53 protein-coding genes (1 of these 53 cut by a window edge) are annotated in these 55,591 nt (G+C 73.5%); 19 read left to right on the forward strand and 34 right to left on the reverse strand.

Features of this window, described 5'->3' with window-relative positions; genetic code table 11:
* Positions 1-219: 219 nt before the first annotated feature.
* Both ABZ924_RS21285 and ABZ924_RS21290 read left to right on the forward strand, forming a co-directional pair.
* On the forward strand, positions 220-1,845 hold the full coding sequence (locus ABZ924_RS21285; protein ID WP_361911865.1) for a molybdopterin-dependent oxidoreductase: 1,626 nt from the start codon (positions 220-222) through the stop codon (positions 1,843-1,845).
* Between the two features lie 100 nt (positions 1,846-1,945).
* On the forward strand, positions 1,946-3,016 hold the full coding sequence (locus ABZ924_RS21290) for an alpha/beta hydrolase-fold protein (RefSeq protein WP_361911868.1): 1,071 nt from the start codon (positions 1,946-1,948) through the stop codon (positions 3,014-3,016).
* Between the two features lie 3 nt (positions 3,017-3,019).
* On the opposite strand, the gene ABZ924_RS21295 is transcribed toward ABZ924_RS21290, so the two are convergent.
* Both ABZ924_RS21295 and ABZ924_RS21300 read right to left on the reverse strand, forming a co-directional pair.
* Positions 3,020-4,282 carry a cytochrome P450 gene (locus ABZ924_RS21295; protein WP_361911871.1) on the reverse strand — a complete coding sequence of 421 codons (1,263 nt, stop codon included), beginning with the start codon at positions 4,280-4,282 and terminating at the stop codon, positions 3,020-3,022.
* A gap of 408 nt (positions 4,283-4,690) precedes the next feature.
* The gene (locus ABZ924_RS21300) at positions 4,691-5,479 is read right to left on the reverse strand and encodes a hypothetical protein (protein WP_361911874.1); all 789 of its coding nucleotides are present in this window, start codon (positions 5,477-5,479) and stop codon (positions 4,691-4,693) included.
* A 130-nt stretch (positions 5,480-5,609) separates the two neighbouring features.
* Between ABZ924_RS21300 and ABZ924_RS21305 the strand changes: the two genes are divergently transcribed.
* Positions 5,610-6,536, forward strand: a complete 927-nt coding sequence (locus tag ABZ924_RS21305; protein ID WP_361911876.1) for an SDR family oxidoreductase — start codon at positions 5,610-5,612, stop codon at positions 6,534-6,536.
* Here the strand turns inward: ABZ924_RS21305 and ABZ924_RS21310 are convergent.
* A complete protein-coding gene (locus tag ABZ924_RS21310; protein ID WP_361911879.1) occupies positions 6,527-7,600 on the reverse strand; it encodes an enoyl-CoA hydratase/isomerase family protein in 1,074 nt (357 codons plus the stop codon). The genes ABZ924_RS21305 and ABZ924_RS21310 overlap by 10 nt on opposite strands.
* A 29-nt stretch (positions 7,601-7,629) precedes the next feature.
* Between ABZ924_RS21310 and ABZ924_RS21315 the strand changes: the two genes are divergently transcribed.
* A complete protein-coding gene (locus ABZ924_RS21315; protein ID WP_361911882.1) occupies positions 7,630-8,196 on the forward strand; it encodes a dihydrofolate reductase family protein in 567 nt (188 codons plus the stop codon).
* 4 nt (positions 8,197-8,200) lie between these two features.
* Here ABZ924_RS21315 and ABZ924_RS21320 read toward each other — a convergent pair whose 3' ends face one another.
* Complete coding sequence (locus tag ABZ924_RS21320; RefSeq protein WP_361911885.1) at positions 8,201-8,956, reverse strand: helix-turn-helix transcriptional regulator; 756 nt, start codon at positions 8,954-8,956, stop codon at positions 8,201-8,203.
* A 138-nt stretch (positions 8,957-9,094) separates the two neighbouring features.
* Here ABZ924_RS21320 and ABZ924_RS21325 point away from each other — a divergent pair, with 138 nt between their 5' ends.
* Positions 9,095-10,249, forward strand: coding sequence for an MFS transporter (locus ABZ924_RS21325; RefSeq protein ID WP_361912002.1), 1,155 nt, complete (start codon positions 9,095-9,097; stop codon positions 10,247-10,249).
* Between the two features lie 18 nt (positions 10,250-10,267).
* Here ABZ924_RS21325 and ABZ924_RS21330 read toward each other — a convergent pair whose 3' ends face one another.
* Complete coding sequence (locus ABZ924_RS21330; protein ID WP_361911888.1) at positions 10,268-10,825, reverse strand: DUF6434 domain-containing protein; 558 nt, start codon at positions 10,823-10,825, stop codon at positions 10,268-10,270.
* Between the two features lie 134 nt (positions 10,826-10,959).
* Between ABZ924_RS21330 and ABZ924_RS21335 the strand changes: the two genes are divergently transcribed.
* The 3 genes from ABZ924_RS21335 (at position 10,960) to ABZ924_RS21345 (ending at position 13,779) form a co-directional block, all read left to right on the forward strand.
* Positions 10,960-11,565 carry a hydrolase gene (locus ABZ924_RS21335; RefSeq protein WP_361911891.1) on the forward strand — a complete coding sequence of 202 codons (606 nt, stop codon included), beginning with the start codon at positions 10,960-10,962 and terminating at the stop codon, positions 11,563-11,565.
* Between the two features lie 189 nt (positions 11,566-11,754).
* Complete coding sequence (locus ABZ924_RS21340) at positions 11,755-12,666, forward strand: methyltransferase domain-containing protein (RefSeq protein ID WP_361911894.1); 912 nt, start codon at positions 11,755-11,757, stop codon at positions 12,664-12,666.
* 3 nt (positions 12,667-12,669) lie between these two features.
* On the forward strand, positions 12,670-13,779 hold the full coding sequence (locus tag ABZ924_RS21345) for a hypothetical protein (RefSeq protein ID WP_361911896.1): 1,110 nt from the start codon (positions 12,670-12,672) through the stop codon (positions 13,777-13,779).
* A 12-nt stretch (positions 13,780-13,791) separates the two neighbouring features.
* On the opposite strand, the gene ABZ924_RS21350 is transcribed toward ABZ924_RS21345, so the two are convergent.
* The 5 genes from ABZ924_RS21350 to ABZ924_RS21370 are packed head-to-tail and all read right to left on the reverse strand — an operon-like array spanning position 13,792 to position 18,202.
* On the reverse strand, positions 13,792-15,168 hold the full coding sequence (locus ABZ924_RS21350) for a cytochrome P450 (protein ID WP_361911899.1): 1,377 nt from the start codon (positions 15,166-15,168) through the stop codon (positions 13,792-13,794).
* Entirely contained in the window at positions 15,165-15,812 is a 648-nt protein-coding gene (locus ABZ924_RS21355; protein WP_361911902.1) for an ATP/GTP-binding protein, read from the reverse strand. Before ABZ924_RS21355 ends, ABZ924_RS21350 begins: the two co-directional genes overlap by 4 nt.
* A complete protein-coding gene (locus ABZ924_RS21360) occupies positions 15,793-16,152 on the reverse strand; it encodes a DUF742 domain-containing protein (protein ID WP_361911905.1) in 360 nt (119 codons plus the stop codon). Before ABZ924_RS21360 ends, ABZ924_RS21355 begins: the two co-directional genes overlap by 20 nt.
* On the reverse strand, positions 16,149-16,535 hold the full coding sequence (locus ABZ924_RS21365) for a roadblock/LC7 domain-containing protein (RefSeq protein WP_361912005.1): 387 nt from the start codon (positions 16,533-16,535) through the stop codon (positions 16,149-16,151). The genes ABZ924_RS21360 and ABZ924_RS21365 overlap by 4 nt, the downstream gene beginning before the upstream one ends.
* Positions 16,536-16,552: 17 nt before the next feature.
* Positions 16,553-18,202: an ATP-binding protein gene (locus tag ABZ924_RS21370; RefSeq protein ID WP_361911908.1), complete on the reverse strand. Its 1,650-nt coding sequence runs from the start codon at positions 18,200-18,202 to the stop codon at positions 16,553-16,555.
* Positions 18,203-18,504: 302 nt separating this feature from the next.
* Between ABZ924_RS21370 and ABZ924_RS21375 the strand changes: the two genes are divergently transcribed.
* Positions 18,505-19,131, forward strand: coding sequence for a hypothetical protein (locus ABZ924_RS21375; protein WP_361911911.1), 627 nt, complete (start codon positions 18,505-18,507; stop codon positions 19,129-19,131).
* Between the two features lie 22 nt (positions 19,132-19,153).
* Here ABZ924_RS21375 and ABZ924_RS21380 read toward each other — a convergent pair whose 3' ends face one another.
* Positions 19,154-20,350: an ROK family transcriptional regulator gene (locus ABZ924_RS21380; protein ID WP_361911914.1), complete on the reverse strand. Its 1,197-nt coding sequence runs from the start codon at positions 20,348-20,350 to the stop codon at positions 19,154-19,156.
* Positions 20,351-20,468: 118 nt separating this feature from the next.
* Positions 20,469-20,825, reverse strand: coding sequence for a PRC-barrel domain containing protein (locus ABZ924_RS21385; protein WP_361911916.1), 357 nt, complete (start codon positions 20,823-20,825; stop codon positions 20,469-20,471).
* A 235-nt stretch (positions 20,826-21,060) separates the two neighbouring features.
* On the opposite strand from ABZ924_RS21385, the gene ABZ924_RS21390 reads away from it, so the two are divergent.
* From ABZ924_RS21390 to ABZ924_RS21400, 3 genes are read left to right on the forward strand one after another with little or no spacing between them, the layout of a single operon-like run.
* Entirely contained in the window at positions 21,061-21,777 is a 717-nt protein-coding gene (locus ABZ924_RS21390; protein WP_361911919.1) for an HAD family hydrolase, read from the forward strand.
* A gap of 39 nt (positions 21,778-21,816) precedes the next feature.
* Complete coding sequence (locus tag ABZ924_RS21395; RefSeq protein ID WP_361911922.1) at positions 21,817-22,392, forward strand: hypothetical protein; 576 nt, start codon at positions 21,817-21,819, stop codon at positions 22,390-22,392.
* Positions 22,389-23,396, forward strand: a complete 1,008-nt coding sequence (locus ABZ924_RS21400) for an NAD-dependent epimerase/dehydratase family protein (protein WP_361911925.1) — start codon at positions 22,389-22,391, stop codon at positions 23,394-23,396. The genes ABZ924_RS21395 and ABZ924_RS21400 overlap by 4 nt, the downstream gene beginning before the upstream one ends.
* Before the next feature lie 367 nt (positions 23,397-23,763).
* On the opposite strand, the gene ggt is transcribed toward ABZ924_RS21400, so the two are convergent.
* A complete protein-coding gene (gene ggt, locus ABZ924_RS21405; RefSeq protein WP_361911928.1) occupies positions 23,764-25,581 on the reverse strand; it encodes a gamma-glutamyltransferase in 1,818 nt (605 codons plus the stop codon).
* Positions 25,582-25,708: 127 nt separating this feature from the next.
* Between ggt and ABZ924_RS21410 the strand changes: the two genes are divergently transcribed.
* Positions 25,709-26,434 carry a hypothetical protein gene (locus ABZ924_RS21410; RefSeq protein WP_361911930.1) on the forward strand — a complete coding sequence of 242 codons (726 nt, stop codon included), beginning with the start codon at positions 25,709-25,711 and terminating at the stop codon, positions 26,432-26,434.
* Here ABZ924_RS21410 and ABZ924_RS21415 read toward each other — a convergent pair.
* The 6 genes from ABZ924_RS21415 to ABZ924_RS21440 form a co-directional block, all read right to left on the reverse strand.
* A complete protein-coding gene (locus tag ABZ924_RS21415) occupies positions 26,394-27,686 on the reverse strand; it encodes a cytochrome P450 (RefSeq protein ID WP_361911933.1) in 1,293 nt (430 codons plus the stop codon). The two genes, ABZ924_RS21410 and ABZ924_RS21415, sit on opposite strands and share 41 nt — an antisense overlap.
* A 73-nt stretch (positions 27,687-27,759) precedes the next feature.
* Positions 27,760-28,290, reverse strand: a complete 531-nt coding sequence (locus tag ABZ924_RS21420) for a hypothetical protein (protein ID WP_361911936.1) — start codon at positions 28,288-28,290, stop codon at positions 27,760-27,762.
* Entirely contained in the window at positions 28,287-29,729 is a 1,443-nt protein-coding gene (locus tag ABZ924_RS21425) for a HAMP domain-containing sensor histidine kinase (protein ID WP_361911939.1), read from the reverse strand. Before ABZ924_RS21425 ends, ABZ924_RS21420 begins: the two co-directional genes overlap by 4 nt.
* Positions 29,726-30,421, reverse strand: coding sequence for a response regulator transcription factor (locus tag ABZ924_RS21430; RefSeq protein WP_361911942.1), 696 nt, complete (start codon positions 30,419-30,421; stop codon positions 29,726-29,728). The genes ABZ924_RS21425 and ABZ924_RS21430 overlap by 4 nt, the downstream gene beginning before the upstream one ends.
* A 39-nt stretch (positions 30,422-30,460) precedes the next feature.
* Positions 30,461-32,104: a murein biosynthesis integral membrane protein MurJ gene (gene murJ / locus ABZ924_RS21435; protein WP_361912008.1), complete on the reverse strand. Its 1,644-nt coding sequence runs from the start codon at positions 32,102-32,104 to the stop codon at positions 30,461-30,463.
* Positions 32,105-32,247: 143 nt separating this feature from the next.
* Positions 32,248-33,357 (reverse strand): peptidoglycan bridge formation glycyltransferase FemA/FemB family protein, encoded by a 1,110-nt coding sequence (locus ABZ924_RS21440; RefSeq protein WP_361912010.1) that lies wholly within the window; start codon positions 33,355-33,357, stop codon positions 32,248-32,250.
* 349 nt (positions 33,358-33,706) lie between these two features.
* Here ABZ924_RS21440 and ABZ924_RS21445 point away from each other — a divergent pair, with 349 nt between their 5' ends.
* Positions 33,707-34,858: an Ig-like domain-containing protein gene (locus ABZ924_RS21445; RefSeq protein ID WP_361912013.1), complete on the forward strand. Its 1,152-nt coding sequence runs from the start codon at positions 33,707-33,709 to the stop codon at positions 34,856-34,858.
* 128 nt (positions 34,859-34,986) lie between these two features.
* Positions 34,987-36,582 (forward strand): CocE/NonD family hydrolase, encoded by a 1,596-nt coding sequence (locus tag ABZ924_RS21450; RefSeq protein WP_361911945.1) that lies wholly within the window; start codon positions 34,987-34,989, stop codon positions 36,580-36,582.
* Positions 36,583-36,603: 21 nt separating this feature from the next.
* On the opposite strand, the gene ABZ924_RS21455 is transcribed toward ABZ924_RS21450, so the two are convergent.
* From ABZ924_RS21455 to ABZ924_RS21500, 10 genes are all read right to left on the reverse strand, one after another.
* The gene (locus ABZ924_RS21455) at positions 36,604-37,347 is read right to left on the reverse strand and encodes an amino acid ABC transporter ATP-binding protein (RefSeq protein ID WP_361911948.1); all 744 of its coding nucleotides are present in this window, start codon (positions 37,345-37,347) and stop codon (positions 36,604-36,606) included.
* 43 nt (positions 37,348-37,390) lie between these two features.
* Positions 37,391-37,984 carry a histidine phosphatase family protein gene (locus tag ABZ924_RS21460; RefSeq protein ID WP_361911951.1) on the reverse strand — a complete coding sequence of 198 codons (594 nt, stop codon included), beginning with the start codon at positions 37,982-37,984 and terminating at the stop codon, positions 37,391-37,393.
* A gap of 56 nt (positions 37,985-38,040) precedes the next feature.
* Positions 38,041-38,484: a DUF6278 family protein gene (locus ABZ924_RS21465; RefSeq protein ID WP_361911954.1), complete on the reverse strand. Its 444-nt coding sequence runs from the start codon at positions 38,482-38,484 to the stop codon at positions 38,041-38,043.
* Positions 38,485-38,566: 82 nt separating this feature from the next.
* The gene (locus ABZ924_RS21470; RefSeq protein ID WP_361911957.1) at positions 38,567-39,358 is read right to left on the reverse strand and encodes an exodeoxyribonuclease III; all 792 of its coding nucleotides are present in this window, start codon (positions 39,356-39,358) and stop codon (positions 38,567-38,569) included.
* 52 nt (positions 39,359-39,410) lie between these two features.
* Positions 39,411-40,043 (reverse strand): MBL fold metallo-hydrolase, encoded by a 633-nt coding sequence (locus ABZ924_RS21475; protein ID WP_361911960.1) that lies wholly within the window; start codon positions 40,041-40,043, stop codon positions 39,411-39,413.
* Between the two features lie 20 nt (positions 40,044-40,063).
* Entirely contained in the window at positions 40,064-40,654 is a 591-nt protein-coding gene (locus tag ABZ924_RS21480) for a hypothetical protein (protein WP_361911962.1), read from the reverse strand.
* Positions 40,651-41,976: an ROK family glucokinase gene (locus ABZ924_RS21485; protein WP_361911965.1), complete on the reverse strand. Its 1,326-nt coding sequence runs from the start codon at positions 41,974-41,976 to the stop codon at positions 40,651-40,653. The genes ABZ924_RS21480 and ABZ924_RS21485 overlap by 4 nt, the downstream gene beginning before the upstream one ends.
* Complete coding sequence (locus ABZ924_RS21490; protein WP_361911968.1) at positions 41,973-42,875, reverse strand: ATP-binding cassette domain-containing protein; 903 nt, start codon at positions 42,873-42,875, stop codon at positions 41,973-41,975. The genes ABZ924_RS21485 and ABZ924_RS21490 overlap by 4 nt, the downstream gene beginning before the upstream one ends.
* A complete protein-coding gene (locus ABZ924_RS21495) occupies positions 42,845-43,915 on the reverse strand; it encodes an ABC transporter permease (RefSeq protein WP_361911971.1) in 1,071 nt (356 codons plus the stop codon). The genes ABZ924_RS21490 and ABZ924_RS21495 overlap by 31 nt, the downstream gene beginning before the upstream one ends.
* Positions 43,912-44,901 carry a sugar ABC transporter substrate-binding protein gene (locus ABZ924_RS21500; RefSeq protein ID WP_361911974.1) on the reverse strand — a complete coding sequence of 330 codons (990 nt, stop codon included), beginning with the start codon at positions 44,899-44,901 and terminating at the stop codon, positions 43,912-43,914. Before ABZ924_RS21500 ends, ABZ924_RS21495 begins: the two co-directional genes overlap by 4 nt.
* A gap of 310 nt (positions 44,902-45,211) precedes the next feature.
* Here ABZ924_RS21500 and ABZ924_RS21505 point away from each other — a divergent pair, with 310 nt between their 5' ends.
* The gene (locus tag ABZ924_RS21505) at positions 45,212-46,216 is read left to right on the forward strand and encodes a Gfo/Idh/MocA family oxidoreductase (RefSeq protein ID WP_361911977.1); all 1,005 of its coding nucleotides are present in this window, start codon (positions 45,212-45,214) and stop codon (positions 46,214-46,216) included.
* A 102-nt stretch (positions 46,217-46,318) separates the two neighbouring features.
* Here ABZ924_RS21505 and ABZ924_RS21510 read toward each other — a convergent pair whose 3' ends face one another.
* The 3 genes from ABZ924_RS21510 to ABZ924_RS21520 all read right to left on the reverse strand — a co-directional run bounded on the left by ABZ924_RS21510 (position 46,319) and on the right by ABZ924_RS21520 (position 49,352).
* Positions 46,319-47,506 (reverse strand): cytochrome P450, encoded by a 1,188-nt coding sequence (locus ABZ924_RS21510; protein ID WP_361911979.1) that lies wholly within the window; start codon positions 47,504-47,506, stop codon positions 46,319-46,321.
* Between the two features lie 97 nt (positions 47,507-47,603).
* Complete coding sequence (locus tag ABZ924_RS21515; RefSeq protein ID WP_361911982.1) at positions 47,604-48,533, reverse strand: DMT family transporter; 930 nt, start codon at positions 48,531-48,533, stop codon at positions 47,604-47,606.
* Positions 48,534-48,734: 201 nt separating this feature from the next.
* Entirely contained in the window at positions 48,735-49,352 is a 618-nt protein-coding gene (locus tag ABZ924_RS21520) for a dihydrofolate reductase family protein (protein WP_361911985.1), read from the reverse strand.
* Positions 49,353-49,574: 222 nt separating this feature from the next.
* On the opposite strand from ABZ924_RS21520, the gene ABZ924_RS21525 reads away from it, so the two are divergent.
* The gene (locus ABZ924_RS21525) at positions 49,575-51,239 is read left to right on the forward strand and encodes a serine/threonine-protein kinase (RefSeq protein ID WP_361911988.1); all 1,665 of its coding nucleotides are present in this window, start codon (positions 49,575-49,577) and stop codon (positions 51,237-51,239) included.
* A gap of 121 nt (positions 51,240-51,360) precedes the next feature.
* Positions 51,361-52,092 carry an SDR family oxidoreductase gene (locus ABZ924_RS21530; RefSeq protein ID WP_361911991.1) on the forward strand — a complete coding sequence of 244 codons (732 nt, stop codon included), beginning with the start codon at positions 51,361-51,363 and terminating at the stop codon, positions 52,090-52,092.
* 149 nt (positions 52,093-52,241) lie between these two features.
* Here the strand turns inward: ABZ924_RS21530 and alc are convergent, their stop codons facing one another.
* Together alc and allB are read right to left on the reverse strand one after the other, a co-directional pair.
* Positions 52,242-53,360 (reverse strand): allantoicase, encoded by a 1,119-nt coding sequence (gene alc / locus ABZ924_RS21535; protein ID WP_361911994.1) that lies wholly within the window; start codon positions 53,358-53,360, stop codon positions 52,242-52,244.
* Between the two features lie 2 nt (positions 53,361-53,362).
* On the reverse strand, positions 53,363-54,703 hold the full coding sequence (gene allB, locus ABZ924_RS21540; protein WP_361911997.1) for an allantoinase AllB: 1,341 nt from the start codon (positions 54,701-54,703) through the stop codon (positions 53,363-53,365).
* 330 nt (positions 54,704-55,033) lie between these two features.
* On the opposite strand from allB, the gene ABZ924_RS21545 reads away from it, so the two are divergent.
* A protein-coding gene (locus ABZ924_RS21545) for an IclR family transcriptional regulator (protein ID WP_361912000.1) crosses the window boundary here: on the forward strand, positions 55,034-55,591 show its 5' portion. Its footprint extends 246 nt past the window's final position; only the first 558 of its 804 coding nucleotides appear in the window; the start codon lies at positions 55,034-55,036; its stop codon lies beyond the right edge, outside the window.

Here is a 55,591-nt window from a genome sequence, read left to right on the forward strand (position 1 = left end):
CGGCAACCGCTGGGAGGTGCCCCCGGCACGGCACCTCGCCGCGTTGTCGGCCCTCGCAAGTACGTCCAGTACGAGCCGAGGCCCTCCGCCTTGCGAGGCACCGCACCGGACGCCGCGACCCGGTGAACCTTTCCGGTCACAGCACTAGCCCGCGCGGCGTGTGAGCGCGCCGGGCGCCCGGCGCACGCAATACGGGCGCGCCGCGCCACACTGGAACGCGTGACCGGAGCGAAGGCGGACCTCGGGCGGCGCCGCCGCCTCCTGGGCGGCGCCGTATGCGGGCTGGTCGCGGCCTTCGCCGGGCTGGCCGTGGCCGAGCTGGCCGCGGCGGTCGTCCGGCCCGAGGCCGCCCCGGTGACCGCGGTCGGCGGGACCGTGGTCGACCTCACGCCCACGGCCGTGAAGGAGTGGGCGATCCGGCAGTTCGGGACCGCCGACAAGCTGGTGCTCGCGCTCGGGATCGTCCTCGTCCTGGGAGCGGTGGCGGCCGCCGCCGGGGTGCTCGCGGTCCGCCGGCTGCCGGCGGGCCTCGCCGTGGCGGGCGCGTTCGGGCTGGTCGGGGCCCTGGCCGCAACGAGCCGACCGGAGGCGTCCTGGCGCGATGCGCTGCCCTCGCTGGCGGGCGGGCTGGCCGCCGCCGGGGTGCTGTACCTGCTGGTGCGCGCGCTGCGCCGGCCCCGCCCGGCCGGTGCACCCCCGGGCGGGGCCGGGGCGATGGACCGGCGCGGCTTCGGCCGGCTGGTCGCGGCCACGCTCGCCGCTTCCGCCGGCATCGGGTACGCGGGCCGGCGCCTCGGGGCGTACGGCTCCCTCGGGGCCGGCGCCTCCCGGGCGGGGCTGGTGCTGCCGCCGCCGGATGTACCCGCCCCGCCCGTGCCGCCCGGCGCGGAGCCGGCGGTGCGCGGGACCTCCCCCTTCCTCACCGCGGCCGGGGACTTCTACCGGGTGGACACCGCCCTGGTGGTGCCGCGCGTCGACGCCGACACCTGGCGGCTGCGGATCCACGGCGAGGGCGTCGCGCGTCCGCTGGAGCTGGACCTGCGCGCGCTGCTGGCCCGCCCGCTCGTCGAGCACGACATCACCCTGACCTGCGTGTCGAACGAGGTCGGCGGCCCGTACGCGGGCAACGCCCGCTGGCTCGGCGTGCGCCTCGCCGACCTGCTGCACGAGGCGGGCGTACGGCCGCCCTCGCGGGGCGGCCCGGCCGACCAGCTGGTCGCGCGCTCGGTGGACGGCATGACCATCGGCACGCCCGTGGAGACCGTCATGGACGGGCGGGAGGCGCTGCTCGCCGTCGGGATGAACGGCGAGCCGCTGCCCTTCGCCCACGGCTTCCCCGTCCGCATGGTCGTCCCGGGCCTGTACGGGTACGTCTCCGCCTGCAAGTGGCTGCGCGAGCTGCACCTGACCACCTTCTCCGCGTACGACGCCTACTGGGTGCGCAGGGGGTGGGCGGCGCAGGCCCCGGTGAAGACGCAGTCCCGCATCGACACGCCCCGCCCGTCCGCCGAACCCCTCGCGGGCCAGGTGGCGGTGGCCGGAGTGGCGTGGGCGCAGCACCGCGGGATCGCCCGGGTGGAGGTACGGGTCGACGGGGGCCCGTGGCAGGAGGCCCGGCTGGCGGACGCGGACGGCGTCGACACCTGGCGGCTGTGGTCGTGGCCGTGGGAGGCGGCCCCGGGCCGGCACACGCTCCAGGTCCGGGCCACGGACGGGGGCGGCGCCGTGCAGACGGAGGAGGTCCGGCCGCCCGTGCCCGACGGGGCGACGGGCCTGCACACGGTGGCGGTGCACGTCCGGCCCCGCCCGGCGGCCGCGGCGGCTGCGGCGGCACGGACAGGGTGACGGTCGGCCGGTCGGCCGGGGCGAAAAGGGGAGCAAACCGTACATTGAGCCATCCCCTTCCCTCCGGATGGGCGGAGAGCAACGTCAGGAGCCGGCCCCCGTGGAGCTCACCAGTACCCCGCTGTTCGTCACCCTGATCACCGTCACCGCACTCGCGATGCTGGCCGCGCTGCTGCTGTGGAACCGGATCCCGGGCCCCGGGTGGGTGCGCTGGCCCGCACGGGTGCTGATGCTCGCCCTGTGCCAGCTGACCGCCATCACCGTGACCGCCGCGTGGATCAACGGCAGCTACGGGCTCTACTCCTCCTGGGACGAGCTGCTGGGCACCGGGAACGGGCAGGACGCCTCCGCGATGACCGCGCCGACGACGGGCCGGGCCCGCTTCATGCCGGGCGGTGACGGCACCCAGACCGCCTGGTTCCGCGGTACCCACTCGAAGCTGGCCGGCCAGGTGATCGTGTGGACCCCGCCCGAGTACCGGGCCCCGGGTGCGCAGCGGACCCGGTTCCCCGTGCTGGTGCTGCTGCACGGCTACCCGGGCTCGCCACGGACGTGGATCGACCTGGGCGGCATGCCGGACGCGTTGGAGCAGCTGATCGCGCTGGGCGCGTCGCGCCCGTTCGTCCTCGTGATCCCGGAGATCTACCCGGGCGGGGTGAACACCGACTGCAGCAACACGCCCGGCCGGAAGGTGGCCGACTGGCTGGCGCGGGACGTGCCGGAGCTGGTCGCGAAGAACTTCCGCACGCTGCGGGGGCCCGCAGGCTGGGGGCTGATGGGCGTGTCCACCGGGGGGTACTGCGCGGCGAAGCTGCCGCTGCAGTACCCGAAGGTGTTCCGGGCGGGAGCGGCCCTCGACCCGGACCCGCTGACCGGCGACCCCGAGGTGCTGCCCGATGCGGTGCTGCGGGAGCGCAACAGCCCGATGTGGCTGGTCCGGCAGGCGCGGAAGGCCGACGTCGGGCTGTTCCTGGCCACCTCCGCGCAGGACCGGGAGAGCCCGCCGCAGCAGCTGGACGCCTTCGTCCGGGCCGCGGCGGGCAGCGGGGTCCGCGTCAAGACCCTCGTCCGACCCTCCGGCGGCCACAACTTCCAGACGTGGAGCGGGATGTACCCCGATGCGCTGGGCTGGCTCAGCACCGAGCTGTCGCCGCCGGCGGCGGGCCGCTAGGACTCAGCGGCGGCCCGGGCGGCGGACCGGGCGGACCGGAAGCGCCTGGACGCTGTTGCCGATGAAGCTGCGCTGGCGGGGAAGTTCGGCCTCGGGGACGGCGAGGTCGAGGTCCGGGAAACGGGTGAAGAGCCGTTCCAGGGCGATCGTGGCCTCGAGGCGGGCGAGCGGGGCGCCGACGCAGTAGTGCGCGCCCTGCCCGAAGGAGAGGTGCCGGGCCGCGCCGGGCCGGGTGACGTCGAAGCGGTCGGCGTCCGGGCCGTGGAAGGCCCCGTCGCGTCCGGCGGCGGTGTAGCCGGCGAGGACCGGGGTGCCCTGCGGGATCACGGTGCCGCCGAGGGGCAGGTCGCGGGTGGGGTAGCGGAAGGGGAACCAGCTGACCGGGCCGTCCCAGCGCAGCGTCTCGTCGACCACGTCCGACCAGGTGGCCTTGCCGTCCAGGACCAGCGCCAGCTGGTCGCGGTGGGTGCACAGGGCGCGTACGGCATTGCTGATCAGGTTGAGGGTGGTCTCGTGACCTGCTACCAGCATCAGACGCATGGTGCCGATGAGTTCGGCCTCGCTGAGCCGGTCGCCGTCGTCCTCGCGGGCGGCTATCAGGGCGCTGGTCAGATCGTCGCCGGGGGCGGCCCGGCGGGCGGCCGCGATCGCGCCGAGCAGCTCGACGAGCTCGCGCACGGCCGCCATCACCTCCGCCGGGGTGGTGTCGGTGGCGATGACCACCGTGTAGGTGAGGTCGTGCAGCCGGCCGCGGTGCTCGGGGTCCACGCCGAGCAGCTCGCAGATGACGCTCATCGGGAGCGGGAGCGCGAAGTGGGTGCGCAGGTCGGCGACGCCGCCGGGGTCCTCGGCGGCGGCCCGGCCGAGGTCGTCGAGGAGGCCGGCGGTCAACTCCTCGATGCGGGGGCGCAGCCGCTCCACCTGGCGGGCGGTGAAGGCGTTGCCGACGAGGGAGCGCAGACGGCGGTGGTCGGCGCCGTCGGCGGTGTGCATGCCCTGGGCGTTGGCGAAGACCCGCAGGGGCCAGTCGGCGGGGATCGTGCCGTCGTTCAGGGCCGGGCAGTGGCGGGCGTCCTTGGCCACGTCGGGGTGGGAGAGGAACTCCTTGAGCGCGTCGTGCCCCAGGACGACCGCTGCGGGCACCCCGCCGGGCAGCACGATGTCCGCGACGGGCCCCTGCTGCGTCCGCAGGGCGGCGTTCAGGGCGTGCGGGCAGCCGCCGGCGGGGTCGACGGTGTGGGCGGGGGCGGGAGGGTGCGAGGACAAGCCGGTTCTCCTGACCGTATGGACGAATACCGGCCAACAGTGCGGCTTCCCTACGGGGTTGTACAAGGGCCCCCGCCCACTCCGGCCCCACCGCCTCGTGAGCCGGGGGGCTGAAGCCCAGCCGACTCCGCCGCCACCCGAACCGAGGGTCCAGCCAATCCAGCCTCGCCGGCGTTTGAGGCGGGGGGTCTGGGGCGGAGCCCCAGAAGCCCAGCCGACTCCGCCGCCACCCGAACCGGGAGTCCGGCAAATCCAGCCCCGCCGGCGCTTCAGGCGCGGGGTCTGGCGGCGGCGCCCCGGAAACCCGGCTCCGCCGGGCACCGGGCTCTGCCCGGACCCTCCCCCAGACTCCGTCCGGGGGGACCCCCACTCAAACGCCGGCGAGGCTGGATTGGCCGGCCCTCGGCGTCAGGCCGGGGGGTGGGCCAGGTGGAGGCGGGTGTGGTACCAGCCGGACGCCTCCTTGCCGGTCGGGTCCTCGCCGAGGGCCCGCACGGCGGCCACGGCGCGCCGCTGCTCGGCGGCGTCGGTGAAGCGCCGCTGCGGGCTGGTTCCGGGGACGCGCTCGACCGTCAGCCCGTACGCCCGCAGGCAGTCGGCGATGCCCCGGAAGTCGTGGCTGCGCAGCACGAACGCGGCCACCGGCACCGGCCGGCCGACGGCGCTGAGCAGCCGCCCGAAGGTGCGCCCGGTGAGGAACGTGGTCCCGCCGGTGACGGTGATCAGGCCGACGCCGGCGGCGGAGCTCCGCAGCACCTCCCCCGGTTCGGCGGCCTCCAGGTCGTCCGTGTGGCCCTCGTCGAGGAGCCCGGCGGCCACGGCGTAGGCGACGGCGGGCCGGGCGATGTCGACGCCGATCATGCGGACGGCGTCGGCGCGCCGCCGGGCGGCGTAGAACGCGCGGTCCCGGGCCAGGAGTTCCTCCGTTGTGAGACGGGCCGCCTCCGGGGCGGTGTAGTGCGCGTACAGCTCGTCCAGGGTCACGTCGTGGTTCACGAGGGCGGCGTTGATCCCGTACGAGCAGCACAGGTCGAGCACCGTCCGCCGCCCGGGTCCGAGGCCGCGGGCCAGGGCCCGGAAGACCGGTTGGGCGTGGGCGGGGGTCTGGTACCCGTACGGGGCGAGCGCGGTGAAGTAGCCGCGGGGGTCGGGCAGGGCGTAGACGTCGTCGAAGCTGGTCATGCCGGCGGCGGTCATCGGCCGGGTCCTCCTCGGGGCGGGTCGGCTGCCTGCGGCCTCAGTGGTAGCCGGGCAGCGGGGGCGGTCGAAAGGCCGCGGATCCGGCCACCGCGGCGTGCCCGCGAGCGGCGCGGCGTAGGGTCTGGGGATGACGCAGACGCGGCGGACGCTCGAAGGCAGAGTAGCCCTGGTGGCCGGTGGGACGCGGGGGGCGGGCCGGGGCATCGCGGTCCAGCTGGGCGCGCAGGGCGCGACGGTGTACGTGACGGGGCGCAGCTCGCGCGAGGGCGGCCGGTCGGAGTACGACCGGCCGGAGACGGTCGAGGAGACCGCGGAGCTGGTCACCGCGGCGGGCGGGCACGGGATCGCGGTGGTCGCGGACCATCTGGTGCCGGGTCAGGTCGAGGCGTTGGTCGGGCGGATCGGGGCCGAGCAGGGCCGCCTGGACGTGCTGGTGAACGACATCTGGGGCGGTGAGCGGCTGTTCGAGTGGGAGAGCCCGGTGTGGGAGCACGACCTCGACAAGGGGTTGCGGCTGCTGCGGCTGGCGATCGACACCCACGCCATCACCAGCCACTTCGCCCTGCCGCTGCTGCTGCGGGAGCCGGGCGGGCTGGTGGTGGAGATAACGGACGGCACGGCCGAGTACAACGCGGACCGCTACCGGAACTCCTTCTTCTACGACCTCGCCAAGTCGGCGGTGCTGCGGATGGCGTTCGCCCTCGGGCACGAGCTGGGCCCGCGCGGGGCGACGGCGGTGGCGCTGACGCCGGGCTGGCTGCGCTCGGAGATGATGCTCGACGCCTTCGGCGTGACCGAGGCCACCTGGCGCGACGCGCTGGAGAAGGTGCCGCACTTCGCCATCTCGGAGACCCCGTCGTACGTGGGCCGGGCGGTCGCGGCGCTGGCGGCGGACCCGGAGGTCGCCCGCTGGAACGGGCAGTCGCTGTCCAGCGGGCAGCTCGCCCGCGTGTACGGCTTCACGGACCTCGACGGCAGCCGGCCGGACGCCTGGCGGTACATGGTCGAGGTCCAGGACCCGGACCGCCCGGCCGACACCACCGGCTACCGCTGAGCCGCGAGGCCCAGTTCGCGGCCCGGTCCGAGCGGGGCGAAGAAGCCGGCCACCGCCTCCTCGGGGACCTCGCGCAGGTCGGACGGGGACCAGCGGGGGGTGCGGTCCTTGTCGACGACCTGGGCCCGGATGCCCTCGACCAGGTCGGGCGAGCGCAGCGCGTGGCAGGAGGTCCGGTACTCCTGGGCGAGGACCTCCTCCAGGGTGCCGAGCCGCCGGGCCCGGCTGACGGCGGCGAGGGTGACCTTGAGGGAGGTGGGGGACTTGGCGAGGATCGTTTCCGCGGTCTCCTTGGCGGCCGGATCCCCCTCGGCGAGGAGCCGCTCGACGATCTCCTCGACGGTCTCGGCGGCGTAGCAGCGGTCGATCCAGGGCCGCCGCGCGGCCAGTTCGCCGGGGGCGGGAGTGGCGGCGTACCGCGGGAGCACCTCGTGCGCGGGCTCCTCGGCGAGGGCGTCGGCCAGCTCGGGGAGCAGGGCGGCGGGCACGAAGTGGTCGGCGAGCCCGCACAGCAGCGCGTCGGCGGCGCCCACGGCCGAGCCGGTGAGCGCGAGGTGGGTGCCGAGCAGGCCGGGGGCGCGGCCGAGGAGGTGGGTGCCGCCGACGTCCGGGACGAAGCCGATGCCGGTCTCCGGCATGGCGACGCGGGAGCGCTCGGTGACGATGCGGACGCTGCCGTGGGCGGAGACGCCGACGCCGCCGCCCATCACGATGCCGTCCATGAGGGCGACGTACGGCTTGGGGTAGCGGGCGATCAGGGCGTTGAGGCGGTACTCGTCGCGCCAGAAGTCGGCGGAGGCGGAGGTGCCCGCCTTGGCGTCGTCGTGGATCGCGCGGATGTCCCCGCCGGCGCACAGGCCGCGCTCGCCGGCGCCGCGGATGAGGACCCGGTCGACGGCCGGGTCGTGCGCCCAGGCGAGCAGGGCCTCCTCGATGCGCAGCACCATGGGGTGGGTGAGCGCGTTGAGGGCCCGGGGGCGGTTGAGGGTGATCGTCCCCGTGCGTCCCGAAGTGTGGAAGAGGACGGTGTCGTCTGCGGTGTCCGTGGCGTGGTGGCTGTTCACGGCAGCCAGTATCGGTAGCGTGGGCCACTGTGCGAAAGATCGTCCTGATGATGTCCGTGTCCCTGGACGGGTTCTTCGAGGGGCCGCAGCGGCAGGGCGACTGGCATGTCGTCGACGACGAGCTGCACCGGCACTTCAACGAGGAGCTCGCCGACATCGACGGATTCCTCCACGGCCGGGTCATGTACGAGCTGATGGCCGGCGTCTGGCCGACAGCGGATGCCGACCCGGCGAACGCCGGTCCGATGGCCGAGTTCGCGGACATCTGGCGGCGGACCCCGAAGTACGTGTACTCGCGGACGCTGGAGCAGGAGGACGTCGGCTGGAACTCCACGGTCGTGCGGGACGTCGTACCGGCGGAGGTCGCCGCGCTCAAGGCGGCCGGGGACGGTGACCTGGTGCTGGGCGGGGCGGACATCGCCGCCTCGTTCCTGCGGCAGGACCTGGTGGACGCGTACCGGATCTACGTGCACCCGGTGCGCATCGGCCGCGGCAGACCGCTGTTCCCGAGCGAGGAGGTGCGGGTGCCGCTGCGGCTGGAGGGCACGCGGTCCTTCGGCAACGGGGTGGTCCGGCTGTCGTACGCGCGGCAGTAGCGGACTAGGGCAGCGGGCGCGGGTGCGTGCCCGGGGTGTGCCCGAAGGCCCGCCGGAAGACGTCGATGAAGGCGCTCGCGGAGGACCAGCCGCAGCGGTGCGCGACCGCGGTCACGGGCGTGCCGGCGGCCAGCAGGCGCAGCGACCGGTGCAGCCGCAGCTGGGTGCGCCACTGCGGGAAGGTCATGCCGAGCTCTGCGCGGAACAGCCGGCTCAGGGTCCGCTCGCTCGCCCCGGCCCCCGCCTGCGCCGCCAGCTCGGCCAGCGTGCGGTGGTCGCCCGGGTCCGCGTGGAGCAGCTCGCAGACGGCGGCGAGGCGGGGATCCGTCGGGGCGGGCAGGTGCAGGGGTTGCAGGGGCGCGGCGCGCAGCTGGTCGAGCAGGACGCCGAGCATCCGGCGGCGCTGCGGGCTGCCGTCCTCGGGGGCCCGGGTGTAGGCCAGGATCAGCTCCCGCAGCAGCGGACCCACGGCGATCACGGCGGGGCTGTCCAGGGACAGCGGGTTGAGGTGGACCGGCAGGCCCACCAGGTGCAGGTCGGTGCGGCCGTGGGCGCGGTGCTCGTGGACGGTCCCGGCGGGGATCCACAGGGCGCGGGAGGTGGGCGCGACCCAGGTGCCGGCGTCGGTGGTGATGGACAGCACCCCGGAGCCGGCGTAGGCGATCTGGTGGTCGTCGTGCCGGTGCGGGTCGATCCCGGTGTGGGTGTCGAGCGCGCGGACGCTGGTCGCGGCCCTCGGAGTGTGGCGGATTTCCTGCATCACCCGGCAATTTATCGGAAGCCGTACGGCGGCGGCAGTGGCGATGCTCGACCGGTGAAGACCTCCGACACCCGGGACCCCACCGGGGGCTCCGCCCCCGCCCCCGGCTCCCCTGCCGAGCCCGAGCGGCGGCGGGCCGTGCGGCTCGCGGCCGGGCATGTCTGCGTGGACGTGTACCAGGGCGCAGTCGCCGCGCTCGTCCCGTTCCTGGTCGCCGGGCGCGGGTACGGCTACGCGGCCGCGTCCGGGATCGTGCTGGCCGCCTCGCTGCTGTCGTCCGTCGTCCAGCCGCTGTTCGGGGCGCTGGCCGACCGGCGGCCGGTGCCCTGGCTGATCCCGGTGGGCACGGCCGCCGCGGGCGCGGGCATCGCCCCGGTGGGCCTGGACGCGGGCTATCCGGCCACCGTGGCCGCGGCGGCCCTGTCCGGGCTGGGTGTCGCCGCGTACCACCCGGCGGCGGCCCGCCTGGTGCGCACCGGGGCGGGCGGCGGCGGGCACACCGCGATGAGCTGGTTCGCCCTCGGCGGCAACATCGGCTTCGCCTGCGCCCCGCTGTTGGTGGTCGGCGCCCTGTCGCTGCCGGGGCCGGCGCCCTGGCTCCTGCTGGCGCTCCCGGCGGCGCTCGGGGTGGTGTTGAACCGGCCGCGGCCCACTGCTGCGGACGCGGCCCCGTCGGCCCCGTCGGCGGGGGGTGTTCCGGGGGCGGCGGTCGTCGCCGCCGAGGACGTGCGGGCGTTCCTGCGGCTGTCCCTGGTGGTGGTCGTCCGCTCCGTGGTCTTCATCGGGCTGAGCACCTTCCTCGCCCTGTACGTGGCTGCGCGGGGCGGTGGTGGCACCGGCGGGGCGGCGGCCCTGGTCGCCCTGTACGGCGGCACCGCGGCCGGCACGCTGCTCGGCGGGCGGCTGGCGTCCCGCTGGGGCCGGACCACCGCCGTGCGCCGGGCGTACGCCGTCACCGCGCCCGCCGTCGCGGGCATCCTCCTGCTGCCGCTGCCGCTCGTGTACGGGTGCGCGGCGCTGGCCGCCACCGCCCTGTACGTGCCGTTCTCGCTGCAGGTCACCCTCGGGCAGGACTACCTGCCGAGCCGCATGGGCACGGCGAGCGGGGTCACGCTGGGCCTGACGGTCAGCGTGGGCGGGCTGGCGAGTCCGCTGATCGGAGCGGCCGCGGACGCCGTCTCGCTGCGCACGGCCCTGCTGCCGCTGGCGGTGCTGCCGCTGCTGGCCTGGGCACTGTCCCGGCACCTCCCGGAGCCCGGGCCGATGGCGGCTGCGCCGCCCCCGGCGGACTGACGGGCCCAGGGGCCGGGCTCAGTCCCGCGGCAGGGCCCTGTGGGCCTGCCAGGCGGCCAGGGCCTCAGCCCGGGCGCCGTCCGGGTGGCGGGCGTGCCAGTCGCGCAGGAACCGGTTGAACTCGAACTGGGCGCCGACCTCCTGTGGTTCGGCGGCCCGGGCGCGGGTGGCGTGCCAGTGGGCGACGGCTTCGGCGAGGGTGTGCCCGACGCCGTCGGCGATGTAGTCGCGCATGAAGGCGTCGAAGTGGAAGGCGGGACCGATCTCGCGGACGAAGAACTCCCGGAGCACCTGGCTGCACCGCTGCCCCTGGGGGATGACGGTGTCGCCGTCGACGGGCGCGGCGAGCTGCCGGCCGGCGGCCCGGCGCGCCGGGCGGGCCGGAGCCGGCTGCGGGAGCCCGTCGAGCGCGGCCGCCAGCCGGTCGGTCAGCGCGGCCTTCCCGCCCCCGGCGGAGAGCCCCATCCGCCGGGCCAGGACGGACAGTTCGGCGAGCGTCCAGTACCAGCGGCGCAGTTCCGCGCCGGTGAGCTCCGGGGTCAGGTCGGGACGGGACTCCCCCGCATTCGTACTCATGTTCACATCCTAGGCGGCGCGGCACCCGCACCCGGACGCACCCGCTCCGCCACGCCGGGCGGCCGACCCCTGCCGAGCCGCACGGCACGGCCCGGGGTTTCATGAACGTGTACGGACCATCGAAGGAGATCGCGTTGACCACCGCAGCCGACCGCGCCCGCCTGACCCTCGACGGCGGCACCGCCCTCGTCCTCATCGACCTCCAGCAGGGCATCCTCGCCCTGCCCACCACCCGGCCCGCCGAGGAGGTCCTGGCCAACGGCAAGGCCCTCGCGGAGGCCTTCCGCGCGCGCCGGCTGCCCGTGGTGCTGGTCAAGGTGGCTTGGTCGCCCGACGGCGGCGACCTGCCCACCACCGACGTCGACCGCCCGGGCCCGGCCACCGCCCCGCCCGCCGCGTTCTCCGAGATCCCGGCCGAACTCGCCGCCCTCGGGGACGTCGTGGTGACCAAGCGGCACTGGGGCGCGTTCACCGGCACCGAGCTCGACCTCCAGCTGCGCCGGCGCGGCATCAGCCGGATCGTGCTGGCGGGGATCTCCACCAGCGTGGGCGTGGAGTCCACGGCCCGTACGGCCTGGGAGCACAACTACGCCCTCGTCTTCGCGGAGGACGCGACCGCCGACACCGACCCGCAGTCCCATGCGCACACCTTCGGCAAGATCTTCCCGCGCATCGGGAAGGTGAGCAGCACGGCTGAGATCATCGCCGCTCTGGAGTCGCAATCAGGACAGCGGAGTTGACGATTCCACGCCTGACGTCCGGAAACGGACGGCATCAAGACCTGACGTGACATCAAATGCGCGGAATTGGTGGCGTTTCGGGTGTGGCTATGCTCATCCCTCAAGTGGCTGAGGAATTTTATCGATCACTTATGGGCAGAGTGGGGCGGCCGATAAACACCCCCACGTGACCGCAGGACCGGAGAACCGATGGACAGCAAACTCGTCATCCAGCCACCCCAGGCTGGACAGGTGTTCGACGAGAGCCAAGTGCCGCTCTACTACAGCCGGAAGACGGCGGACATCCTCCACAAATACGGCCCGGGCCCCCGAGTCCACTTCCACATGGGCCTGTTCGCTCCCGGTGCGACACCGAACACAACGGTCTCCCAGAGGGTGCTCAAACGCCGCATCGTGGAGTCGCAGGAGGCGATCGTCGAGCACGCGGCCCGCTCGTGGGGCGCGTACGCCACCCCGCCCGGCAGCGTCCTCGACATCGGCTGCGGGGTCGGCGGCGGCTCCCTGTACTGGGCGCAGGAGCACGGGGCTGAGGTCACCGGCCTCACCGTCGCGGCCGAGCACATACCCGTGGTCCACGAGTTCGCCCGGCAGGCCGGGGTGGCCGACCGTGTCACCGCGCACCTCGCCGATGTGCACACGTTCACCACCGAGGCCAAGTTCGACGCCGCGTACGCCAACGAGAGCTCCGGCTACATGGACCGCGAACGGCTCTTCCGCGTCGTCGCGGCGGCCCTGAAGCCGGGTGGCTGGTTCGGCATCCAGGAGCACTTCATCTGCCGGCCCGAGTGGACCTCGTTCATCGACGGCTACTACAAGACGCGCCTGGGCACCTTCACCGAGTACCTCCGCGCCGCCGAGGCGGCCGGTTTTGAACTGGAGCAGGACGAGGACGTCACCGACCGCGTCGCCGAGTTCTGGGTTCAGTCCATGGCCTGGAACACGGCCGAGCTGGACCGCATGGACCCGGCCGGCCCCCGCCCCGCCTGGTCGCGCGAGCGGCTGCAGGAGTCCACCATCACGCACGGCAAGCTGTTCCGCATCTGGCGCGACCATGCGCTGGAGACGCGGCTGCTGCTGTTCCGTCTGAGCGGAGGGCGCTGAGCCATGCCGGCTTCGTACGCCACCGGCGCCGCGCCGTCCCGGATCGGGTGGCAGCTCCCGCCGTTCTACTGCCCGTTCGAACGGGATCTGATCCACCCGAAGGCCGCGGAGCTGGAAGAGCGAGCCGTCGCCTGGATCGACGGATACGGCTTGTACCCCGACGCCACCGAGCGCGCCTGGTGCCTCGCGACCCGCAGTGCCGACTTCACCGCACGGATCATCCCTTACGGTGACGTGGAGACAATGCTGCTGTTCACGCAGTGGAACTACTGGGCGTTTGCCATGGACGACCGCCAGGACTCCGGGGCCGCGTCCTCCCGCACGGCCACCGTGGCCGACCAGGGAGCCCGGCTCGTGCGGGCAGTCGAGGCACCGGGGTCCGGGCTGCTGCCTCCGGGGCCGTTCACGGCAGCCCTGGAGGACCTGGTGGTCCGCACCCGCGAGATACTCACCCCGGTCCAGTTGCACCGGTTCACGGAAGGCATCCGCGACTGGGTGTTCGGCTCGGCCTGGCAGGCGGTATACGCGCAGCGCGGCGCGATGCCGTCGTTGAACGAGTACGTCGCGATGCGCACCTCCGACAACGGCACCCGTTTCACACTGGCGTGGTGCAATGCGGCCAACGGGATCGAGTTGCCGTCCAGGACGCTGTACTCGGCGCCGGTTCAGGTCTTGACCGAGGCCGCCGGCCTCATCGTCGGCTGCGACAACGACGTCTTCTCGTACAACAAGGACGACCACCAGGAGCCGCTGGAGGAGAACCTGATCAACGTCCTTGCCCAGGAACGCGGTCTCGGGACGAGCCGCGCACTGGAGGAGGCGGTGGCCTTCCGGGACCGCCTGGTCGGCCTGTTCGTCGCGCTCCGCGACCGGGTGGCGCGGGACGCCGGTGAGGAGCTGCTGCGGTACCTGCGCTCGTTGGAGCACTGGATCGCGGGTGACATCGAGTACCACAACCGGGCACCGCGCTACACGAGCCCCCGCAACCGCAACGCCCTGCCGGTCGAGGGGGCTTCGTACGACATCACCTACCGCGCCACGCCCTCGGACCCGCGTACCGGGCCGCTGCCCGTACCTGCACTCGCCTGGTGGTGGCGGCAGCTCGAGGGGTGACGCGGGCGGCGCTCACCTCCGGCGGAACAGCCGGGCCCACCACGAGGCCCGGCGCACCGGCCGCTCGACCGCCTCCCGGATGGCGCCGGGCACACGCACCGGGGCCGGCGCGGGCACGCGGGCCGGGACCGGGTTGGAGCCGGTTACCGAGGTGCCGCTCGGGGTGAACGCCACCGGCAGTTCGATCAGGTGACGTGACATCAGGGACGACTTCCAGCGCAGCTCGGCCTCGGACACCGCCAGCTCCACATCGGGCAGCCGTGCGAGCAATGTGTCGATGCCGGTGTCCGCGATCGCGCGGCCGATGTCCTGCCCCGGGCACTCGTGCGGGCCGCTGCTGAAGGACAGGTGGGAGCGGTTGCCGTGGACGGGCAGGGTGAGGTCCGGTCGGATGTCCGGGTCGGCGTTGCCTGCGGCCAGGCCCAGCAGCAGCATGTCACCGGCCTTGACGGCCATGCCGCCGAGCTCGGTGTCGCCGGTGGCCCAGCGGCCCAGGATCGTGGTGAGCGGCGGCTCGTCCCACAGCACCTGTTCCAGCGCGTCCGGCAGGGTCATGTGGCCGCCGGAGAGGTCGGCACGGAAGCGGCGGTCGGTGAGGACCAGGCGGAGCGTGTTGGCGATCAGGTTGGCCGTCGTCTCGAAGGCCGCGATCAGCACCAGGCGCAGGTGCTCGACGATCTCGTCGTCCGTGAGCTGTGTGCGGTGTTCCAGCAGCCAAGAGGTGAAGTCCCGGCCCGGTACCGCCCGCTTGCGGTCGACGAGCTGCTCGAGCGTCTCCGTGACGTAGGCGTTGCTCGCGACGGCGGTCTCCGTGCCCTTGAGCATGTCGCGGGCGGCTTCCACGAGACGGGGACCGTAAGAGTCCGGCATGCCGACGAGCTGCGTCATCACCAGCATGGGCAGCGGCTCGGCGAAGTCCGCCACCAAGTCGGCCCGGCCGGTCTGCAGGAACCCGTCGATGAGCTGGTTGGCGAACCGCGTCACGTAGCGGCGGATGCCGCGCCGGTCGAAGCGCTCCAGGGAATCGGTGACGGCACCGCGCAGCCGCTCGTGCTCCGCCCCCTCGACGAGGTGGCACACCGGCTGCCAGGCGGTCATGGGGGTCAGCGGATGGTCCGGCGGGACGTTGCCCTCCTGCATGTCGCGCCAGCGGCGCGGGTCGCGGGAGAAGCGGGACGGGGAGCGGGCCACGTCGAGGTTCTCGCGGTGGCCGAGGACGAGCCAGGCGGGCAGGTCGCCCTGGACCAGGACGGGGGCGACGGAGCCGTACTCGGCGCGCAGCTTCTCGTACAGGCCCATCGGGTCGGCCTCGGCCTCGGGGCCGTAGAGCCGGTGGGCCGGGCAGCCCGGCGGCGGGACGGCGGCGGGGTCGGGCGCGGGGGTGCTCACAAGGCCTCCGGGGTCACGGCGAGGGAGTGCAGGTAGTGCATGAGCGTCATCAGGACGTCACGGCTGGAGTCGCGGCGCCGGGCGTCGCAGACGACCAAGGGGACGGAAACGGGCAGGTCGAGGGCCTGGCGCAGGTCCTCCAAGGGGTGCTCCGGCGCGTCGGGGAAGGAGTTGACGGCGACGACGAACGGCACGCCACGCTCCTCCAGTCGGCCGATCACGTCGAAGCTGACCTCCAGGCGGCGGGTGTCGACCAGGACGACGGCGCCGAGCGCGCCCTCGAACAGGCCCCGCCACAAGAACCAGAACCGCTCCTGGCCGGGGGTGCCGAAGAGGTACAGCACCAGTTCTTCGTTGATGCTGATGCGGCCGAAGTCCATGGCCACGGTGGTGGAGGTCTTGCGCTCCACGCCGACGGTGTCGTCGACGCCGACGCCGGCCTGCGTCATCGTCTCCTCGGTGGTCAGCGGCCGGATCTCGCTCACGGACCCGACCAGGGTCGTCTTGCCGACCCCGAAGCCGCCCACGATCACCACCTTGACGGCGGCGGCGGCCGTGGCCGGCAGCGCGTCCTCGCGCCGCGGCCCGGCCGGGAGGGGCCCGCGGTGGGGGGCCGGGGGCGGCTCAGAGCTTTCGAAGTCCATCGATGACTGCCTCTATCAGTGCCAGATCGGGGAGTTTGGCGGGGGCGACGGGCGGGCGGGAGAGGACGTGCCCGGCGGTGAGCAGGTCGCCGAGGAGCACGGTGATCACGCTCACCGGCAGGCCGAGGTAGGCGGACACCTCGGCCACCGAAAGCGGCGACTGGCACAGGCGCATGATCGCCGCGTGCTCGGGCTGCATCCCTGGCCTCGGCCCCGACTTGGCGATGATGAGCGTGACCAGGTCGAGGGTGGCAGGTGTCGACGGTGCGCTGCGTCCCCCGGTGATCACGTAGAGCCGCTCGGGGGTCCCGACTTCCCAGTCCGGTCCCGTATTGCTCACGCGATGAGTCCGTCGCGCCGCGGCGGGCTGCTCAGGTGCTCTCCGATCCGTGCCACCAGGTCGCGCATCCGCTGGCCCATGAGGCCTGCGTCGACGCCTTCATCCGCCAGCACCGCGAGGAAGGCCCCGGCACCGGCCGCCATCAAGTAGAAGAAACCGCCGTCCATCTCGATGACGACGAGCCGCATCCGACCACTGCTGTGGGGGAGTTCGGCGGCTACAGCGCCGGCGAGGCTCTGGAGTCCGGCGCAGGCGGCGGCGAGCCGGTCGGCGGTGTCGGTCTCCGCGCCGTACTGCGCCATGCGCAGGCCGTCGGCGGACAGGACGATGACGTGGCGGGTCTGCGGGACACTCTCGGCCAGGTCCTTGAGCATCCAGTCCATGTTGGTCTGTTGGTGGCTCACGGGTGCTCTCCCTTGCTCGCCGCGGCGGGCGAGGCGTCTGTGTTGTGGCTCGCTGCGCCGCGACGGCTCGCGGCGGTCTTGCTGCTGTCCGCGGACAGTCCGTCCTGGAAGGCGGCCAGCCACATGCCAGGCTGTACCTCGGGCTGTGGTGCGGGCTCGGTGGCGGCGCGGTCCGCGGCTGCCGCCGCGGCGATGAACGGGTCGGTGGCGGCCTGGGGCAGGTCGGTCGCGGCCACGCGGGCCCGGCGGCGGCGCTGCGGGAGGCCGGTGGCGGTCCGCTCGGTGACGACCGGTACGTCGTCGGCGTCGGACCAGTACTGCGGGCCGGTGGCCGGCCGGGCCGGCTGCGGCGGCGTGTCGGCCGCCTCGGCGGCGGATGCCCTGGCGGGGGACGCCCCGACGGGGGCCGTCCCGTCCGGGGCCCCCGGGCGCTCCGGGGCCGGCGGGAGGGCGGCCCGGGGGCCGGAGGCGGTGCCGATGCCGTGGGCGACGCCGGTGGCCGCGGAGGCGGTGGTGATCAGGGCCTGCGGGATGACCAGCACGGCGCGCACGCCTCCGTACGCGGACGAGCGCAGGGAGACCTGGAAGTCGTACGCCTGGGCGAGCCGGCCGACGACCGCGAGGCCGAGGCGCGGCGTCTCGCCGAGGTCGGTGAGGTCGATGCCCTGCTGCGCCTGGCGGAGCATGCGCTCGGCGCGCTTGCGGGCCTCCTCGCTCATGCTCACGCCGCCGTCCTCGATCTCGACGGCGATGCCCGAGTTCACGTCGACGGCGGTCAGGTGGACCTTGGTCTGCGGCGGGGAGTAGCGGGTGGCGTTGTCGAGGAGCTCGGCCAGGGCGTGGATGAGCGGTTCGACGGCGGGTCCGACGACGGCGACCTGGGAGACCGAGTGGAGTTCGACGCGCTGGTAGTCGATGATCCGCGACATGGCGCCGCGCAGCACGCTGTAGAGCGGGACGGCCTTGGACCACTGGCGGCCGGGCCGGGCGCCGCCGAGGACGGCGATGGAGTCGGCGAGGCGGCCGATGAGGGCCGTGCCGTGGTCCAGGCGCAGCAGGTCGCCGAAGACGTCGGGGCTGCGGCCGTGGCGGTCCTCCATCTCGCGGAGTTCCTGCGCCTGTTGGTGGACGATGGCCTGAACGCGACGGGCGATGTTGACGAACGCGCGCTGGGCGGAGTCGCGCAGGTCCTCCTCGGCGACGACGGCGTCGAGGACGGAGCGCAGCACGGCATGGTGGGCGGCGCGGAACTCGGGGGTGAGGCCGGGGCCGTGGGTTCCGGGCTCTTCGAGGGAGGCGAGCACCTCCTCGGGGAACTCGCCCTTGCGCAGGCGCTCCACGACGTCGGGGAGCAGTTCCTGGGCGAGGCGTACGGTCTCCGTCTGCTGCCGGTACAGCGCCGCCTCCTGCGCGGCGACCGCGGCGCGCAGGAGGGCCACGGCCTTGCCGCGCCGGGCGGCCTCACCACAGGCGAGGGCGACCGCGACGAAGGCGAGCGCACCCACCCAGGCCACGGGCGTGCGGGCGGGTGCGGACACCAGCGCCACGGCGACGGCCGCGGCGACGGCGGTGGCCGCGGCGGGCAGCGCCCATAGAGCAGGTGAGGTGGGCCCTGGACTTCCGGGCGACGATCCCACGCGAACCATCAGAACCCTCAAACGATCGAAAGCGAATGATCATATGACAACGGCCCGGAATCCTAGCGCCTTCGGCGCGTGGGTCTTGACAGCAGGTCATGATCTGGACACAGCGGGCTGGTTGCTGACGCCGGATCTGGCCTGAATCCGTATGCGCGCCGGTCGGAGGGGCAATCGGCGGCGAATCGGAGCCCGTTGCGGCCGACCGGGACCCCGCGCGGAACGTCCCCTTCCTCCCCAGTAACAATGATCTTCGAGCCGGAGGTGACCAGCCGGTTCGTCAGCACAACCACGGAACAGGAGCGCACGCGTTGAACCAGCAGGCGCGCGAACAGGCCCACCCCTTCCTGCACCAGCACGAGCGGCTCGTCGCCGCATGCGCCTATGAACTCGGCCCCGGCGTGCCGCACCCGCCCGAGTCGCTCATCGCCCCGCCGGAGCCCTCCTCGCTCAGCCGGCGGATCGAGGCGAAGGTACCGCGTCCGCTGCGGGAGCTGGTCAAGTCCCAGCTGGATCCCCGGCACTCCAAGCCCGCCGCCGCGGCGAACGCCCTCGACCGCGCACCGGACGCACTCGACGCGCTCGGCAGCCGGCTGATGCACGGCAGCAGCATGGAGGGCGGCTGGCAGAGCGCCGCCGGCCGCTTCGTCGTCAGCCGCGCGAGCGCCCGGGGCTCGGTGACGGGCGTCCTCGCCATCACCGACAGCCGGTGGTTCGCGCTCACCGACGTCTCCCCGCTGTGGCGGACGACTCCGGCGATGAAGCAGTACTGGGAAGCACCGCGCTCGGCGGTCTCGGCCGTGCGCGCCAACCCCAAGGGCGTGCTCCAGAAGGGCCGGATGGACATCGAGTTCACCGACGGCTCATGGGTCGCGGTGCTCGCCTCGCCGGCCGCCCACGCGGCGCCGTTCGCCCAGGCGGCCGCCTACCACCGCTGACCCGGTGCGGAGCCCGGCGGCCTCAGCGCGAGGTGTCGAAGACCTCGTCGCGGACGGCGGTGAGGGCGGCCTCCAGGGCGCCCCGCAGCACCGGGCGCTCGCGGATCTCGCCGAGCACCAGGGGCGGCCGGCACACCGACAGCCCATCCAGCTCGGCCTCGACGAGCTCCCGCAGCGGCTCCCCGCCGGCGAGCATCAACCCGCCCGACAGCACCACCAGTTCGGGGTCGAGCACGGCTGCGACCGAGGCCAGGCCGGTGGCGACACCGGCCGCGAACTCCTCCAACAGGGCCCGGTACGGCCCGTCCCCGGCCCGTGCGGCGTGCTCCACCAGGGCGGTCGCCACCCGGAGCGCGGACTCCTCGGGGGGCCGGCCGGCGCGGGGCCGCAGGGCCTCGACGTCGGCGCGGTAGTCGATGCCGAGGCGCTGCGCGATCCGCGGCAGCGCCTCGCAGCCGGCGAGGTCCTGGTAGCCGCCGGTCTGCGCCGCGTCGACGTTGCGGACGAGGGGGGTGCCGGGCACGGGCATGAAGCCGACCTCCCCCGCCCCGCCGCTGCGGCCGCGGTGGAGCCGTCCGCCGAACATCAGCGCGCCGCCGATGCCCTCCTCGTTCCACAGCAGGAAGAAGTCGTCCCGGCCGCGGGCGGCTCCGCTGCGGTGCTCGGCGACGGCGACCAGGTTCACGTCGTTCTCGCACCGGGCCGGCACCGCCAGCCCTTCGGCGAACTCGGCGGCGAGCGTGGGCGATTGCCAGCCGGAGAGGTGGCTGGGGTAGCGCAGCCGGCCGTCCTTCGGGTCGAAGGCGAGGGGCGTGCCGATGACGACCCGGTTCAGCGCCTCGGGGGCCAGGCCCGCCGCCCGGGCGGCACCCGCCAGGGCGGCCTCGACCTGGCGGACCTCGGGGCCGAGCCGCTCCGGGCCGGCCAGTTCGTACGTGCCCAGCGTGCGGCCCGTCAGATCGGCGACGGCCGCGGTGATCAGGCCGGGGGTGACGTCGAGTCCGGCCGCGTACCCGGCCGCCGCGTTGACGGTGTACAGGACGGCGCCCGGGCCCCGGTGGCCGGCGGAGGTGCCGCTCTCCACCACCAGGCCGGCGTCTTCCAGCCGGGCCAGCATCTGCGAGGCGGTGGGCTTCGACAGCCCCGTCAGCCGGCCGATCTGGGCCCTCGAGAGCTCCCCGTGGGCGAGCAGCAGGTCCAGTGCGGCCCGATCGTTCATCGTCCGCAGTACCCGGGGGACCCCGGGAGTCGTCGCCTTGTTCACACGAGCCCCGAGCTCCGATCGGCAGGTTGGTTTTCAGTCTATCCGCCGATCAAGGCCCGGGGCCCGGGCGCCGTCAGAGGCCGGGGAACATGCCGTAGTAGCCGCCGATCCGGCTGCGGTACTCCCGGTCCTCCTCCAGGAGCTCGTCCCGTACGAACGGGGGCGCGTTCTTGATCTGCTCCTTGGTCAGGCCCACGTGGACCTTCTTCTCGTCCATGTCGATGCCCGTCACGGTCCCGGCGGGCAGGAGGACTTCCTTGCCGAAGATCCACGGGCCGGTGTCGACCACGAGATAGGCGTCCTCGACCTCGTCGGAGTGCTTGTCCACCTTTCCGATGCTGCCGTCGGCGGCCTCCACCTTGAATCCGGTCAGGTCCGCGTCCGTGATGCGGCCGACCGTGACGCGGTAGGCCCAGACATTGCCGTCCATGGCGGAACAGCCTCCTTTCTCGGTTCACCGATCGATGCTTCGGCATGTGTACGCCGCGTCTGCCCCCCCGGCACCGCCCGTACACCTTGCAGATCCCGCGGAGGCGTTTTTACCGTTTTAGGTGGACCGCGCGGGGCAGGCGGCAGTCGTGACCGGTCCGAAGCCCCTGCTGAAGCCCGAGCCGACCCCTGCCGAACCCTCCTGCCCCGCACGACGACCGGATCGGAGAAGCCGCATGAACGTCCCGCAGTCCGGCCCGGGCGGCCCCCGCACCCCCGATCCCTCCGCCCGCGCGGCCCTCTTCGACGTCGACGGCACGCTCACCGACACCAACGCCCTGCACGTGACCTCCTGGTGGGAAGCACTGCGCCAGGCCGGACACCACATCCCCACGCACGCCGTCCACCACGCACTCGGCCTGCCGGGACGGGACCTTGTGGCACATCTGCTCGGCCCCGACCGGGACAGGGACGAGGACGAGCGGATCAACACCGCCCACGACGTGCTCTACGCGACGTACTTCGACCGGATCGCCACCACGCCCCGCGCGGGGGACCTCCTGCACGCGCTCGCCGCCGACGACTGGCGCGTCGTCCTGGTGACCTCCGCCTCGGGGGCCGAGCTGTCCGCACTGCGCCGGGCCATCGACGCCGACGACGCGATCTACGCCACCACCAGCTCCGACGACGTCGACCGGGGCAAACCCCACCCCGAGCCCATCCACCAGGCCCTGGAGCTCGCCGGCACCCCGCACGGAAGGGCCGTGTTCGTCGGCGACAGCGTCTGGGACATGCGGGCCGGCCGGAACGCGGACGTGGCCTGCGTCGGGCTGCTCTGCGGCGGGATCCCCTCGGCGGACCTGGAGGCGGCCGGCGCCGGCTCCGTACGGCAGGATCCTGCGGACCTCCTCCACAGCCTCGGCACCGGCCCCTTCGCGCAGGTCGGCGCCTGACCACAGCACGGCGCGACACCACACGAGCGGAGCTGTGACATGACCCCCGACCCGGAACGCCTCCTCAGCATCTACCTCAACGACCACCTCGGGGGCTCGGCGGCCGGCGTCGCCCTCTCCCGCCGCATGACCCGCGCCCACCGCGGCACGCCCTCCGAAGCTCCCCTGGCCGCGCTCGCCAAGGAGATCGCAGAGGACCGCGACACCCTGCGCGAGGTCATGACGGCCCTCGACGTGCCCGTGATGACGGCCCGGTCCCTGGCCGGTCGGCTCGCCGAGATGGCCGGCCGGATGAAGCTCAACGGCCGGATCGTCTCCCGCTCCCCGCTCAGCGACGTACTGGAGCTGGAAGCCCTGCGCCTGGGCGTGGAGGGCAAGCTGCTGATGTGGCGCTGCCTGCAGAACATCGCCCGCACCGACGGACGCCTGAGCGACCACCGGATCGACGAGGCGGCGCTCGACCGCATGCTGTTCCGCGCCGCACGGCAGATCGGGGTCCTGGAGCGGCTGCGGCTCGCGGCCGCCGAGCGCGCCTTCGCTCCCGGAGCCGAGGAATCCGTACCGGTGCGGCACCATCGGCGCCCGTTCCACCGGAAGGCCGGGTGGGCGTCATGAGGGTCGTCGTCACCGGAGCCACCGGCAATGCCGGCACCAGCGTGGTCCGCGCCCTGGCGGCGGACCCCGCCGTCACGGACGTCCTGGGCATCGCCCGCCGCGTCCCCCGCCACCAGGTCCCCGGCGTGCACTGGGCGGCCGCCGACATCGAGCCCGGCAGGGACGGCCTCGACGAGCTCTTCGCCGGTGCGGATGCCGTCGTCCACCTCGCGTGGAAGTTCCAGCCCACCCACGATCCCGAGGAGACCTGGCGCACCAATGTGCTGGGCAGCATCCGCGTCTTCGAAACCTGTGCCCGTACGGGCGTACAGGCCCTGGTCCACGCCTCCTCGGTCGGCGCCTACTCGCCCGGACCCGACGACGGGCGCCCCGTCGACGAGTCCTGGCCCACGCACGGCTGGCCCGGGGCGGCCTACACCCGCGAGAAGGCCTACCTGGAGCGCTACCTCGACGGCTACCAGCTCGCCCACCCCGAACTGCGGGTGGTCCGCATCCGGCCCGCGTTCCTGTTCAAGCGGGCGTCGGCGTCCGAGCAGCGGCGGATCTTCGCCGGCCCGCTGCTGCCGTGGAAGCTGGTGCGGCCGGGGTTCGTCCCGGCGCTGCCCGCCGTGAGCGGGCTGCGGTTCCAGGCGCTGCACACCGAGGACGCGGCCGAGGCCTACCGGGCGGCCGTCCTGCGCCCGGTCCACGGGGCGTTCAACCTGGTGGCCGACCCCGTGATGGACACGGCTGCCGTGGCCCGGCTGCTCCACGCCCGTACGGTGCCGCTGCCCGCCGGGGCCGCCCGCGCCGCGCTCGCCGCCGCCTGGCGGTTGCACCTCGCTCCGGCGGCGCCGGGGCTGCTCGACGCGGTGCTGCGGCTGCCGCTGCTGGACGCGGGGCGCGCCCGCGCCGAGCTCGGCTGGGAGCCGGCCCGTACGGCCACGGAGGCGGTCGGGGAATTCCTGGAGGGCCTCCGCGAAGGCGCCGGCCTCGACACCCCACCCTTGGCCCCCGCCGGGTGATTTCAGCCTCGCCGGCGTTTGAGGCGCCGGGTCTGGGGCGGCGCCCCAGAAGCCCAGCCTGCCCCCCGACGCTGGGACCGGGGGCCGGGGGCCGCCAATCCAGCCCCGCCGGCGTTTGAGGCGCGGGGTGGGGCAGCGCCCCAAGAAACCCGGCTCCGCCGGGCACCGGGCTCCGCCCGGACCCGCGCCTCAAACGCCGGCGGGGCTGATTTCAGCCCGCGCGGCGTTTGAGCGCACCGGGCGCGAAGCGCCCGGAACGGGTCCGGGCAGAGCCCGGTTTCGGGAAGGGGCGGGGAGGGGACTGCTCCGCGCAGCGGCGGGCTTTCGACCCCGCCGGGCGGGGGCGGGACGGGCGGGCCGGGCGGAGCTACGGGGTGCCGTGCGGGTGGACCGCCATGGCCGAGCCGCCGCCCCGGCGGGCGGTTTCGGCTGCGGCGAGCCAGCGGCCGTCGGGCAGCCGCTGGACACCCGTGGCGGCGCCGATCTCCGGGTTCTGGCGGAAACCCTGCCCCAGGGCTTCGAGTTCGGCGCGCAGCGGGCTGTTCCACAGGGCCGGCTCCAACTCGGTGGTTGCCTGGTTGCGCTGGCTGGCCCGCGGCGCGGCAATGGCGTCGACCAGCGGCAGGCCCCGGTCCAGGTGCTCCGTCAGGGTCTGCAGGACGGTGGTGATGATGGTGGCGCCGCCCGGGGAGCCGACCGCGAGCACCGCCCGGCCGTGGTCGAGGACGATGGTCGGGGACATGGAGGACCGCGGCCGCTTGCCCGGGCCGGGCAGGTTCGGGTCCGGGACCCCCGGGAAGGCGGGGGCGAAGGAGAAGTCCGTCAGCTCGTTGTTGAGCAGGAAGCCGCGCCCCGGGACGGTGATCGCGCTGCCGCCGGTGGACTCAATGGTCAGGGTGTACGACACCACGTTGCCCCAGCGGTCGGCGACCGTCAGGTGCGTGGTGTTCTCCCCCTCGTACGTGGTCGGCGCGGCCTGCCCGCCCGCGGTGCAGGGCTGCTGCGGCGCACGCGGGTCCCCGGGCGGCAGGGGGCTCTTCAGCGTCCGGTCAGGGCTGATCAGGCAGCCGCGCGCGTCGGCGAACCGCTGCGAGAGCAGCTCGCGCGTCGGGACCTGCTCGAAGGCCGGGTCGCCGACCCACCGCCCCCGGTCGGCGAACGAGATCCGCGAGGCCTCGATGAAGCGGTGCAGGTACTGCGCCTCCGACAGGGAGCCCAGGTCGGTGCGTTCCAGGATGTTCAGCGCCTCCCCGACGGTGGTGCCGCCGGAGGACGAGGGGGCCATGCTGTAGACGTCCAGGCCGCGGTAGCCCACCCGGGTCGGCTCCTGCCGCTTGGTGGCGTACGCGCGCAGGTCCGCGGCGGTCAGGTCGCCGGGGCGGACCTTGCGGGTGGCGGCCGGGTCCACGGGCGGCTTGCGCACCGTGTGGACGATGTCGTCGGCGATCGGCCCGCGGTACAGCGCACCGGCGCCCTTGCGGCCGAGCTCCGCGTACGTGGCGGCCAGGTCGGGGTTCTTGAAGGTGGCGCCGACCACCGGCAGGGCGCCGCCCGGCAGGAAGAGCCTGCGGGTGTCGGGGAAGTCCTTGAAGCGGGCCTGGTTGGCCTCGGTCTGGGCCCGGAAGGTGGCGTCCACGGTGAAGCCGTCGCGCGCCAGTTTCTCGGCGGGGCGCAGGAGTTGGCCGAGCGGGCGGGTGCCCCAGGCGTCCAGGGCGCTCTTCCAGGTGGCGGGGGTGCCGGGGACGCCGACCGAGCGGCCGCTGGTCTGGCCCTCCTCGAACGGGATGGGCGCGCCGTTCTCCTGGAACAGCTCGGCGGTGGCGGTCTTCGGCGCGGTCTCGCGGCCGTCGATGGTCTGCACCCGGCGGGTCTTCGCGTCGTAGTACACGAAGTAGCCGCCCCCGCCGATGCCCGCCGAGTACGGCTCGGTCACCCCGAGCGCGGCCGCGGTGGCGACGGCGGCGTCCACGGCGTTCCCGCCGGAGCGCAGGACCGCGATGCCGGCGGCGCTGGCGTCGGCGTCGACGCTGGCGACGACCCCGCCGTAGCCGACGGCGACGGGGACCTTGGCGGGGGTGCCGGCAGCCTGCGGCGGGGCCGACGGCGGGGCGGCGGCGCCGGTCGCGACGAGCGTGCCGGCGAGGGCGGCGGCGAGCGCTAACTGACGTGGGGCGGGACGACGCATGGCGTACCTCCGGTCGACGGCCTGTCAGACCCCCTGCGGACGGGCGGCAGGGCTGCCTGCGGTCGGCACTGTAACTTCACCGCACCCCCCGCGTCAGGAAGGCCGTGCCCGGGCTAGCATCCGCCGCATGAACGACGACGTGCGCAACATCGTGCTCGGGGTGGCGGCCACCGCCATCAGCGGCGGCTTCGGCTGGTTCACCCGCACCTACGTGTGGCGCCGGGCGCTGCGCCGCAAGCAGGCGTTCTTCGGCCTGCCCACCGGCTCGGACTGCCTGTTCGTGGTCAACCGGCAGATGGGCGGCACGGAGGGGTCGGTGCACCGCAACGACACCTTCGCGCTGCTGGAGATATCCGCGCTGATCAAGGACTGCGGGGCGAACCTGCAGATCGTCTCGCACGACGCGGTCCGCCAGGGCTTCGGGGAGCGCGCCGAGTTCTGCATCGGCGGGCCCGCGTCGAACCACCGGACCACCGCCCACCTGGCGTCGATGCTGCCGGGCATACGGGTCGACACCTCCACCGAGGCCGGACCGGACCGCGGGGCGATCCACGTCGGCGGCGAGACCTACCGGTGGCAGAGGGGGCAGGCCGAGTACGTGGTGCTGGCCCGGCTGACGACCGGGCCGGGCACCCGGCCGGTGTTCCTGATCTCCGGGCAGACGGCGGTCAGCAACCAGGCGGGGGCCCGCTTCCTCGCCCGCAACCACCAGCGCCTGGCCCGCACCTACCGGGGGAACTCCTTCTGCGTGCTGCTGAAGGTGACCAACTCCGACGCGTACGGCCCCGACGTGGCCGAGCTGCTGGCGGACGTCACCGTCCCGGCCCGGACACCCGCAACGGCAGACGCGTGATCCCGTTGATGAAGTTCGACACCAACCGGCGTGGCGTGCCCGCGAGTTCGGGAGCGGGCATGGCCGTACGCCACTCCTCCTGGAGCACCCGCAGCTGGAGCCGGGCGAAGTGCGCGCCCAGGCAGACGTGCGGGCCGTCGCCGAATGACACGTGGGGGTTGGGCGTGCGGGCGAGGTCGAGGCGGCCGGGGTCGGCGAAGACGCGCTCGTCGTGGTTGGCGGAGGCGTGGAAGACCACCACCTTGTCCCCCGCCCGGATCGGCTGCCCGGCCAGCTCGGTGTCGGCGGCGGCGGTGCGGCGGAAGCTGAGCACCGGCGGGTGGACCCGCAGGAGTTCCTCCACCGCCCGCTCCACCGGGACCTCGCCCGCGGCGAGCCGCCGGTAGGCGTCCGGGGCCCCGGCGAGGGCGAGCAGCGCGCCGGGGGCGGCGCTGCGCACGGTGTCGTTGCCGGCGACGGTCAGCAGGAAGAAGAACATCTCCAGTTCGGCCGGCTCCAGTCCGGCCCCGGCGAGCGAGGTCATCACGTCGTCGCCGGGGTGGCGGCGCTTGTACGCGGCCAGCTCGCGGGCGTACGCGAACATCTCGCCCAGCAGCGCCGGGGACCGGGGGTTGAGCGGCCTGCCGTCGGGGCCGCGCAGCGGTTCGGGCGCGTCCTCGGGGTCCTGGTAGCCGATGACCCGTACGGTCCACTCCAGCAGCAGGCCCCGGTCGGCGGCCGGGACGCCCAGCAGGTCGGTCAGGTTGAGCAGGGCGTACTCGTCGGTGACGGCGGCGACCACGTCGGCGGCGCCGTCCTCTGCCCCGTCGCGGGCCCCGGCCAGCAGCGTACGGGCCCGCTCGCGGACCCGGGCCGCGAAGGCGTCGACGCGGGCCGGGGTGAAGGCGCGGGAGACCAGCCGGCGCAGCCGCCCGTGGCCGGGAGGGTCCTGGTTGAGCATGGTGCGGCGCAGGAAGGGCAGGTCGGCCGGGTCGGGGTCGCGGATCTGGGTGGCGCCCAGCCAGGAGGAGTACGCGGTGTGGTCGCGCAGCACCCGGACCACGTCGGCGTGCCGGGTGACCGCCCAGAAGCCGGGGCCGGCGGGCCAGCCGTCGAACTCGGGCTCCTCCTGCCAGGCCACCGGGTGGCGGTCGCGCAGCAGCCGGTAGGCCTCGTGCGGGACGCCCTCGGCGTAGCGGCGCGGGTCGAAGACGTCGGGCACGGGGGCGGTGGCCGGGGCCGGGTGGGCCCCGTCCGGGGCGGCGGCATGCATGGGGCCACCGTGGCGGGCGGGGCCACGGTCCGCAAGGGGGCCGGCGGTCCGGTCGGCCGGGCGGCCGGCCGGTTCAGGGGCGGCTCGTGATGCAGGGGGTGGCGTCGACGACGGTGTCCGGGCCGCGCAGCGCCGCCAGGTAGTGGCTCGGCAGGGAGGACAGCGCGGTGCAGACGAGCTGGCGGCGGGCCGGGTCCGGCAGGTCCTCCACCATGATCGGCAGGACGACCTCGACGACGGCGCTGTTGGACTGCAGCACCCGCACCTCGGCGGCGGTCTTGGAATCGAGGACGGGGACGGCGGTGCGCAGGCCCGCGGCCCGCTCCTGCTGGGTGGGTCCGGCGAGGAGCCGGGCGAGGGCGCCGCCCGGGCTGGGCGAGGTGTACGGCACCGAGGACGGGGCGAGGCGGCCGTCGAGGGTCAGGTAGTACACCATCGAATCCTGGTTCGGTACCGGCACGGTCATCTTGGCGGGGGCTCCGCTCTCGATGACCCCGGTCGGCTTGATGCCGCACCCGGTGAGCAGCAGTCCCACGGCGGCGGGGAGGGCCACCGCGCGTGCGGCCGCCGGGATCCACCGCGACGGGGTCCGGGGCGGCGTCATGCGTCGGCCTCCAGCGGTATGTCGAGGGTGAACACCGCTCCCCCGGCCGGGCCGTTCGCGGCGACCAGGGTGCCGCCGTGCAGCCGCACGTTCTCCAGGGTGATGGCGAGGCCGAGGCCGCTGCCGGCGGAGCGGGTGCGGGCCGCGTCGGCCTTGTAGAAGCGGTCGAAGATGTGCGGCAGCACCTCGGGGGCGATGCCGGGTCCGCTGTCGGCGACCTCGACCATCAGCCGGTCCCCGCCGGTCTCCGGCCGGGTGGACACGGTGACGCGGACGGGCGCGCCGCCGTGCCGCAGGGCGTTGCCGACGAGGTTGGCGAGGACGACGTCGAAGCGGCGCGGGTCGAACCGGGCGCGGACCTGCCGGGGGAGGTCGGTGACGACCCGTTCGTCGTCCCAGTGGCGGCGTTCCAGTGTCTTGCGGACGGCTTCGGCGACGTCCACGTCGTCGAGGTTCAGTTCGGCGGCGCGGGCGTCGAAGCGGGAGATCTCCATGAGGTCCTCCACCAGGACGGCGAGCTTGCCGGTCTCGGCGCTGATCAGGCGCAGGGCGGCGGCCGTGTCCGCGTCGAGGCGTTCGGCGTCCTCGTCGAGGACCTCGGTGACGGCGAGCATCCCCGCGAGCGGGGTGCGCAGTTCGTGGGAGACGTCCGAGGCGAAGCGGCGGGCCCGGGTCTCGGCGTCCCGGAGTTCGGCCACCGAGGCCTCCAGGGCGCGCGCCGTCTCGTTGAAGGTACGGGCGAGTCCGGCGAGTTCGTCGGCTCCCCGGACCTCGATGCGGGTGTCGAGGCGGCCGCGGCCCATGTTCTGGGCGGCGCGGCGCAGGTCCCGTACGGGGCGCAGCACGCTGCGGGCTGCGAGCAGGGCGGGGATGACGGCGATCGCGAGACCGGGGACGGCGCCGCGTTTGGCGGCCTCGACCATGGCCTCGACGGTGGCGTTCTCTGTGGCGAGGGGCATGGTGACGAAGACGACGAGCCCGGTGGGCCGGGTGGCGCCCTGGTGGGTGAACACGCCGGGCATGCCGACCGTCAGGTAGGGGGTGCCGGCCGGGCCGGTGACACGCTGGAAGGCGCCGTGCGGGTGGGCGGTGACCTCCCGGCGGAGCTGGTCGGTGACCAGGGTGGAGGTTGCGGCGCCGGTGCTGGAGGCGCGCAGGCTGCCGTACTCGGCGAACACGTTCCAGGGATGCGGTTTGCCGCGCTTGGTGAGCTCCATGACGATCTGCTCGAGCGCCGTCTGCTCCATCGGCAGCGAGACGGCCTGGGTCTCCATCAGGTCGCGCAGCGTGCTGACCGCGGTGTCCTGGCTCTGCTTGAGGACGGCGGTGCGGGCCTGCTGGTAGGTGAGTGCGGCCGTGGAGACCGCGCTGATCGCGGCGACCAGGAGGAAGGCCGCGATCAGCCGGGTGCGCAGGCCCAGCGGGGCGATGCGCCTCACCGGAGGGCCGCGAGCGGGCCGAAGCGGTAGCCGAAGCCGCGTACGGTCTGGATGTAGCGGGGCGCCGCCGCCGGGTCCTCGAGCTTGTGGCGCAGGCGCCGTACGCAGGCGTCCACGAGCCGGGCGTCGGCGTGGTAGCTGTGCTCCCACACGTACTCCAGGAGCTGCTGGCGGGAGAAGACCTGCTCGGGCGAGGCGGACAGGTGCAGCAGGAGCTTGAGCTCGCTGGGGGCGAGGGCGAGGCGCTCGCCGTTCTTGGCGACGCTGAGCCCGGCGCGGTCGATGGCGAGCTCCCCGTGCTGCTCCACCCCGGGCCGGCTTCCGGACGGGGGGCCGAGGCGGCGCAGGACGGCCTTGATGCGGGCCTCGATGACCTCGGTGCGGGCGGGTTTGACGATGTAGTCGTCGGCGCCGGCCTCGAGGCCGACGACGATGTCGAAGTCGTCGCCGCGCGCGGTCAGCATGATGATCGGGACCTGGCTGGTCTCGCGGATGCGGCGGCAGACCTGGACGCCGTTGATCCCGGGCAGCATCAGGTCGAGCAGGACCAGTTCCGGGCGGAAGGCCCCCATCAGCTCGAGGCCGCCCTCGCCGGTGTCGGCGGCGCGCACCTCGTGGCCGCGGCGGCGCAGGCCCAGGCCCACTCCCTCCCTTACGGAGGGGTCGTCCTCGATCAGCAGTACGCGTGGCATCGGGTTCGGCTTCCCAGGCGGCTCGTGGCCGTTCCCCCGCTAGCGGCCGCTCTTGCGCCGCAGGGAGGCCGGCAGGTCGGTGATCTCCGTCAGGCGCAGCGGCCCGGCGAGGACAACGACGCCGAACATGATCACCGCGGTTCCCGATGCGGCCGCGGCGATGTCGCCGAGGCCCTCGGCGGCGCGGGCGGCCGCGTACCCGGCGGCCGCCGCGGGCACGGTGGCGGCGAGCAGCCGCAGGTGGGTGCCGAGGGCGGTGGCGGGAGCGCGCCGGCCCGCCGTGCCGCCCGGACCCGCGGCACCGGCCGGACCCGCCGCAGCGCCCTCGCGCGGGCCGAGCCGCCGGGCGAGGGCGTACGCGGTCACGGCGAGGCCGGCGAACAGGGCGACGGTGTACGCGGCGGCCATGCCGGTGACCGCCCAGCGCGGCGGCAGCAGCAGGTACGCGGCCGCCGACAGCCCGGCGTTGAGGCCGGCGATGACCAGGTTCAGGCAGAACGGGGTGCGGGTGTCGGACAGGGCGTAGAAGCCGCGCGAGAGGACGTACTGGCCGGAGAAGGCGATCAGGCCGGGCGCGAAGGCGACGAGCATGCCGGCCATGGCCTCGATGTCGGCGGCGCCGGTGCGCCCGTACCCGAAGACGCTGCCCATCACCCAGGGCGCGAGGGCGGCGAAGAGGGCCGCGGCCGGGACGACGAGGGCGGCGCTGGAGCGCAGCGCGTACGACACGTCGCGGCGGACCGCGGCGAGGTCGGCGTCGGCGGCGGCCGCGCTCATCCGGGGCATCAGGGCGGTGACGAGGGAGACGGTCACGATGCCCTGGGGGACGATCCACAGCTGGTAGGCGTTGCTGTAGGCGGTGTAGCCGGCGCCGCCGGCGAGGCCTGCCAGCTCCGCCTGCCGCCCGGCGGTGGTGGACAGCCGGGTCACGACCCAGTAGCCGATCTGGTTGGTGAACACGAGCATGACGGTCCAGCCCGCGTTGCGCAGCGGGCGGGCCAGGCCGTGGCCGCGCCAGTCGAAGCGGGGGCGCCAGCGGAAGCGGGCGGCGCGCAGCGAGGGGAGCAGGGCGAGGGCCTGGACGACGATGCCGGCGGTGGTGCCGAGGCCGAGCAGGCGGGTCTCGGCGGCGCTGAGGCCTTCGGCGCCGTCGTGGGCGAGGAAGAGGAACAGCCCGAAGACGGCGATGATGACGAGGTTGTTGAGGACGGGGGTCCACATCATGGCGCCGAACCGGCCGCGGGCGTTCAGCACCTGCCCGAGCAGGGTGAACAGCCCGTAGAAGAGGATCTGCGGCAGGCAGTAGCGGGCGAGGGCGACGGCCGTGCTCGCCTGCGCGCCGCTGTACGGGGTGTACGCGGCCACGATCAGCGGGGCGGCCAGCACGGCGGTGGCGGTGAGCAGCACGAGGGCCGCGGTGCAGGCGGTCAGCAGCCGGTCGGTGTAGGCGGCCCCGCCGTCGGCGTGCTCCTTGGCGGCGCGGACCAGCTCGGGCACGAAGACGGCGTTGAGGGCGCCGCCTATGAGGAGCATGTAGAGGATGTTCGGGACGGTGTTGGAGACGGCGTACGTGTCGCCCAGCAGACCGGTGCCGAGCGCGGCGACGACGACGGCGGAGCGGACGAACCCGGTGGCGCGGGAGACGATGGAGCCGGCGGCCATGAGCGCGCCGCTGCGCAGCACCGAGGACTTGGGCGCCGCCGCGGCGGACGTACCCCTGCCCTCGGGTCCGGCGCTGCCGGTGGGCGCGACGCTGCCGCCGGAGGCTTCGGTGGCGGCGGCGGGCGTGCCGGCGGCGGCCGCGGCGGCAGGCGTGGCGGCGGCCGTCACCGGCGGGCCAGGTAGGCCTGGAAGGCCTTGTAGAGCGCCGCGTTGGCGTATCCGTCCACGGGTGTCTCCCACTCGCCGAGCGTTTCGACGACCTGCCCGCCGGTGCCGAGCTTCCAGCGCAGCAGCCCGAAGGAACGTTCGTCGGGGTCGAGGGTGGAGGGTACCCCGCGCATGTCGTATTCGTCCGCTCCGAGGGCGTGCGCGTCACGCATCATGCGCCACTGCAGTGCGTTGCTGGGGCGGACCTCGCGGCGGTGGTCGGCGGAGGCGCCGGTCTGGTACCAGACCCGGCTGCCGGTCGTGATCATCGTGTGGGCGGCGAGCACCTCGCCCCCGTGGACGGCGAGGTAGAGCCGCATCCGGCCCGGCATTTCGGCGTTGAGGGCCTCGTACTGCCGCTCGTAGTACGCGAGCGAGCGCCCGAGGCGGAAGCCGTCGCGCTCCTCGGTGATGCGCAGCAGGCGGTGGAACTCCGGCAGGTCGGCGGCGGTCCCGAGGAGCGTCTCCACGCCCGCCTTTGTGGCCTTGCGCACATTGCGGCGCCATTCCTGGTTGAGCCCGGACCAGAGGTCGTCCAAGGTGCGGCCGGCCAGCGGGACGCGGAAGACGTGGCGGGGCTGGGCGTCGCCGTCGTCCTCGCCGCCGCAGCGCCGCCAGCCGCGGGTGCGGAGCCGGTCGGCGAGCGCGGCCCCGACCGGGTCGACCTCGGCGGCCAGGACGTCGCCGATCCGCCGGCCGGGTCCGGTGGCGGCCTTGAGGATGGCGGCGTCCCAGCGGCGGTAGGCGGGGGCGGGGCCCATGCGCACGGCGAAGGCGCCGGCCGCGCGCAGGTGGCGCAGGAGGGGGTTCAGCCAGCGGTCGAGGTACGGGTCGGACCAGTCGGCGGCGGGGCCCTCGGGGAGGTAGGCGAAGTATTTGCGGGTGCCGGGGAATTGGCGGTAGAGAACGAGCCCGCCGCCGACGATTTCACCGTCCGGGTAGTGCCATCCGACCCTTTCCGAGCGCCAAAGGTCCTTTACCCCGGCCCAGGAGGGGTACTGCAGAAAGCTTGCATTCCGGTACCGGGAAAGGAAGGTCAGATATTCCGCTTCGGAGAGGGAGCGCACCCGAAGGTCCCGGCGGGGGTCCTGGTCCTGGTGCCTCCGATCGGGGGTCGCGAGCAGTGCGCACACGGCTGATGGCCTTCCTGTCCGTACGGTCGTGGGGTGACAGGACTCTCACAGGCGTCCGTGACCGATCGGCGCGGCGATTGTGACCGGATGATGACCGTTTCGCTGCGGTCGACGTCACAGAGATGAGTCCGAGCTTTTCGGCGGATCGCGCAACCTACAGTCGCCCTGTCCGCATCCCTTTTGGCGGACGTTCATTGCCGCTGCCGTTTGAAAGGGCCCTTCGTTGAGCCGTACACGCCGTTCCGCATCGACCCGCCGCGCCGCGCTGGCGGGTACCGCACTCATGGCCGCCGCGCTGACCGCCTGCAGCGGCGGATCCGGCGGCGGGGGCGCCGACGGCAAGGCGGAGATGAAGAAGAAGGCGGACATGGCGATCTCCGTGAACCTCACGGGCGATCAGGCCAAGCCCGGCGAGCCGGTGACGGTCACCCTGGCCGCGGGCAAGCTGGCGCAGGTGAAGGTCTCCGACGGCAAGGGCGGCGAACTGCCCGGGAAGATAGCCGACGACGGCCGGACCTGGACCTCCGAGCGCAACGCGGCGCCGGGCACGGACTACAAGGTCGAGGCGCAGAACACCGACAGCCAGAGCGCGAGCGCCCAGTTCAAGACGACGGCCGCGGACAAGGTGAACAAGGTCGCGATCGTTCCCGGCAAGGGCTCGACGGTGGGCGTGGCCCAGCCCGTCTCGCTGGTCTTCGACAACCCGGTGAAGAACAAGGCCGAGGTGGAGAAGCACCTGAAGGTGACCACCTCGAACAACACCGAGGGGTCCTGGGGCTGGTTCAAGGACTACACCGGCAACGACCGGGTGGACTGGCGGCCGAAGGACTACTGGAAGTCCGGCACCGAGGTCAAGGTCGAGATGAACCTCAACGGCGTGGACTCGGGCCAGGGCGGCGGCTACTTCGTCCGCGACTACGTCACCGACTTCAAGATCGGCAAGGACCGGCGGCTCCAGGTCGACCTGGATGCGAAAAAGATGTCGGTGGTCGAGGACGGCCGGACGGTGAAGACGATCCCGGTCTCGGCGGGCACGCCGGGCGGCCAGAAGGCCTCGTGGTCCGGGAAGATGGTGCTGATGTCCAAGGAGGGCACCATCCGGATGGACTCCCAGACGGTGGGCCTGGGCGACTCCTACGACAAGATGGTCGACTACTCGATGCGCGTGACCTGGTCCGGCATGTACATCCACGCCGCCCCGTGGAACGCGGGCAAGTTCGGGCAGGTCAACGCCAGTTCCGGCTGCGTGGGCATGAGCGACTCCGATGCGAAGGCGCTGTTCGAGATGGCCCAGGTCGGTGATGCGGTCGAGGTCACCGGCAACGGCTCCAAGGGCAAGGCCGACATCGGCAACGGCTTCGGCGAGTGGAACCTCTCCTGGGAGGACTGGAAGGCCAAGAGCGCTCTGAACGGGGCGGCGCCGCAGAACGGCTGACGGCCCTTCGGCCGGGGCGGGTTGTCCGACAGATCGTTACCAGCGCGTAACTTACCGGTGGGTTACCTCAGGTAAGGTCCGCCGGTTACCGTCGAGTACCCCACACCGGCACATACGAGGAGCCCTCGATGGTCCGCACCCCCACCGCGGCGGCCGTGGCGGCCGCCCTGACCGTGGCCGCCCTGGGCCTGGCCCCCACGCAGGCCCGGGCGGAGACCACCGCCCCGGCCGCGGCCGCCGTGACCGCCGCAGCCTCCTCGCCGGAGCTGCGCTTCCACGACATCCCGGGCTCCGGCGGAATCACCCTCAAGGGCAACGTGGTCACCCCGGCCGACGCCGTACCCGGCCGGACGTACCCGCTGATCGTGCTCCCGTCGAGCTGGGGCATGCCGCAGATCGAGTACATCGCCCAGGCCAAGAAGCTCGCCGACACGGGCTACGTCGTGGTGAGTTACACCTCCCGCGGCTTCTGGCTCTCCGGCGGCCAGGTCGAGGTGGCCGGCCCGCCCGACGTCGCCGACGTCTCCGCCGTCATCGACTGGGCCCTGGCCCACACCCCCGCCGACGCCGGCCGCATCGGGGTCGCCGGGGTCTCGTACGGCGCCGGCATCAGCCTGCTCGCCTCCGCACACGACGCCCGCATCAAGGCCGTGGTCGCGCTCAGCGGCTGGGCCGACATCACCGAGTCCATCTACTCCGGCCGCACCCAGCACGTCCAGGCCGCCGCCCTGCTCGGCGCCGCCGGCTACCTCACCGGCCGGCCGAGCCCCGAACTCCGGCAGGTTCTGGCCGACTTCGCCGGCTCCCGCCTGGACCGCGAGCAGCAGCTGATCGACTGGGGGCGGCAGCGCTCGGCCTCGGAGCAGATCGACCGGATCAACGCCAACGGCGCCGCGCTCATGCTCGGCAACGCCTGGGGCGACACCATCTTCCCGCCCAACCAGTACGGCTCGTTCTACGAGAAGCTGACCGGCCCCAAGCGGCTTGAGTTCCGCCCCGGCGACCACGCCACCGCCGAGGGCACCGGCCTGTTCGGCCTGCCCAACGACACCTGGACCAACGCCCACCGCTGGTTCGACCGCTACCTCAAGGGCGAGCGCAACGGCGTGGACACCGAGGCCCCGGTGCAGATCAAGTCCCGCAGCAGCGAGGGCTACGAGGGGTACCCCAGCTGGAAGGCCGTCGGCGCGGCCGCCACCGAGAAGCTTCCCCTCTCCGACACCGAGCACGTCTTCACCGGCATCGACTCGGGTGCCGACGGCGGTATCGTCCTGCTCTCCAGCGCCCTCGACCAGTTCGTGAAGGCGCCCCCGGCCGCGGCCGTCCCGCTCCTGCCCCGCGCCTTCGCCGCGGTCTGGCAGTCCGGGCGCTACGACACGGAGCAGCGCATCCGCGGCACGGCCAGGCTGCACACCACGGTCACCCCGACCCGGTCCGACGGCACGTTCATCGCCTACCTCTACGACGTCGGCCCGCTCGGCATCGGCAAGCTGGTCACGAACGCCCCGTACACCTTCCACGGCAGGACCCCGAACCAGCCCTTCGGCGTGGACCTGGACCTGTTCTCGACGGCGTACGACGTCCCCGAGGGCCACCGCCTGGCCCTGGTCATCGACACGGTGGACCCCCTGTACATCGAACACAACCCCCTGGGCGCCGGGCTCACCTTCACCTCCCCCCGCACCGACCCCTCGTACGTGACGGTCCCGCTCCGCGAGAAGTGACGGGGTCCCCGGCCGGGACGCTCAGTGCTTGAGGATCTTGGAGAGGAAGTCCTTGGCGCGGTCGGTTTCCGGGGAGGTGAAGAAGGCCTGCGGGGTGCGGTCCTCGACGATGCGGCCGTCGGCCATGAAGACGACGCGGTGGGCGGCCGAGCGGGCGAAGCCCATTTCGTGGGTGACCACGACCATGGTCATGCCCTCGGCGGCCAGCTGCCGCATGACCTCCAGCACCTCGTTGATCATCTCCGGGTCGAGGGCGGAGGTGGGCTCGTCGAAGAGGAGGGCCTTGGGGTCCATCGCCAGGGCGCGGGCGATGGCGACGCGCTGCTGCTGGCCGCCGGACAGCTGGGCGGGGAACTTCGGCGCCTGGTCGGCGAGGCCGACGCGCTCCAGGAGCTCCAGGGAGCGCCGGTCGGCCTCGTCCTTCCTGCGGTTCCGGACCTTGATCTGGGCGAGCGAGACGTTGGCCAGGACGGTCTTGTGCGCGAAGAGGTTGAAGGACTGGAAGACCATGCCGACGTCCGCGCGCAGGGCGGCCAGGTCCTTGCCCTCGGCGGGCAGCGGCCTGCCCTCGAGGGTGATCGTGCCGGACTCGACGGTCTCCAGCCGGTTGATCGTCCGGCACAGGGTCGACTTGCCGGAGCCGGAGGGGCCGATGACCACCACCACCTCCCCGCGCCCGACGGTGAGGTTGATGTCCTTCAGGACGTGCAGGTGCCCGTAGTGCTTGTTCACGTCCCGCAGTTCGATCAGCGGTTCCCCGGCCATGTGTGGTGCGTCCCTGCCCTGCTGTGGTGGTGGACGGTTGCGGTCAGGGCCGACTATCGCCGGGTGAGGGGGTCTTCGCCCCGCCGACACGCCAGCCGGTCGGGAGCGTGTAGGACCAGCCCTCCTGCCATCCGAAGGGTGCGTCGACCAGCTCCTCCAGGGAGGCACCGGCCAACAGGCAGTCCAGGGCCCACTTGTTGGCGGAGTGGGCGATGAGCAGGACGCGCTGCCCGTCGAAGCCGGCGGCCAGGTCGTGGAGGAAGGCTTCGGTGGCCGCGACGACCTGGCGGTAGCTCTGGCCGCCTCCCGGGTACGGGGTGTCGATGTGCCGGGAGCGGCAGCCTTCCAGGGCGGTCACCGGGCCGCCGTTGAGCTCGCCGTAGTCGCATTCGCGCAGCCGCGGGTCCCGGTGGATCGGGACGGCGGTGCCGGCGAAGGCGATCCGGGCCGTCTCCACCGCCCGGTGCAGGTCGGAGACGAAGACCGCGGCGAGGCGGTCCTCGCGGCGGCGGTCGCCGAGCCGGGCGGCGAGCCGGCGGCCCGTCGCGGACAGGCGGCCGGGCAGCCGACCGGTGGCCACGCCGCGCTCGTTGTCCTCGGTGAGCGAGTGGGTCTCGTAGACGATGTCGACGCTCATGCCCCTCCGTTTTCGGATCTTCCACGGGCCGTCCATCAAACGACCCACCGGGCGTTCTAGATGCCTTCGGATGCCTCTGCGTACGCCTGGGAGAGCTCCGGGGAGCCGGTCATCGCCCAGGAGACCCCCGACTCGATCACGTTCAGCTCGCGGCCCGAGGCCAGGCGGATCACCGGCTGGCCGTTCGGCCAGAGCTGCCAGGTGGCGCCCAGGCGGGAGCGGATGATCACGGTGCCGAGGTAGAAGCCGGCGTCGTTGCCGAGCCAGGGGACGAGTTCGGGGTCCCGGCGCCAGCGGGGCATCAGCTGGTCCAGCGCCTCCAACGAGGCCGGGCTCCCATCGAGTTCGAGCCCGGCCGCCCGCGCGTGGACGCGCAGCATCTCGCATTCCGAGAACAACTCGTTGACGCTCTCGGGGTCCTCCGCGAGGGCGGCGGCCAGTCCCGCACCCCGTTCCGTGTCGTTCCGGTTGAGCCAGTGGTCCAGGAAGGGGATGTTCATGTCGCCCAGCCTGGCACCAGGACGCCCGCCTGGCCACAGGGCGCGCCTGGATCCGGCTCGGCGGACCGGGGCCCGCGGCCCGTTACGCGACGGCGTCCAGGTCGAGGTCGACGACGACCGGGGCGTGGTCGGAGGCGCCCTTGCCCTTGCGCTCCTCGCGGTCGACGTAGGCGTCGGTGACGGCCTTGGCGAACGGCTCGTTGCCGTACACGAGGTCGATGCGCATGCCGCGGTTCTTGGGGAAGCAGAGCTGGCGGTAGTCCCAGTACGTGTACGGGCGGTCGTACTTCAGGGGGCGCGGCACCACGTCGGCGAGGCCGGCGGCGCGCAGTGCCTCCAGGGCGGCCCGCTCGGCGGGGGTGACGTGGGTCAGGCCCGCGAAGACCGCCGGGTCGTAGACGTCCTCGTCGGTCGGGGCCACGTTGAAGTCTCCGAGCACGGCGAACGGGCGCGGGCCGGCCGCGTCCCCGGCGACGGCCGTGGTCAGGGCGCGGAACCAGTCGAGCTTGTAGCCGTAGTGGTCGTGCTCGACCTCGCGGCCGTTGGGCACGTACACCGACCACAGGCGCACGCCGCCGCAGGTGGCGGAGATCGCCCGGGGCTCCTGGACGCCCTCGTAGTCGGGGCCGCCGGGCAGGCCCGTGACCACGTCCTCCAGGCCGACCTTGGAGATCAGGGCCACGCCGTTCCATCTGCCGGTGGCGTTGACGGCCGCCTCGTACCCCCGCTCGCGCAGCTCGGCGTGCGGGAACTGCTCCGCGGAGCACTTGGTCTCCTGGATGCAGACGACGTCCGGGGCGGACGACTCCAGCCACGCCAGCAGGCGGGGCAGCCGGGCGGTGATCGAGTTGACGTTGAACGTGGCGATGCGCATGACGTCCAACCTACCGCCCGGCACCGACAGCGGCCGGACCCGGCGGCGGGAGTCACACCTCGGCGGTGTCCCCCGCGGCGAGCCGGCTGTGCGGAGCGCCGCCGAGGGCCTCCAGGGAGTAGTCGTAGATCGGGCGGGCGATGTCCGACAGGTAGGCGTCGTGGATGTCGATGGCCACGGCCGGCTTGACCTCGCGGACGTAGTCGATCACTTCGCCGACCTTGTTCCAGGGGGCGTGCACCGGCAGCATCAGGGTCTCGACGGGGACGCCGGGGACGGTCAGGGCGTCACCGGGGTGGAAGAGGGAACCCTCCACCAGGTAGCCGACGTTGGTGACCCGGGGCATGTCCGGGTGGATCAGGGCGTGCAGCTCGCCGTGCACCTGCACCTCGAACCCGGCGGCGGTGAAGGCGTCGCCGTTGCCGACGGTGTGGACGCGGCCGGGGTAGGCGGGGGCGAGCTGCTGCGCGACGCTGTGCAGGGTCCACAGCTGTGCGGCCGGGTTGGCGTCGAGCGCGGCGCGCAGCCGGCCCTCGTGGAAGTGGTCGGGGTGCTCGTGGGTGACGAGCAGGGCGTCCGCCCCGAGACCCGCGTCGGGCTCGCTGAAGGCGCCGGGGTCGATGACGAGCACGCGCCCGTCCTTCTCGAGCTGGACACAGGAGTGCAGCCGCTTGGTGAGCTTCATGATCCCAGGCTAGCCGCGGCCTACGGGACCGCGGTGGAGACCACGTAGACGCGGGGTTTGCCCGGGTCGGTGAGGTCGACGGTGATGTCGCGGGTGGGGCGCGGGTCCGGCTGTTCGAGGGTGATGCCGTACCAGGAGTTGTTCGGGCCCCAGCTCCAGCCGGCGACCGAGGCGTCGTGCGCGTCGATGGTGACCCCGCGGGTCAGGGCCCCGCGGCTGGTGCCGACGTCGGCGAGGAAGGTGTCCAGGTCGGCGGGGGTGACCGCGAACTGCACGTACAGCCGGCTGGTGTGCCAGTTGTTGGTCTCCAGGAAGCCGACCTTCCAGGCCTTCTCCGGGATCGGCACGTCGTAGATGCTGCGCTGCACCCGGGAGGGCCAGCCGGGGCGGACCTTGGACGCGCCGATCTTGGCGGCCTTGTCGCGGCCGCTCTCGCGGCTCTGCTGGGCGGAGACGGCGAGGTAGCCCGCGGGGACGCCGACCAGCAGCAGGATGATGATCGCGGTGATCCAGCGGCGTTTGACGACGTGCTTGCGGTCCTCCGCCGTGGGGGTCGGCGCGCCGCCCTCGTCGGGGGCGGGCGCCTGGCGGGGCAGGGTGGGGGGTGTCACTGCTGTTCCTGGTCCGGCTGCTGGTTGCGGTTCGGGTGGTCCTGGGCCTGGTGGTCCTGTGCCTGGTGGTTCTCCCGGGCATGGTGGTCCGGGGCCCGGTGGTCCTGGCCCAGGGGGTTCCGAGCCTGTTCGTTCCGGGCCTCTCGGCCCTGTTCCTGCCCGCCCCGGTCCTCGGGGGCCGCGGGCTCGCGGCGGCCGAGCCGAGCGTAGCGCTCGTAGCGCTCGTAGCGCTCGACGCGCCTGCGGGTGGCCCGGCGGAAGCGCCGGGCGACCAGCCGGGCCAGGTCGGCGGCGCCGACCATGCCGGCCTCGGGGCCAAGCTGGGCCTTGGCGATGCGGGCCTCGGGCCGGTAGCCGCGGCCGGTCAGGTGGCGGCGGAAGGCGTCGCGGGCCGGGCCGATCAGGAGGTCGTCGGCGGCGCTGACGCCGCCGCCGATGACGAAGCAGGCGGGGTCGAGGGCGGCGGCGAGGTTGGCGAGGCCGACGCCGAGCCACTGGCCGATGTCCTGGAGCAGCTCGACGCACATGGCGTCGCCCTCGCGGGCCAGCTCCGTGATGAGCGGCCCGGTGATCTCGTGGACGTTGCCGCCGACGCGGGCGATGATGTTGTACGCGACCGGGGAGTCGGCGGCGGCCAGCTCGCGGGCCTCGCGGACGAGGGCGTTGCCTGAGCTGTACTGCTCCCAGCAGCCGCGGTTGCCGCACGGGCAGCGGTGCCCGCCGGGCACGACCTGCATGTGGCCGAACTCGCCGGCGACGCCGTACCTGCCCCGTTTGACCTGGCCGCCCTCGAGGATGGCGCCGCCGATGCCGGTGCCGAGGGTGATCATCACGAGGTGGTCCTCGCCGCGGCCGGCGCCGAAGCGCCACTCCGCCCAGGCCGCGGTGTTGGCATCGTTGTCCACCATGACGGGGACGGCGAGGCGGGACTGGAGGGCGTCGCGCAGGGGCTCGTCGCGCCAGGCCAGGTGGGGGGCGAACAGGACGCGGGAGCGGTCGGCGTCGACCCAGCCGGCGGCGCCGATGCCGACGGCGTGGACGTCGTGCCGGTCGGAAAGGTCCAGGACCAGTTCGACGATGGTGTCCTCGACGACCTTGGGGCTCTTGGACTTGTCGGGGGTCTCGGTGCGGATCTTCTCCAGGATGACGCCGTCGGCGTCGACGACTCCGGCCATCACCTTGGTGCCGCCGATGTCGATGCCGACGGTCGGGACGCGCGGGGCCGTCAGGTGCGACCGGCGCTCACGGGTGCCGATGGTCCGCAGGACGGTGCTCCGCGCTGCCCCCCGGTGGGTGAGCGTGAAGTCCCGGTACGTGCTCATCGAGTCGTGTCGTCCCTCTGGGTGTCGTGGGTCGTCGTGTCGTGGGTCTTCGTGCGGGCCGTCGTGGGGGACGTCGTGCGGGGCGTCGGACCCGATTCTGCCACCCGCTCCAGTTCGTGGCTCAGTTCCTCCAGCTCGGAGCCGCCCGCCATCTGCCGGGTGAGCTCGTCGAGGGTGATCGAGTCGCGGGTGTGGCTGCCGGCCATGGTGCCGCGCTTGAGCAGGACGAAGCGGTCGCCGACGAGGTGGGCGTGGTGCGGGTTGTGCGTGATGAGGACCACGCCGAGGCCGGCGTCCCGGGCGGCGGCGACGTACTTGAGGACGACGCCGGACTGCTTCACGCCGAGGGCGGCGGTGGGCTCGTCCAGGACGAGGACCTTCGCGCCGAAGTACACGGCGCGGGCGATGGCCACGCACTGCCGCTCGCCGCCGGACAGGGTGCCGATCGGCTGGTCGACGTCGCGCAGGTCGATGCCCATGCGCAGCAGCTCGGCGCGGGTGGTCCCGCGCATGGCCTCCACGTCGAGGCGGCGGAAGGGGCCGCGGCCGCGGGTGGGCTCGGAGCCGAGGAAGAAGTTCCGCCAGACCGGCATGAGCGGGACGACGGCGAGGTCCTGGTAGACGGTGGCGATGCCGCGGTCGAGGGCGGCGCGCGGGTTGGCGAGGACGGTCTCCTCGCCGTCGATCTCGAAGGTGCCGGCGTCGTGCTGGTGCAGTCCCGCGATGATCTTGATGAGGGTGGACTTGCCGGCGCCGTTGTCGCCGAGGACGCAGGTGATCTCGCCGGCGGAGACCTCCAGGGAGACGTCCTGGAGGGCGCGGATGTTGCCGTAGTACTTGCTGACTCCGGTCAGCTTCACGAGGGCGCTCACTTGGCCTCCGCCCGCTTGCGGACCCATGCGTTGAGCAGCGTGGCGAGCAGCAGCATGGCTCCGAGGAAGAACTTGAACCAGTCCGGGTTCCACTGGGCGTAGACGATGCCGTTGCTGGTCATCCCGAAGATGAAGGCGCCGACGGCCGAGCCGATCGCGGAGCCGTAGCCTCCCGTCATCAGGCAGCCGCCGATGACGGCCGCGATGATGTAGAGGAACTCGTTGCCGACGCCCTCGCCGGACTGGACCACGTCGAACGAGAACAGGATGTGCTGCCCGGAGATCCAGGCGCACAGGGCGACACCCATGTACAGGCCGATACGGGTCTTGACGACGGGTACGCCGACGGCGCGAGCGGCGTCGGCGCCGCCGCCCACCGCGAAGATCCAGTTCCCTGCGCGGGTGCGCAGCAGGATCCAGGTGGCGACGGCGACCAGGGCCAGCCACCACAGGACGGTGACCTTGAGGGTGACCGAGCCGACGGTCCACTGGGAGGCGAAGAGGGCGCGGGCGGAGGGGAAGCCCTCCATGTCGGCGATGGTCTTGGTGGAGACGGTGCCGCTGATGAGCTTGGTGAAGCCGAGGTTCAGGCCGGTCAGCATCAGGAAGGTGCCGAGCGTGATGATGAAGCTGGGCAGCTTGGTGCGGATGAGCATGAACCCGTTGAAGAAGCCGATGGCCAGGGTGACGAGCAGCGACACGAGGACGCCGACCCACACGTTGGCGGTCATCTGGTAGCTGAACATCGAGCTGATCAGCGCCGAGGTGGTCACCATGACGCCGGCGGAGAGGTCGAACTCCCCGCCGATCATCAGCAGGGCCACCGGGACCGCCATGATCCCGATGGTGGAGGCCGAGTACAGGATCGTGCTCAGGCTGGAGGCCTTGAGGAAGCTGTCGGCGGCGAAGGAGAAGAAGACGAAGACGGCGGCGGCGCCGACGACCGCTCCGAGCTCGGGGCGGCCGAGCAGGCGGCGCAGCAGCGAGACGGGCGCGAGGCGCTCGTCGCCGGAGGCGGCGGACGGCGGCGGGGGCGGGGCCGCCGGGGCGGGGGCCAGGGCGCTCATCGGCTGCCCCGCTTGATGTAGTCCTCCAGCTTGGCGGCCTGCTCGGCGGTGACGATCTGCGGGCCGGTGAGCACGGGGCGGCCGCCGCCGAGCACGTCCGCGTTGTAGCGGTACAGCCACAGCAGGTCGATGGCCTCGTAGCCCTGGAGGTAGGGCTGCTGGTCGACGGCGAAGCCGATGCTGCCGGCCTTCAGGTCGCGGGCGACGGACTCGTTGAGGTCGAAGGTGTCGACCTCGGCCTTGCTGCCCGCGGCCTCCTTCGCCTTGATCGCGGTGGGTGCGAAGGGCGCGCCGAGGGTGAGGACGGCGTCCACGGAGGGGTCGGCCTGGAGCTTGGCCTGGACGGCCGCCTGCACGGAGGGCATGTTGGTGCCCTCGACGTACAGGTTCTCCATGCTGCCGCCGCCCGCACCGAAGGTCTTCTTCGCGCCGGCGCAGCGCTGCTCGTGGCCGACGTTGCCCTGCTCGTGCAGGACGCAGACCGCCTTCTTGCGGCCGCGCCGGGCCAGCTCGGTGCCGACCGCCTCGCCGGCGATCTCCTCGTCCTGGCCGATGTGGGTGAGGGCCCCGTACTGCGCGGACTGGGCGGATCCGGAGTTGACGGTGATCACGGGGATGCCGGCCTTGACCGCCTTGGCGACGACGTCCTTGAGGGCCTCGGGCTTGGCCAGGCTCACCACGATGCCGTCGACCTTCTGGTCGATGGCGTTCTGGACGAACTGCGCCTGCTGCTGTGCCTGGTCGTCGTGGGCGTAGACGAAGTTGATGTTGTCCTTCGCCGCGGCCTCCTTGGCGCCCTTCTGGACGATGTCCCAGAAGGTGTCGCCGTCTCCCGCGTGGGTGACCATCGCGAAGGTCCAGCGCGGCGTGGACACGGCGGGCCGGCCCGCCGCGGCGGCCTTGGCCCGCTCCTCGGCGCGCTTGCCGCCCGTACTGCTGCAGCCCACGAGGGAGGCCCCCAGCACCGCGGCGAGCACGGCGCCCACGACGCGTACCCCTGTCCCGACCCTAGCCACGTCTGCGTGCCTGCCCTTCCGTCGTCCTGCGTCCTGCGCGTACTGCGCGTACTGCGCGTGCTGCGTATGTGCGCGTCCTGCGTACCGCTGCTGCGGGCCGCAGCCCGTGGCCTGCGGCCCGCCGATGCCAAAGCGGTCATTCCGGTTCCAGCCGCCCAGTATCCGCCACAGTGGACCATGTGAGCTCATCGGGGGCTTCGAGACGATCCCGGCCAACTGTGTCATCGATGCCGTCTCCGGGCAGATTGACAGCTCCCGCGGACGGGGTCAGGTTGAGTGCATGCGCATCGGGCTGATCGGAACGGGCCGGATCGGCTCCTTCCATGCGGCGGCACTGGCCCGCCACCCGGACGCCGGCTCGCTGCTGCTGGCCGACGCCGACCCGGAGCGGGCCGTACGGCTGGCCGACCGGCTCGGCGCCACGGCCGCGCCGTCCGTGGAGCAGGTCTTCACCTGGGGCGTGGACGCGGTGGTCGTGGCCTGCTCCACCGACGGGCACGCGGAGCTGGTCGTGCGGGCCGTACGGGGCGGCCTGCCGGTGTTCTGCGAGAAGCCGGTGGCCGTGGACCTCGCCCGGACGCTGGCGGTGCTGCGCGAGGTGGAGGCGGCGCGCGGGGTGCTCCAGCTCGGGTTCATGCGGCGCTTCGACCCGGGCTGCCGCACGGCGCGGGAGCTGGTGCGCTCCGGGGCGCTGGGGCGGCTGCACACCGTACGGACGATGACCGCCGATCCGATGCCGCCGCCCGCCGCGTACCTGGCGGCCTCGGGGGGCCTGTACCGGGACTGCCTGGTGCACGACTTCGACATGGTCCGCTGGGTGACGGGGCGCGAGGTCACCGAGGTGTACGCGACCGGCTCGGACGCCGGTCCGGTGCGGTTCCGGGAGCTGGGCGACGTGGACACGGCCGCGGCGCTGCTGACGCTGGACGACTCCACGCTGGTCACCTGTACGGGCACGCGCTGCAACGGCGCCGGGTACGACGTGCGGATGGAGTTCGCCGGGGAGCTCGACCAGATCTCCTCCGGGCTGGACGACCGTACGCCGATCGCCTCGACGGAGCCGCACGGCCCGCCCCCCGCCGGCAAGCCGTGGACGGGGTTCCTGGAGCGGTTCGGGCCCGCGTACGAGGCGGAGCTGGCCGCCTTCGTACGCCTGGTGCGCGGCGAGGGCCCGAACCCGTGCGACGGCCGGGAGGCGCTGGCGGCGCTGCGGATCGCCGAGGCGTGCGAGCTGTCGCGGCGGGAGCGGCGCCGGGTGGTCATGGAGGAGCTCCCGGACCTGTGACGCCCGGACCTGTGACGCCCGGACCTGTGAGCGCGGCACGCGCCGCGCCGCCGGCGGTGGCGGTGGCGCGGGCTTCCCGGGGCGGCAGGCCATGGCCCGCGCCTACCAGCGCACCGGCAGCCGGGTCACTCCGCGCATCAGACTGCCCGTGACCCAGACCGGCGGCCCGGCGGCCGGGTCCTCGGCCAGGTCGGGGAAGCGTTCCAGCAGGCCGCGGATCGCGATCCGGCCCTCCATCCGGGCGAGCGGGGCGCCGAGGCAGAAGTGCAGGCCGTGGCCGAAGGCGAGGTGGCCCTGCGGGGCGCGCCGGATGTCGAAGGCGTCGGGGTCGGCGTAGCGGCCGGGGTCGCGGTCGGCGGCTCCCAGCGAGACCACCACGGTGGCGCCGGCCGGGATGGTGCTGCCGCCGAGCCGCACCTCCTCGCGGGCGTAGCGGAAGGTGGCGTTCTGTACCGGGCCCTCGTAGCGGAGCATCTCCTCCACCGCCCCGTCGAGGAGGCCGTCGCAGTCGCCGCGCAGGTCTGCGAGCTGGGCGGGGTGGGCGAACAGGGCCCGCATGCCGTTGCCGACGAGGTTGACCGTGGTCTCGTGGCCGGCGATGAGCAGCAGGAAGGCCATCCCGATCAGCTCGTCGTGGGACAGGCGGTCACCGTCCTCGTCCCGGGCGCGGATGAGGGCGCCGAGCAGGTCGTCGGCGTCCTCCTTGGCCTTGGCCTCGACGAGCTCGCCGAGGTAGAGGCTGAGCTGCTGGTGGGCGGCGGTGATCGGGGCGCCGGCCGGCGGGGCGACGACCTCCTTGGACCAGTAACTGAAGCGGGCGCGGTCCAGGTCGGGTACGCCGAGGAGCTCGCAGATGACGGTCATCGGCAGCGGGAAGGCGACGGCCTCGATGAGGTCGGCGGTGCGCTCCGGGCGGGCGGCCATCGCGTCGAGCAGCTCGTCGGTGATCTGCTGGACCCGGGGGCGCAGTGCCTCGACGCGGCGGGCGGTGAACTCGCGGGCGACCAGCTTGCGCAGCCGGGTGTGGTGCGGCGGGTCGGACTCCAGCATGTTGAAGTTGGCCGCCGTGTGGGCGACGTCGGGCAGGCTGGCGCGCCAGTCCTTCGACAGGCCCGGGTGGTTGAGGGCCTGTCGGGCCTCCTCGTTGCCGACGACGATGAAGGTCGGCTCGTATGCGGCGGCCCTGACGTCGACGCGGTGCACGGGACCCGCCGCGCGCAGCCGGGCGTAGTAAGCGTACGGGTCGGCGTGGAAGTCCGCGGAGTTGCCGCTGATATCCGGTTGAGGCATACGGCCACCCTACGGCGGCAGTTGACTTTGCTACCCGCCGGTTTCCGGTCACTCCGGGGCCGGCGAACCGGCCACCCGGCCCCGGTGCGCGGGCGGCTCAGGCAGCCGAGGCGCGGCGCCCCCAGGCCGTGCCCGCCAGGACGAGCGCCGCGCCCGCGAGGCCGGCCGGGGCCAGGTGCTCGCCGCCGAGGGCGATGCCGGCGGCTGCCGCCCACAGGGGCTCGGTGCCCAGGAGCAGGCTGACCCGGGAGGGCGAGGTGCGGCGTACGGCCCACATCTGCACGAAGAAGGCGAAGAGGGTGCAGAAGACGGAGAGGAAGGCGAGCCCGGCCCACTCGGCGGGGCCGAAGGCTGCGGCCGTCGCCCAGGGGCTGTCGCCGGTGCCGGGCACGGCGGCCAGGACGGCGAACACGGCCAGGGCGGTGGCGAGCTGCACGGTCGTCAGGGAGAGGGAGTCGGCGTCGCGGACGGCGGCCATCCGGGCGGTGAGCAGCACGATCAGGGTGCGGGCGAGGGCGGCGCCGAGGATGAGCAGGTCGCCGGTGCTCGGGGCGGTGAAGCCGGCGCCCTGGGTGAGCAGGACGACGCCGGCGACGGAGAGGCCGGCGGCGGCGAGGAAGGCCCCGGAGGGGGCCCGGCGCTGCAGGGCGGCCTCGGCGAGAGGCGTGAAGATCATGGTGAGGCTGATGATGAGCCCGGCGTTGGTGGCGGAGGTGTGGACGACCCCGTAGGTCTCGAGGACGAAGATCCCGCCGAGTACGAGTCCGAGCAGGGCCGCGCCGCGCAGCTGCCCGGCGTCCAGGGCCCGCAGCCGCTGCCGTCCGGCGAGGACGAGCACGGGCAGCACGAGGGCGAAGCGGAGCACGAGCACCGCGATCACGGTGTGGGCGGTGGTGATGCCCTTGGCGGCGAGGTAGCTGCCGCCCCAGACGACGGCGACGGCCAGGACGGGCAGGTCGGCCCAGTCCCTGCGGGGCGTGGCGGGGGCGGGCGCGGCAAGGCCTTCGGCGAGGGCGGGCGAGGTCACCGGGATGCTCCAACGGCTCGAAGCGGGTGGAGACTTCCTCGGCTCTCACGGATGCGGCGCTCACCGTACCGGAGGGGGTCACGAGGGAGCGACCCCGTTTCGCCCGGGCACCCGGAGCCCGGGCGCGCCCTGACCCCGGCCCGCCCCCGGCCCGCCCGGGAGCCGGTCGACGGTCGGCGGTCGGCGGTCGGCGGTCGGCGGTCAGAAGCTGCCGAACTTGGCGCGCCCCGTCGGGCGGTAGGTGTGGATGGCCGTGCCGCGCTCCGTCGTGCGCGAGGTGGTCAGCTCGTACGCGGTCGGCAGCCCGCCCGTCGGGAACAGCCGGCGCCCGGCGCCGAGGAAGACGGGGAACACCAGCAGGTTCAGCTCCTCCACCAGGTCGCGCGCCAGCAGCCACTGCGCGAGCATGCCGCTGCCGTGCACCTGCAGCTCGCGGTCTTCCCCCAGCGCATCCTTGACCCGCACGATCTCGCTCTGCAGCTGTTCGCCGTCGATGACGGTGGTGCGGGCCCACTGCGGGTCCTTCAGGGTGGTGGAGGCCACGTACTTGGGCAGGGTGTTGAGGCGGCTCGCGATCGGGTCGGCGGGGTCGTCGTGCTGCGGCCAGTACCCGGCGAAGATCTCGTACGTCCGGCGCCCGAGCAGGAAGGCCCCCACCCGGTCGAAGACCTCCGTCATGAACGCGCCCATGCCCTCGTCGGCGAACGGCACGAGCCAGCCGCCGTAGTCGAAGCCGCCGCTGCGGTCCTCGTCGGGGCCGCCGGGGGCCTGCATCACGCCGTCGAGGGTGACGAAGGTGGTGAGGGTCAGCTTGGCCATGGCTCTGCGCTCCGGGGTAGGGGTCCGGCCCGTCGTCCGTCCGGTCCGTTCAGTGGTTCAGACTCCCGGCCCGCCCGCGACTCATCGGTGCGGCGCGCTCGCAGGCCCCTCCGATTGCCGCTACCCGTCCACGGCCGGTCTGCCGCCCGCATAGGCTGCCGTTGATCAATTCATCGGTTGATCAGGTGATACGTGCATCACGGGAGTCGGGGGAGAAAACCGATGGACAGCACCACCGAGGTGTTCGGCCCGCTGCAGGGGGACGATCCGCGGTCCGTGGCCGGCTACCGCCTCGCGGCCCGGATCGGCGCGGGCGGCATGGGGCGGGTGTACCTGTCGCACACGCCGGGCGGCCGCCCGGTGGCCCTCAAGGTGGTCCGGCCCGAGCTGGCGGAGGACCCGGACTTCCGGCGGCGGTTCCGGCGCGAGGTGGAGGCGGCCCGCCGGGTGCGGGGTGCGTACACCGCCGAGCTGATCGACGCCGACGCCGACGGGACGCAGCCCTGGCTGGCCACCCTCTACGTGCCGGGACCCTCGCTGGCCGAGGCGGTGGCGCGGCGGGGGCCGCTGCCCGTGCCGGCCGTGCTGTGGCTGATGGCGGGGGTGGCCGAGGCGCTCCAGGCCATCCACGGCGCGGGCGTGGTGCACCGGGACATGAAGCCGTCGAACGTCCTGCTGGCCGCCGACGGGCCGCGGGTGATCGACTTCGGCATCTCGCTGGCCTCCGGGGTCTCCTCGCACACCGCCGCGGGCACCGCCGTCGGCACCCCGGCGTTCATGGCCCCCGAGCAGGCGGCGGGCGGCGAGGTCACCCCGGCCACCGACGTGTTCGCGCTGGGCCAGACCGCGGCGTTCGCGGCCCTGGGCGAGACGCTGTACGGGGACGGGCCGCAGCTGAGCGTGCTGTACCGGATCGTGCACTCCGCCCCCGACCTGTCGGGCCTGCCGGAGGCGCTGCGCCCGCTGATCGCCCGGTGCCTGGCCGCCGATCCGGCGGAGCGGGCCACCCCGGCCGAGATCGTGCACGCGTGCCGCAGCCGGCTCGGCCTGGAGGGCGACGCCGGCGGGGGCCCGGCCGTCTGGCGGGAGGTCATGGGGCCGGAGGTGTCCGTGCCGGGCCCGGTGCCGGATCCGACCCCGGTGCACACCCTGGCGGCGCCGGCTGCCGCGGGGGCGGCCTCGCCCTGGGCGCCTCCGCCGGAGCCGGACGACAGGGCCCAGGACCCGCGGGCGCGCCGGCGGCGCACCGCGCTGATCGCCCTGGCCGCGGTGACGGCGACGGGGCTGCTGGCGGGGCTGGGCTGGCTGCTCGGGCAGCAGGCGGACGGGGCGGGCGACCGGGCCGCGGGCGCGAAGGGCCCGTCGGGTTCGGCCCCGGCCGCGGCGGGCGCATCCGGCGCCTCTGCCCCTTCCGCCTCGTTCCCGTCGTCCGCGCGCTCGGGGTCCTCCGGCGGCGGGCAGGCGTCCGGAACTGCAAAGGCCTCCCCCGAGGCCTCGCGCTCCGCGCAGGCGTTCCCGCATCCCGGCCTCCACCTGGACGAGAGCAACTCGGTGAGTCTCCAGGACGGGGCGATGCGGAAGGACCGCAAGGGCGACGTCCGCTTCGAGTGCGACGAGACCGGCTGCGATCTCGTCAGCGACTCCAGCGCGATCCACATGTCGTACGGCAAGCCAGGGCTCTCCGTCGACGAGTGCCGGATGCTCCTGCCCACGGCGAAGCCCACGCGCTTGCCGCTCGCCGCGGCGGCGGCCGGCAGCGAGTTCTGCATCAGGCATCCGTCGGGCGACATCGGCGTGCTCGTGCTCCAGGTCAAGTCGACGGTCCGGGTGACGGGCATGGATGGCGGCTTTCTCCGGGCGGATCTGACGGTCTGGCGCCAGAGCTGACGCCCCGCCGGCTCCGCCCGGGTCGACCCGAACGCCAGGTCGGATTCCCGCCAGCGGCGATCACCCTGCCCCGGTTCCATTGAACCCGCAACCAAGTTGGCGGCACGACGAGGAGGGTTCCATGAGCAGCAGGGCGGCGTTCGTGACGGGTGGCAGCCGGGGCATCGGGGCCGCGGTGGCGGTACGGCTGGCCGAGGAGGGGGCCGATGTCGCGATCAGCTACGTCCACGACGCCGAGGCGGCCGCCGAGGTCGTCGGGAAGATCGAGGCGCTGGGCCGGCGGGCGCTGGCCGTACGGGCCGACGCCGGGGACGCCGAGGCCGTGGCCGGGGCGGTGCGGCGGGCCGCCGAGGAGTTCGGGCGGCTGGATGTGCTCGTCAACAACGCGGGCATCGGCGTCCTCGGGCCGATCGAGACCCTCGGCGCGGCCGATGTCGACCGGGTGCTCGCCGTCAACGTCCGCGGGGCCTTCGTGGCCGCGCAGACGGCGGCGCTGCTGATGGACCGCGGCGGACGGATCGTCACCATCGGCACCTGCATGACCCAGCGGGTCCCCGGCCCGGGCGGCACGCTGTACGCGATGAGCAAGTCGGCGCTGGTGGGCCTGACCAAGGCGCTGGCCCGGGAGCTGGGCGGGCGCGGGATCACGGCCAACATCGTGCACCCCGGGCCGACGGACACCTCCATGAACCCGGCGGACGGGGAGTTCGCGGAGGGCCAGCGGGCCATGACCGCGCTCGGCCGGTTCGGCACACCGCAGGAGGTGGCCCACGTGGTGGCCTTCCTCGCCGGGGACGGGGCCGCGTACGTGACGGGGTCCGAGTACTCCGTCGACGGCGGCCACGCGGCCTGAGCGGACCGTCGCCGTACCTGCACGCCGTACATGCCGAAGGGGCGCACCCGTACCGGGCGGTACGGGTGCGCCCCACGGGCTGTCCGGGACCTCGGCGGTTCCGGTCACCCCGGGGGTGTCGGCCCCCCGGGGCGGTACTGCGGGCGGTGTCAGCCGCCGAGCTCCTGGTGGCGGGCGGCGAGCGCGGCGGCGCCGGCCTCCGTCAGGGAGCCGTACAGGCGCAGGCGGGAGAAGCCGCCGTCCGGGAAGATGTCGATGCGTACGTGGGTGCCGACCGCCGGGGCGTCCAGCACGAAGCGGTGGTTGGTGTCGGGCTGCAGGCGGGTGCGCGGGAGGAACTCCTGCCACTCGCCCTCCTCGCCGGTCTTGACGGACAGCGAGGCCCAGCCGGCCGAGTTGCCCTTGAGGTAGGCGGTGTCGATCTCGATCGCGCGGATCTCGGACTCGGCGACGAGCTGGTAGCGGATCCAGTCGTTGCCGTTGTCGCGGCGGCGGGCGGTCTCCCAGCCGTCGTCCATCTTGCGGGAGCGGCCCGGGTTGATGGTGTTGGTCGGCGGGGAGTAGAAGCGGTTGGACGCGTCCTGCACCGCGCCGCCGTTCTCCAGCGCCACGACGTCGAAGGAGCCGAGCGCCCCGAGCCACTTCGGGTCCGGCAGGACCTCGCCGTAGACGCGCAGGCGGGCGATGCCGCCGTCGGGGTGCTGGTTGACGCGCAGGTGTGTGAAGCGCTGCTCCACGCCCACCTCGAAGCCGTTGGCCGCGTGGCCGCCGACCGCGGTGCGCGGGACGAGGGTCGTCCACTTCACGTCGTCGCCGAGGAGCTCCTCGGGGGTCGGGGCGAGCGCGCCCTCCCAGTTGGTGCCCTCGATGGAGACGGCCTGCGGCATGTTGCCGCGGAAGTGGGCGGTGTCCACGACGATGCCGCGGATCACGCCGGGGGCGCCCAGGCGCACGAGCGCCCAGTCGTGGTCCTCGGCGGTGGGCCAGGGCTGCTCGGCGGAGACGCCGCGGCGGCGGCGGGTCTCCCAGCCGTCCATGACCTTGCCCTTGTGGCCGAAGTCCTCGGGGTCGAAGTGCGCGGCCTCGGAGATCAGCAGGTTCTCGCGCTGGGCGAAGAACTCGTCATTGGCGGCGATGACACCGGCGCCGAGCTCGCGGGCGGCGAGGTTCGCGTACTGGGTGAACGGGAACTCGGCCGTGCGGTAGTCGGCGTACGGGTCGCCGCCTCCGTACGGGTTCGCGTTGCCGGTGAAAGAAGGGATCGCCACGGTCAGTTCTGCCTTTCGAGGAGGAGGCCGGTGGGCTCGGACGGGGTGCCGTGGTCGGCGATCTGCGTGCCGCGCAGCCAGGTGGACTTCACGACGCCGTGCAGGGTCTTGCCCGCGTACGCCGTGACCTGGTTGCGGTGGTGCAGCTCGGCCGGGTCCACGGTGAAGGTCTCTTCGGGGGCGAGCACCGCGAAGTCGGCGTCGCGCCCGGGCTCGATGGCGCCCTTCCGGTCCAGGCCCGCCAGGCGGGCCGGGGCGGTGGACATCCAGCGGACGACGTCCTCCAGGGTGCGGCCGCGCTTGCGCGCCTCGGTCCAGATGGCCGGCAGGCCCAGCTGGAGGGAGGAGATGCCGCCCCAGGCGGTGGAGAAGTCGGCCGTCTTGAGGTCGGCGGTGGAGGGCGAGTGGTCCGAGACGATGCAGTCGATGGTGCCGTCGGCGAGGGCGTCCCAGAGCAGGTCCTGGTTGGCGGCTTCGCGGATGGGCGGGCAGCACTTGAACTCGCTGGCGCCGTCGGGCACTTCCTCGGCCGTGAGGGTGAGGTAGTGCGGGCAGGACTCGACGGTGATCTGCACGCCCTCGGCCTTGGCGGCGGCGATCAGCGGGAGCGCGTCGCTGGAGGACAGGTGCAGCACGTGGACGCGCGCGTTCAGCCGCTTGGCCTGGGCGATCAGGTTCTCGATCGCGGTGTTCTCGGCGTCGCGCGGGCGGGAGGCGAGGAAGTCGGCGTACTTCGGGCCGGGGACGACCGGCGCGGAGTCGAGGTGGTGCGGGTCCTCGGCGTGGACGATCATCAGGCCGCCGAAGCCGCTGATCTCCGCGAGGGAGGCGGCGAGCTGGTCCTGGTCGAGCTGCGGGAACTCGTCGACGCCGGAGGGCGACAGGAAGCACTTGAAGCCGAAGACCCCGGCGTCGTGCAGCGGGCGCAGGTCCTTGACGTTGTCGGGCAGCGCACCGCCCCAGAAGCCGACGTCCACGTGCGCCTTGGCGCGGGCGACGTCCTGCTTGACGACGAGGTTGCCGACGGTGGTGGTGGGCGGCAGGGAGTTCAGCGGCATGTCGAGGATCGTGGTGATGCCTCCGGCCGCGGCGGCGCGGGTGGCCGTCCAGAAGCCCTCCCACTCGGTGCGGCCCGGGTCGTTGACGTGCACGTGGGTGTCGACGAGGCCGGGGAGCAGAACGTCGTCGCCGAAGTCCTCGAGCCGGGCGCCGGCCGGTACCTCGGCGTCGTGCGGCAGGACGGCGACGATCTTCCCGGCGGCGACGGCGACCGAAGCGGCGCGCGTCCCCTCGGGGGTGATGACGCGGGTCGACCGCAGTACCAGTTCCACGTGGTCGGACACGACCGGAACCTCCCCATCTACTTCCACAGAGCGAAATTCAACGTTCTGTTGACGGAGTCTTCATGCCGATCCGGGGCCAGTCAAGAGCGTCCGGACACTGCACCGACACGCTGTGTGCGCAATTGGAGGTTTCCACAGCATGGAATTAAGATTTCGCTATCCAGAATGTAGCTATCGCCACCGGGGGGTGCACGGGTAACTTCCCGAGCACCTCCACCACCCGGACAAACCCGCTCTGACCGGCGGGGACGGCTTTGACCCGACTCTAGGGCCGACGCCGACAGCCCGGTAGGCTGCTTCCTTGCCTGCCAGCACCGAAAGGACCGCGCCGTGCCGACGTCCAGCGCCAGCACCACCGACGCTTCCGCCAAGACCACCGCCGCCGGCGGTGGCGTCCAGTCCCTCGAGCGCGCCTTCGATCTGCTCGAACGCATGGCCGATGCGGGTGGCGAGGTCGGCCTCAGCGAGCTCTCCACCGCCAGCGGGCTGCCGCTGCCCACCATCCACCGCCTCATGCGCACCCTCGTCGCGTGCGGGTACGTGCGGCAGCAGCCCAACCGACGGTACTCCCTCGGCCCGCGCCTGATCCGCCTCGGCGAGTCCGCGTCGCGCCTCCTGGGGACCTGGGCCCGCCCGTACCTCGCCCGCCTGGTCGAGGAGACCGGCGAGACGGCGAACATGGCCCTGCTCGACGGGGACGAGATCGTCTACGTCGCCCAGGTGCCCTCCAAGCACTCCATGCGCATGTTCACCGAGGTCGGCCGCCGCGTGCTGCCGCACTCCACCGGCGTGGGCAAGGCGCTGCTGGCCTACACCCCGGCCGACGAGGTCCGGGCCCTGCTCGCGCGCACCGGGATGCCGGCCGCCACCGAGAAGACCATCACCACG

This window comes from Streptomyces sp. NPDC046876 (assembly GCF_040645035.1).
Lineage (GTDB): Bacteria > Actinomycetota > Actinomycetes > Streptomycetales > Streptomycetaceae > Streptomyces.

Bases quoted from the DNA above. Each gene is read 5' to 3' on its own strand.
- ABZ924_RS21460 (WP_361911951.1), bottom strand. From the start codon at position 37,984: ATGAGCGTCGACATCGTCTACGAGACCCACTCGCTCACCGAGGACAAC.
- ABZ924_RS21470 (WP_361911957.1), bottom strand. From the start codon at position 39,358: ATGCGCATCGCCACGTTCAACGTCAACTCGATCACCGCCCGGCTGCCC.
- ABZ924_RS21455 (WP_361911948.1), bottom strand. From the start codon at position 37,347: ATGGCCGGGGAACCGCTGATCGAACTGCGGGACGTGAACAAGCACTAC.
- ABZ924_RS21420 (WP_361911936.1), bottom strand. From the start codon at position 28,290: ATGACGCCGCCCCGGACCCCGTCGCGGTGGATCCCGGCGGCCGCACGC.
- ABZ924_RS21365 (WP_361912005.1), bottom strand. From the start codon at position 16,535: ATGGACTGGATGCTCAAGGACCTGGCCGAGAGTGTCCCGCAGACCCGC.
- ABZ924_RS21390 (WP_361911919.1), top strand. From the start codon at position 21,061: ATGAACGTCCCGCAGTCCGGCCCGGGCGGCCCCCGCACCCCCGATCCC.
- ABZ924_RS21520 (WP_361911985.1), bottom strand. From the start codon at position 49,352: ATGGCCAAGCTGACCCTCACCACCTTCGTCACCCTCGACGGCGTGATG.
- ABZ924_RS21340 (WP_361911894.1), top strand. From the start codon at position 11,755: ATGGACAGCAAACTCGTCATCCAGCCACCCCAGGCTGGACAGGTGTTC.
- ABZ924_RS21450 (WP_361911945.1), top strand. From the start codon at position 34,987: ATGGTCCGCACCCCCACCGCGGCGGCCGTGGCGGCCGCCCTGACCGTG.
- ABZ924_RS21430 (WP_361911942.1), bottom strand. From the start codon at position 30,421: ATGCCACGCGTACTGCTGATCGAGGACGACCCCTCCGTAAGGGAGGGA.
- ABZ924_RS21320 (WP_361911885.1), bottom strand. From the start codon at position 8,956: ATGCAGGAAATCCGCCACACTCCGAGGGCCGCGACCAGCGTCCGCGCG.
- ABZ924_RS21370 (WP_361911908.1), bottom strand. From the start codon at position 18,202: ATGGTTCGCGTGGGATCGTCGCCCGGAAGTCCAGGGCCCACCTCACCT.
- ABZ924_RS21525 (WP_361911988.1), top strand. From the start codon at position 49,575: ATGGACAGCACCACCGAGGTGTTCGGCCCGCTGCAGGGGGACGATCCG.
- ABZ924_RS21505 (WP_361911977.1), top strand. From the start codon at position 45,212: ATGCGCATCGGGCTGATCGGAACGGGCCGGATCGGCTCCTTCCATGCG.
- ABZ924_RS21300 (WP_361911874.1), bottom strand. From the start codon at position 5,479: ATGACCGCCGCCGGCATGACCAGCTTCGACGACGTCTACGCCCTGCCC.
- ABZ924_RS21415 (WP_361911933.1), bottom strand. From the start codon at position 27,686: ATGCATGCCGCCGCCCCGGACGGGGCCCACCCGGCCCCGGCCACCGCC.
- ABZ924_RS21400 (WP_361911925.1), top strand. From the start codon at position 22,389: ATGAGGGTCGTCGTCACCGGAGCCACCGGCAATGCCGGCACCAGCGTG.
- ABZ924_RS21355 (WP_361911902.1), bottom strand. From the start codon at position 15,812: ATGGACTTCGAAAGCTCTGAGCCGCCCCCGGCCCCCCACCGCGGGCCC.
- ABZ924_RS21475 (WP_361911960.1), bottom strand. From the start codon at position 40,043: ATGAAGCTCACCAAGCGGCTGCACTCCTGTGTCCAGCTCGAGAAGGAC.
- ABZ924_RS21485 (WP_361911965.1), bottom strand. From the start codon at position 41,976: ATGAGCACGTACCGGGACTTCACGCTCACCCACCGGGGGGCAGCGCGG.
- ggt (WP_361911928.1), bottom strand. From the start codon at position 25,581: ATGCGTCGTCCCGCCCCACGTCAGTTAGCGCTCGCCGCCGCCCTCGCC.
- ABZ924_RS21530 (WP_361911991.1), top strand. From the start codon at position 51,361: ATGAGCAGCAGGGCGGCGTTCGTGACGGGTGGCAGCCGGGGCATCGGG.
- ABZ924_RS21490 (WP_361911968.1), bottom strand. From the start codon at position 42,875: ATGGGTCCGCAAGCGGGCGGAGGCCAAGTGAGCGCCCTCGTGAAGCTG.
- ABZ924_RS21345 (WP_361911896.1), top strand. From the start codon at position 12,670: ATGCCGGCTTCGTACGCCACCGGCGCCGCGCCGTCCCGGATCGGGTGG.
- ABZ924_RS21330 (WP_361911888.1), bottom strand. From the start codon at position 10,825: ATGAGTACGAATGCGGGGGAGTCCCGTCCCGACCTGACCCCGGAGCTC.
- ABZ924_RS21465 (WP_361911954.1), bottom strand. From the start codon at position 38,484: ATGAACATCCCCTTCCTGGACCACTGGCTCAACCGGAACGACACGGAA.
- ABZ924_RS21495 (WP_361911971.1), bottom strand. From the start codon at position 43,915: ATGAGCGCCCTGGCCCCCGCCCCGGCGGCCCCGCCCCCGCCGCCGTCC.
- ABZ924_RS21445 (WP_361912013.1), top strand. From the start codon at position 33,707: ATGGCCGCCGCGCTGACCGCCTGCAGCGGCGGATCCGGCGGCGGGGGC.
- ABZ924_RS21510 (WP_361911979.1), bottom strand. From the start codon at position 47,506: ATGCCTCAACCGGATATCAGCGGCAACTCCGCGGACTTCCACGCCGAC.
- ABZ924_RS21380 (WP_361911914.1), bottom strand. From the start codon at position 20,350: ATGAACGATCGGGCCGCACTGGACCTGCTGCTCGCCCACGGGGAGCTC.
- ABZ924_RS21410 (WP_361911930.1), top strand. From the start codon at position 25,709: ATGAACGACGACGTGCGCAACATCGTGCTCGGGGTGGCGGCCACCGCC.
- ABZ924_RS21385 (WP_361911916.1), bottom strand. From the start codon at position 20,825: ATGGACGGCAATGTCTGGGCCTACCGCGTCACGGTCGGCCGCATCACG.
- ABZ924_RS21305 (WP_361911876.1), top strand. From the start codon at position 5,610: ATGACGCAGACGCGGCGGACGCTCGAAGGCAGAGTAGCCCTGGTGGCC.
- ABZ924_RS21395 (WP_361911922.1), top strand. From the start codon at position 21,817: ATGACCCCCGACCCGGAACGCCTCCTCAGCATCTACCTCAACGACCAC.